Annotated in this window: 37 protein-coding genes; 23 read left to right on the top strand and 14 right to left on the bottom strand. The window is 43.2% G+C overall.

Annotation, left to right across the window (positions count from 1 at the left end; translation table 11 throughout):
• Positions 1-263: 263 nt before the first annotated feature.
• The 9 genes from PR808_RS15520 to PR808_RS15480 all read right to left on the bottom strand — a co-directional run bounded on the left by PR808_RS15520 (position 264) and on the right by PR808_RS15480 (position 10629).
• Entirely contained in the window at positions 264-1076 is an 813-nt protein-coding gene (locus tag PR808_RS15520) for a helix-turn-helix domain-containing protein (RefSeq protein WP_272539611.1), read from the bottom strand.
• A gap of 480 nt (positions 1077-1556) precedes the next feature.
• Positions 1557-2783: an SGNH/GDSL hydrolase family protein gene (locus tag PR808_RS15515; protein WP_272539610.1), complete on the bottom strand. Its 1227-nt coding sequence runs from the start codon at positions 2781-2783 to the stop codon at positions 1557-1559.
• Entirely contained in the window at positions 2755-3921 is a 1167-nt protein-coding gene (locus tag PR808_RS15510; RefSeq protein ID WP_206086254.1) for an SGNH/GDSL hydrolase family protein, read from the bottom strand. Before PR808_RS15510 ends, PR808_RS15515 begins: the two co-directional genes overlap by 29 nt.
• A complete protein-coding gene (locus PR808_RS15505) occupies positions 3908-5326 on the bottom strand; it encodes an MBOAT family O-acyltransferase (protein ID WP_272539609.1) in 1419 nt (472 codons plus the stop codon). Before PR808_RS15505 ends, PR808_RS15510 begins: the two co-directional genes overlap by 14 nt.
• Before the next feature lie 315 nt (positions 5327-5641).
• Entirely contained in the window at positions 5642-6448 is an 807-nt protein-coding gene (locus PR808_RS15500) for a protein bax (protein WP_206086256.1), read from the bottom strand.
• Positions 6449-6938: 490 nt separating this feature from the next.
• Positions 6939-8084, bottom strand: coding sequence for a DUF4056 domain-containing protein (locus PR808_RS15495; protein WP_206086257.1), 1146 nt, complete (start codon positions 8082-8084; stop codon positions 6939-6941).
• The gene (locus PR808_RS15490) at positions 8084-9229 is read right to left on the bottom strand and encodes a BamA/TamA family outer membrane protein (RefSeq protein WP_272539608.1); all 1146 of its coding nucleotides are present in this window, start codon (positions 9227-9229) and stop codon (positions 8084-8086) included. Before PR808_RS15490 ends, PR808_RS15495 begins: the two co-directional genes overlap by 1 nt.
• On the bottom strand, positions 9229-10215 hold the full coding sequence (locus tag PR808_RS15485; RefSeq protein WP_272539607.1) for a hypothetical protein: 987 nt from the start codon (positions 10213-10215) through the stop codon (positions 9229-9231). The genes PR808_RS15490 and PR808_RS15485 overlap by 1 nt, the downstream gene beginning before the upstream one ends.
• Before the next feature lie 231 nt (positions 10216-10446).
• Positions 10447-10629 (bottom strand): hypothetical protein, encoded by a 183-nt coding sequence (locus PR808_RS15480; protein WP_206086260.1) that lies wholly within the window; start codon positions 10627-10629, stop codon positions 10447-10449.
• 253 nt (positions 10630-10882) lie between these two features.
• Between PR808_RS15480 and PR808_RS15475 the strand changes: the two genes are divergently transcribed.
• The 6 genes from PR808_RS15475 (at position 10883) to arnT (ending at position 19665) form a co-directional block, all read left to right on the top strand.
• Entirely contained in the window at positions 10883-12340 is a 1458-nt protein-coding gene (locus PR808_RS15475; protein WP_272539606.1) for a DUF4026 domain-containing protein, read from the top strand.
• 63 nt (positions 12341-12403) lie between these two features.
• On the top strand, positions 12404-12862 hold the full coding sequence (locus tag PR808_RS15470) for a regulatory protein RecX (RefSeq protein WP_206086262.1): 459 nt from the start codon (positions 12404-12406) through the stop codon (positions 12860-12862).
• Positions 12863-13152: 290 nt separating this feature from the next.
• The gene (gene dcuC / locus PR808_RS15465) at positions 13153-14511 is read left to right on the top strand and encodes an anaerobic C4-dicarboxylate transporter DcuC (protein WP_206086263.1); all 1359 of its coding nucleotides are present in this window, start codon (positions 13153-13155) and stop codon (positions 14509-14511) included.
• Positions 14512-14788: 277 nt separating this feature from the next.
• Positions 14789-16048: an aromatic amino acid transport family protein gene (locus PR808_RS15460; protein WP_206086264.1), complete on the top strand. Its 1260-nt coding sequence runs from the start codon at positions 14789-14791 to the stop codon at positions 16046-16048.
• A 298-nt stretch (positions 16049-16346) separates the two neighbouring features.
• Entirely contained in the window at positions 16347-17621 is a 1275-nt protein-coding gene (locus tag PR808_RS15455; RefSeq protein ID WP_206086265.1) for a bifunctional O-acetylhomoserine aminocarboxypropyltransferase/cysteine synthase, read from the top strand.
• A gap of 400 nt (positions 17622-18021) precedes the next feature.
• Entirely contained in the window at positions 18022-19665 is a 1644-nt protein-coding gene (gene arnT / locus PR808_RS15450; protein WP_206086266.1) for a lipid IV(A) 4-amino-4-deoxy-L-arabinosyltransferase, read from the top strand.
• Positions 19666-19721: 56 nt separating this feature from the next.
• On the opposite strand, the gene PR808_RS15445 is transcribed toward arnT, so the two are convergent.
• Genes PR808_RS15445 through PR808_RS15430 form a run of 4 tightly spaced genes read right to left on the bottom strand, consistent with a single transcriptional unit; the run spans position 19722 to position 24556 of the window.
• Positions 19722-19895, bottom strand: a complete 174-nt coding sequence (locus PR808_RS15445; protein WP_206086267.1) for a hypothetical protein — start codon at positions 19893-19895, stop codon at positions 19722-19724.
• A complete protein-coding gene (locus PR808_RS15440) occupies positions 19892-22996 on the bottom strand; it encodes a MexW/MexI family multidrug efflux RND transporter permease subunit (protein ID WP_272539605.1) in 3105 nt (1034 codons plus the stop codon). Before PR808_RS15440 ends, PR808_RS15445 begins: the two co-directional genes overlap by 4 nt.
• 9 nt (positions 22997-23005) lie before the next feature.
• The gene (locus PR808_RS15435; protein ID WP_272539604.1) at positions 23006-24115 is read right to left on the bottom strand and encodes an efflux RND transporter periplasmic adaptor subunit; all 1110 of its coding nucleotides are present in this window, start codon (positions 24113-24115) and stop codon (positions 23006-23008) included.
• 12 nt (positions 24116-24127) lie between these two features.
• Complete coding sequence (locus PR808_RS15430) at positions 24128-24556, bottom strand: DoxX family protein (protein WP_206086270.1); 429 nt, start codon at positions 24554-24556, stop codon at positions 24128-24130.
• Between the two features lie 99 nt (positions 24557-24655).
• Between PR808_RS15430 and soxR the strand changes: the two genes are divergently transcribed.
• The 7 genes from soxR (at position 24656) to PR808_RS15395 (ending at position 31386) form a co-directional block, all read left to right on the top strand.
• Positions 24656-25153, top strand: a complete 498-nt coding sequence (gene soxR, locus PR808_RS15425) for a redox-sensitive transcriptional activator SoxR (RefSeq protein ID WP_225820685.1) — start codon at positions 24656-24658, stop codon at positions 25151-25153.
• Positions 25154-25389: 236 nt separating this feature from the next.
• Positions 25390-26175: an SDR family oxidoreductase gene (locus PR808_RS15420; RefSeq protein WP_206086271.1), complete on the top strand. Its 786-nt coding sequence runs from the start codon at positions 25390-25392 to the stop codon at positions 26173-26175.
• Positions 26176-26207: 32 nt separating this feature from the next.
• Positions 26208-27452: a styrene monooxygenase/indole monooxygenase family protein gene (locus tag PR808_RS15415; RefSeq protein ID WP_272516344.1), complete on the top strand. Its 1245-nt coding sequence runs from the start codon at positions 26208-26210 to the stop codon at positions 27450-27452.
• Between the two features lie 15 nt (positions 27453-27467).
• Positions 27468-28010 (top strand): flavin reductase family protein, encoded by a 543-nt coding sequence (locus tag PR808_RS15410; protein WP_241016896.1) that lies wholly within the window; start codon positions 27468-27470, stop codon positions 28008-28010.
• 10 nt (positions 28011-28020) lie between these two features.
• Positions 28021-28803, top strand: coding sequence for a cyclase family protein (locus tag PR808_RS15405; RefSeq protein ID WP_272539603.1), 783 nt, complete (start codon positions 28021-28023; stop codon positions 28801-28803).
• A 3-nt stretch (positions 28804-28806) separates the two neighbouring features.
• Entirely contained in the window at positions 28807-30411 is a 1605-nt protein-coding gene (locus PR808_RS15400; RefSeq protein ID WP_272516345.1) for a phytoene desaturase family protein, read from the top strand.
• 81 nt (positions 30412-30492) lie between these two features.
• Entirely contained in the window at positions 30493-31386 is an 894-nt protein-coding gene (locus PR808_RS15395) for a SphA family protein (protein ID WP_241016897.1), read from the top strand.
• Positions 31387-31956: 570 nt separating this feature from the next.
• On the opposite strand, the gene PR808_RS15390 is transcribed toward PR808_RS15395, so the two are convergent.
• On the bottom strand, positions 31957-32964 hold the full coding sequence (locus PR808_RS15390; protein WP_206086275.1) for an AraC family transcriptional regulator: 1008 nt from the start codon (positions 32962-32964) through the stop codon (positions 31957-31959).
• A gap of 752 nt (positions 32965-33716) precedes the next feature.
• Here PR808_RS15390 and PR808_RS15385 point away from each other — a divergent pair.
• From PR808_RS15385 to PR808_RS15340, 10 genes are all read left to right on the top strand, one after another.
• On the top strand, positions 33717-35915 hold the full coding sequence (locus PR808_RS15385; RefSeq protein WP_206086276.1) for a thiamine pyrophosphate-dependent enzyme: 2199 nt from the start codon (positions 33717-33719) through the stop codon (positions 35913-35915).
• A gap of 10 nt (positions 35916-35925) precedes the next feature.
• Positions 35926-37440 (top strand): indolepyruvate oxidoreductase subunit beta family protein, encoded by a 1515-nt coding sequence (locus PR808_RS15380; protein ID WP_272539602.1) that lies wholly within the window; start codon positions 35926-35928, stop codon positions 37438-37440.
• A gap of 10 nt (positions 37441-37450) precedes the next feature.
• A complete protein-coding gene (locus tag PR808_RS15375; protein WP_272539601.1) occupies positions 37451-37873 on the top strand; it encodes an acyl-CoA thioesterase in 423 nt (140 codons plus the stop codon).
• Between the two features lie 16 nt (positions 37874-37889).
• Entirely contained in the window at positions 37890-40187 is a 2298-nt protein-coding gene (locus PR808_RS15370) for a bifunctional salicylyl-CoA 5-hydroxylase/oxidoreductase (protein ID WP_272539600.1), read from the top strand.
• A gap of 28 nt (positions 40188-40215) precedes the next feature.
• Complete coding sequence (locus PR808_RS15365; RefSeq protein ID WP_206086280.1) at positions 40216-41343, top strand: cupin domain-containing protein; 1128 nt, start codon at positions 40216-40218, stop codon at positions 41341-41343.
• Between the two features lie 152 nt (positions 41344-41495).
• A complete protein-coding gene (locus tag PR808_RS15360) occupies positions 41496-42407 on the top strand; it encodes a fumarylacetoacetate hydrolase family protein (protein WP_272539598.1) in 912 nt (303 codons plus the stop codon).
• Positions 42408-42422: 15 nt separating this feature from the next.
• The gene (locus PR808_RS15355; protein WP_272539597.1) at positions 42423-43451 is read left to right on the top strand and encodes a carbon-nitrogen hydrolase family protein; all 1029 of its coding nucleotides are present in this window, start codon (positions 42423-42425) and stop codon (positions 43449-43451) included.
• Entirely contained in the window at positions 43451-44206 is a 756-nt protein-coding gene (locus PR808_RS15350) for a maleate cis-trans isomerase family protein (protein WP_272516347.1), read from the top strand. The genes PR808_RS15355 and PR808_RS15350 overlap by 1 nt, the downstream gene beginning before the upstream one ends.
• A gap of 79 nt (positions 44207-44285) precedes the next feature.
• Entirely contained in the window at positions 44286-44819 is a 534-nt protein-coding gene (locus PR808_RS15345; protein ID WP_241016898.1) for a MarR family winged helix-turn-helix transcriptional regulator, read from the top strand.
• A 266-nt stretch (positions 44820-45085) separates the two neighbouring features.
• The gene (locus PR808_RS15340) at positions 45086-46732 is read left to right on the top strand and encodes a Na+/H+ antiporter (protein ID WP_206086283.1); all 1647 of its coding nucleotides are present in this window, start codon (positions 45086-45088) and stop codon (positions 46730-46732) included.
• The last annotated feature ends 39 nt before the right edge of the window (positions 46733-46771 follow it).

The raw sequence follows: 46771 nt of genomic DNA, 5'->3' as shown, positions 1-46771 counted from the left end.
TTTAAATAGCAGTTTGCCTCCTACAAAGGCTAATGAACTGGCGTCCGCTTTCATGCAGTTACCAGAGATTGATAATAATTTGTCGACAGAAGATATTCACTTTTAATAAAGCCAAACACCACCTTATTTTAAGGTGGTGTTTGGCTGTTGGCAAAGCGAGTTATCAGCTAAAATCAATAAATTATTTTGCTCAATAATTTTGATAAAAGACAATAAATGTAGGCAGATTTATCCATTTTGTAGATACCGATGGAGAGTAAAAATTATAAAAGAGGAGAAGGTTGGCTACGGTAGTAATTTTTAAACGTTGACATGAAAAAAGGGATATCATCATAACCTACCTCATGTGCAATACGTGTCATGGGCATTTTATTAACTTTAGATAATATCATGGCCTTATTCATTCTCGACATTAAACTGATTTTAGAAAAACTCGTATATTCACTTGCAAGGCGCCGTTTTAGTGTGGAGGCACTCATGTGTAATTGTTTTGCGACAGAGTCTAAAGTACAGCACTGTTTTCCAGTACTGTGAAAAATTAAGTCATACACTTTGTCTTTTATTGATACATTTATGGATTCATGGAGAGAAGGGATGAATCCATCGACTAATAGAAAAAATGATAAAATAAAGTTCAAGTAAATCTTAATCTTATGTTTATCAGTGGATGTTGATATTTCTTTTTTGATAGATAAGAATGCGTTTTCAATGATAGGATTTTCATGCAAATTAGTAAAACAGACCCGATTATTCAGCTTTGTTTTTTTTTCGCTAACCAAAAACTCAGTATGTTGTAGGTAAAAGTATTTTAACATTTCGTCGGTGATAGGGAGTATATCAACGGTGATGGGATGAGAATTATCATTGTTGATAATCTCAATAGACTTGCCTTTAGGAAGAAAACAGATATTTGAGGGAGTGAGTGTTTGCCATTCCCCATTTTCGATGCGTATATTAATTTCATTTGTAGTGACTTTTAGTAATAGGGAGTGCACCAGATAAAAGCTATTTTTTGCTATATCAGGTAAAGAGTTAATATATGAGTAAAATGATTTTTCACAGAATGTAGTCGACATAAAATAAACCTAAAAGTATCATTCACAGAAATCAGCCATAAAATCCTATAGGTTTGATTGGGATCTATCTCGGCTGTGAGTAGTCAATAGAACACATATCTAAGGTTTTTATTCATCGCTTATTAATAGTGCTTGAACATACAAATATGTTATTCATTGAATGAGATGGGATACTAGTTTTATATCGCATGAGTTTATTTAATTAAAAATCGTTATTTTTTATGTTTTATAAGCCGAAAAAAAAATCAAAGATAATCATGGGTTATCTGATGAAATCCATTTCAATGTACTGTTTTTATTGTGATTTTTATTATTTTAATAAATCGGAATTTAGTTAAATATAAATAAGTCAGAAGAAATCCAAATTGGAATAAGAATAGTACAAAGAGTGATGTGCCCCTCAGTAAGAGATTTCTCTAATATTGAGGGGGAAATTTAGCGCTAATTCTGAAATTTATTATTGGGGAAATAAAGACGCTGCTAATTCAATATTTGATTTAATTGGCTATATAGCCCTTGTGCGCTCTTTTTATAACCATCAACAGACAAATGGACATTATCCGGTCGTGCTAAATCTTGCGCTGCCCATGAGCGAATTGAGCAAGGGCCACCCATAAAGGCTTGCCAGTCCCAAAACAGCGTGTTTTCTTGCGCAGCGACGGTTTTTTGAATTTGAATCACATTCAGTAAGTTCACGGGCATTTGTGCTTGGCAACTTGCCGCCTGACTAAATTTTAGTGAATCATTCGGGCCGACCAATAGAATTACACTATTTGGCATTTGCTGGCGGATTAAGCGTATTTTCGCCCGCAAATTTTGCTCATAAGCGGCTAAATCTAATGTGTCATTAAATGCTTCGTTGGTACCGTAGGCCAAAATGATCATATCAGGGGACATTTGTGCTAACGTTTCGCTCCACTGAGGCTGCCATTTATCGACCATCGTTAATGTCGCGCCGTTAATTCCCAGTGCAGACACCATCACGCCTGGTTTTGTTGAGCGCACTAACCAACCGCCAATTTTTAGGTTGTTATCTTTGCTCACGGAAATCTGCGCAGGTAACTGGGTATTTACTGGCGTTGAGAAGCGCCACTGGTTCCCTGTTGCAGGTAACGCCACATTTGGGGAAGCTGCGGGGGATACACGCATTTGTGAATCATTTGAACCTTGATATAGCGCCTGTAACTGATAAGCCCCCTGCGCGGGCTGTAATGGTTTTAACAATACATTGCTGTTCACTGCTTGGGGCTCTGCAATAAAGCCGCCTAGTGGGTAATCAAAGCGTTCATCTTTACGGCTTGAAGATAGCGACCACTCTTTTTTCTCGCTCATGCGGTTAATGGTTGCAGTGCGTTGACCTGGTACTGAAATTGGTGGGATAAAACCAGGGCCTGCATCACCGTAGCGTTGCTGAAATAACGTTCTCAGATTGCCACTGAAAAAATCAGCAGCAGTATGAGAGTCACCAATTTGGACAATGTGCACTTGCTGGTTGCCTTGGTGCAATTTATTGGCAAATTGACGCAGGTTTGGTTCTGCGTTATTTACAAGTTGCCCTCGCTCAACCGCGTCCTGACCTTTCGTCGAGCTCGGTGTTCGCGTTTTGTCTGATGTGTTCTGGCAAGACAATAAGCCTAATGACAGCAGCGCAATAACGCTACCAGCCAAAATTTTGGACTTAGCTTGACGCAGGTTGTTCAGTTTCATGAGGTTCCTTTTCTTCCTCTACGAAGTGGATCAGAGAAAATACTTTTTCCGCGATGAGCTGTTGGCCTTTTCCGCTGAAATGAATGCCATCACCACTTCGTAATTTAATTGTGCTGCTTTCATCGCCGATATAGTCAGAGTAGGTATCGCCTTTATATTTAAAGACATCATTGACGGAGAAGTAGATTTCACCGTTGCTCTCGACTTCAGATTGGTAGAGGCTTCGTAAGAATTTCATACCATCAGATAGCGTATTTTTACGCATATTAGGGGGGCCAACCCAAATAACATCAACATTGTGCTGGCGGGCGGTGGATATTATATCACTAATCCGCTCACGGTAAACATTTTCCCAATCTTCACTCTTAAATTTGACGTATTTATAACCTGTTTGTGGTGGCATATCCCAAGGATCATTAGGCCCTAAAAATACCACTAATACTTTAATATTTGGATTGTCATTCAACGCTTTGGCAATAGTCTGTGGCCAGTTGAAAAAGCGTGGGTAAGCGAGCCCCGTGCTCTGCTTACTTAAATTAATGCTATCGATATTATACTTTTTCAACAGCATATTTTTCACATGAGGAGCAACGCCTTGCATCATCGAATCACCAGCAAATAACACCTTCTGATCTTTTTCGATATTGGCGATGTGTTTGGCAACAATCGGCTGATTATTTTTGATAGCCAAGCCGCTAAAATTAACCCCTTTTGCTTTTTCTCTGGCTTGTGGGCGTTTCAGTAATTCAGGAAAAGTGACAGACAAGCTTTCTGCTGGGTAAGTGTAGCCATGAAGAAAGTGCAGACCCACTTGGAAATCCGTTGGAAAGACTCGTTTTTTGCCTTGGTTTTCCAGCGCGAGCTGCGTCGCTTCTTTCTCTTCTTTGGCCTTTTGCCCTGATGCATGATAAGCAAATGTTGTTCCCGCTTCTAACGCGCCATCATGCAAAGAAGCCCCATAATCCCAGATAGGATTACCTGCCATTTTTGCCCATGGGGTATCTTGGTGGTATTTCTGCTGCCAGAAACGCTCTAGAGAGCTTTGGTTTAACCAAATCAAGAGTAAACCTGCCACTAAGACAATTAACAGCACCTGAACCATTTTAACGAGGGTCTTTTTAAACTCAGAAGTTAGCATAAATGAACCCCGGCATTCCTGAAGGCGAAAGCATAAACATAATCGTTAAAATAATGGCAAGGGGAATAGGGTAATAATACCAAGGCACGCTTTGATAATGTTTCGCGACAACATGGTAACCTTGCACAAAATAAGGATAAGCAATTAATAAGACCCAGAACGCAATTAACAAACCAAGGCTGGCTTGAATAGAAGCAATAAAGCCTGGCGCAATGATTTGGTTGAGCATTAATATTGCGTCATCAAAGGATTGACTGCGGAAAAAAATCCACGCAAAACAGACAAAATGGAACGTAATAATCCGCGAAACCCAAATGGATAGCGTTTTGTTAGGAATAACTTTTGTCCACCCCAACTTTTCCATGCACAAAGTCTTAAGGTTGAGTAATACAATCCCTAAGCCATGAATTGCACCCCATACGACAAATGTCATTGCCGCGCCATGCCAGAGCCCTGAAATGACCATTGCAAGGAAGACGTTAGTATTCATTCGGCTGAAACCTTTGCGGTTGCCACCAAGGGGGATATAAATATAATCGCGAATAAAGGTGGATAAACTGATATGCCAACGAGCCCAAAACTCTTTTAAATTAGCGGCTAAATAAGGCGCATTAAAGTTAACAGGTACTCTGAAACCTAATAATAAGGCAATCCCAGTGACAAGGTTGGTATAACCTGAAAAGTTAAAATAGATATTCCAAGCGTAAGCGTAGGTGGCTATAAGGATCTCTCCTGCGCTATAACCGACTGGCGCATCAAAAATAGGGTTAACATAGTTTTCAGATAAATAAGAACTAAATAAGAAAAGTTTTACCAACGCTAATGAAATTAAGAGGATGGCTTTGCGGCTATCTAGAATTGTGCGAGTTTCAGCTTGGATTTGCGGAAGAAAGTTTTTCGCACGGTTAATCGGGCCAGCAACGATGCTTGGGAAAAATGCAAGGTATAGTGTTACATCAAAAAAATCGGCTTTTTGAATCTCTTTTCGACACACTGAAACCGTATAGCTGACGGAATGAAAGGCATAGAAAGAAAGCCCCAACGGCGCCAGTATTTCTAAAATAGGCAGCCCAACGCTAAAACCGAATTTATCTAATGTTTGTTGGATGCTTTCTTGAAAGAATGAATAATATTTAAAATACGTAAAGCACCCGATAATACCTGTAGCGAGAATGACATAAATCCAACGATTGGAGAGCCAGTTCGTTATCCAATTAGTTAATAAGTAGATAAAAAGGGTATAGCCAAATAAAATATAAGCAAAGTCAGGACTAAAAGAATAAACAAAAAAGTAACTAGCAGTAATTAAGAGCCCATTTTGTAGTTTTGCGCTGGGCTGACAGCCCCAATAAATAAGAAAAAAAATTAAAAAAGAGCCAAGAAACTCAAACGAGAAGAAATTCATATTAGACTCAAAGATGTTAATTATTTTGGTAGAAGATAGCCTATGATATTTATTATCTGGTTCTATGCAATCAGAATATTGCTCGTCATAGTTAAAGCGGTGACTTTGTTGGTTGCGTTCAGCTACCCTAGTCACATACTTGTGTATGTTCCTAGGGATATCTTCTCTTGCCGCCTTGCCACCACTTTATCTATTTAGAGCAACCCTTGAGATCTGAAAAAATCAAAAATCAAATAAATGCGACTCAAAAAGAATAAAAAAAATCCACTTAGCAAAGTGGATTTTTTTATGTCTTGTACCTGGTGATACAAAAATTTAGATGCGAGTGGATGCTCTTTTTTGAGCTTGTGTAATCAATTCTTCGTTACTCGCGTACATTTCTTGTAGATAGCGGTTATAGGATGAACCTAACTCGGAGTACCCTTTCATATCGTTGATAAGTTTATTGGTATCTAACTCATCTTTTGATAAACGTTGCTTAGCTCGCGATGTACGTAGAGACTCATAAGCATTGTGGGTATTCATATTTTTCATATAGGCGGTTACTGTTTCTTCTACAGTTGAGTAGGTCGAATAACCTTTAATCTTACCTTTGTTGGCCTTACAGCCGCTACCGCAGCGCATACCAAATAAATTACCATTTTGTTGAGCGAGTTGTGATGTACCCCAACCAGACTCTGTTGCTGCTTGTGTTGCAACTAAGTGCGTCGGCATGATGTCAACACGACTAAGTAGTTTGTCCCAATTAATGCGTTTTGGGTTACTACACTTCACACCATAGCTATCACAAATTTGGCTAAGACGGCGCAGTTCTTGAGCGCTCCACTTCTTATTTGCACGAACGGATAACAACCAATTACGTTCTTCCAAAATTTGCTTATTCACTTTTTCAATTACAGGGACAACCGTTTTCAAAAATGCTTTCTTTCGTGGCGTACCAGAGGGATATTTTCGCAAATCAGGCAGTGAGGTTTTAGCCTGACTGACATTTTGCACAGTGCTACTTGAGTAGTCTTTACTGAGCATTTTGCTGGTACTGGTGGAGCCGAGACTTAAGCTCGAAAATAATAATAAAAATAAGAAAGCGAAGACGGCTTTTGTCCTCATCGTTCGAGAGGGCATTTGCTTCTCCTAAGTTTCTCTGAACAAAATTCGAGCGAATAGTAGCAGAATAATTTTTCACGAGCTACATTTATCAAGCCAACATTAGCAAAACTACTGTATTATTTTGTTGTGTTTTTTATGTTTTTGTGTTTTAAATGATTTTTAATCAGATTTCAGTCATTAATGGTATGTTCATGTATGTGTATGTATAAATAAATCTTCAGTGTTTCCTTTGCCATTCCTCTCGCTTAAGCTAAATTAGATTGAAAAACGAACAAATAGCACAGTTATTTTATGGTTATTTTGATTAAAAAATAAGCGATCGATAGGTTGTTTTTTAGCCAAAATAAGAAACTCATCCTTTTCTTAGATGTGATAGAGAAGACCTAAGCTAAATAAAAATGACGTTCGATAACGAAAAAAAGTGCAAAGAAATGACTTTTTTTCTTGCCAAATAATGGGTGGAGATATGAGAAATTTGACGCGTTAAAATTGCAGGAAAAACGGTTTATGGTTGCAATATTTGTTGCTGTAAATCCTGTTTTTTTGCATCTTCAGCTAACCAAGAAAAATCGTTCTTAGTCCAATACTGAATAGGAATGGGTAAATTCGCCATATGTTTTGTGGGGAGCAAGCGCAGTTGTGCCAGTAAGGATAAATCATACTGATGGTATTGGTTTGGTAAGGTTAGCATTAAGCGTTGCGTGGGTACCACTTGCATAGGAAGTAGAGGGAAACGGCTATCACTTATTTCGTAGTCCCTTGTTAAAACAAGAAATTTTTCAGGTACGCGTCGGTAACTGTTCCACCATAAGCCATCTACACTATCAAACATCTTCTGGGTCGTTTTTTTATCCGTATTGCTTAATTGTTCAAGGGCTAACGGTAAAATATCTTCCATTGATTGTGAGTAAATTGGTAAAGAAGCTGCACGTCCCTGTAGAATTAAAGTCATCGCAAGGCGTGCCCCGAGGAGATTCGAGTAAAGGTCTTCAGGTGAAAATGCAGAAATACCCTCAGAAAAACCCGGGACAGATTGATAACCATACCATTGTGCGATTTCATGCCAAGCCGCTAGCTGAAAAGCAAGCTTCGCGGCAAGATAAGCGCTGAGGGTATAGCGTTGTTCAGGGGATTGCGGCGGTGTGAAAGCGCTAAAATGGATTTGCCGGCCTGCAAGTTCATCACTGAGTGTTAGTGACCATGCTTCACCGAGGCGCGAATAAATTTGGCTGAACAAATAGAATGTATAATCTGCGGTATCCCTAACATGGGAGATATCAATAAATCCGCCTTGCTCAGTATAGAGTAAGCCAATTTTCTCATTGCTTATCCCCATCAATGCTGCAGATGCACCCAAAAAACTATCATTATAATGGTGTTCGCCAAGTTTATCGGCTTCGACAATATTATCGATAGTATAAAATGGAACGGGGAGCCCCCACAGTTCCGCTTGTAGGTTATAACCGAAAGCGCAGCAGGCGCGTAAGCCTTGTGGAGGAGGCAATGACGTTACCACAGGCCAGGCTTGAGGTGCTTCTTCGAATGAATATGTGGTTAACACAGGTTTTATGGCGGAAAGCTCAAGTGGCTCACGGCTTTGGCAAGCGGCTAAAAATAGTGTAAAACTTAGAGCAGTCAACCACTTACCCATTAAAATGCCTCTCCCACCTGAAAATAAACCCCAGAGCTGTTACGGCCCATGCCAAAATCTAAACGCACATTCATTCTTGGTTTAAATTCAAATCGATAACCTACACCGACCGTTGGTAGCCAGTGCCCTTTACCTAAGTCCGATGATGCATCACTCATCGTCCCTGTGCCTAACCAACCGACAACACCATGGCGCCAATCCAGCTTCTGGCGCACTTCTATTTGGCTGGTGAATATATTGTTATCGCGATAACGCCCTTCGTAATAACCACGCATGCGGTTGCCATTACCTAATAGGGAAAGCTGGTTCCATGGTACATCCCCTGTCGCAAAGCGAGCATAGTTATCAAGGGCAACAACGGTGTTTGGCGTTAGCTCATGATAGTAGGCATATTGTAACTGTGTGGTTTGAAAACGCGTATCGCTACCAAGGCTTGGTGCAAAATAAGTATAAACTACCTCAAAAGTTTGGCCTTTATGTGCGTTGGGTAAAAAATCGCGGGTATCAAAGCTATAGTAAGCGCTGATCCCTGAATTTAAGACTGACCGTCCACCCACGGATTTTGCAAAGTAGGTTTTTGCGCCATCATCAGGATCACTGGCATTGATGGATGAAAAGTTCCAGCCAAGGCCAACATAGGTAGCATCGGTTAGCTTATAAAGTGCTCTTGGGGTAATTTGAAATTCTTGAGAATGGTACTTTTCTTTATTATGGTCATTCTTTCCTGCCGCATAGCCTTTTCCCCAATAATAGGTTGGCACGTTGTTTATTGTGCCAGAGACAAATAGCCGCCACTGGTCATTATCGAGAAAATTATAATTGGTGAAATTTAAACCAAAAGCACCTGTAGAGGAGGCAAAGCCACTGAGCCCAATCGAAGAAGGCTGTGTTGTTTTATCGTCTTTGTCTATTCGGTAGAGCCCGACCAGTGCGGTGCCAATACCAATGCCCATTTCTGGGGTATAAAATGGGCCAGGCAAAACGCCCCAATCAATCGTTTTGCTTTCATCAAAGTGGTTTTCTCCCCCAAGCTCATTTAGCCAGCCATCGATTTGCGGGCGTTCGGGGAAAATATCTGCTTTTGCAGGAAAGAGCATAAAAAGGCTAGCGAGTGCCAGCCCCTGTATAAGAGCCAATCGCTTCATTAAAAACGAAATTCTCCAGAAATAAAGAAGCTATTACGGTTATTAAAACCAATTTCGGTTAACACATTAAAGTTTCTAGTGAGCTCAACTCGTGCCCCAACAGTATTATTCCATTTATGAGCAAGATGTTGTTTAACATCGAATTTTGTATCATCAGGAGCTAAAATCATCCACTTGTTTAATTCTGGAGGTAAATCTAGCTTACTGACGTCACCCTTGAAGCGTTGAGTGATATCTTGGTACATCGCCCCTGTCCAAACTTGAACTTTTGTATTCCCTTGTCCTGCAATTAATGGTTCAAAAACAAATTCATAACCAATTCTTGGTGTAACCACAAAAGCGGTAATGTCGCCATCTAAAATATCAAGGCTTGTCCTTGTGTAGTTAAAATCTAATGTGCTGAAAAATTGGTTGTAAGCACCAGCGAAAGTTACTCCACCACCATAAGATTTCCCTTTGTAATCTAGTTCGAATGGCAAATCTTTACCTATGGGGATAGTGAGTGGCCCGAGCTTAGCTTCTACATTATTTAAGTTGGTTTTGGAAGTGCCTTTAGTATGACCGTATAAGCCATAAACATTCATAAATGGTAGAACCCAAGCATCCAATTTGAGCATATGAGATTCATTCTTACTGCGGGTATGCCCTGTTTCAATATTCAATATTTTACCAAGGTCTAAACCTGAGCTTGAGCTAAAACCTATTTTATCAACTTTAATATCCTGACGAAGATTCATATACCCATAGCTCACCCCAAAAGGTTCAGGTAAGTCATAACCTCTGGCACGGGCTTCATCCCCCCAAATAGGCAATACTCGTGACTCTGAGGAAGAAGAACGAGTAATACCCCCTTGGCCATTATTTTGAGGGACACCAGACTCACTCATGGTGACTGAAAATAAAGGGCGGTCACTGTCGGCAAAACTGGTAGAAATGCTTATAAAGGATGAAAGGATCAGCGCAGTGCTGAGTTGAATGCGTTTCATAAAGTTAACTCAATATTTAGGGAATCATGAAGTGTATAAAGCGGTTTATTGATAATCTCACAATATTAGTCGGAATTTTATCATTGATGTTGATTGTTTGGGTGGCGCTTAATGCTTTTTAAACCACGAAGTCAAGTTAACCCAAGTATGTTGAAGGAATATTTAAGATGGTTATTCTGTTGTAAAGAATAAGGCCGATATGAACCATATCGGCTTAAATAAAAAATGGGTTTATGGCTTATTTTGTTGGTGAAAACGGACACGCTCATGGAAATAGGCTTTTAGGTGATCTTCCATCTGATGGATTTTTTGCTCTAACGCATTTACAAATACATCGTCATTATTCATATCGAAAACACGCTGCATCGCGAGGTCATCAACGTATTCTTTTTGTTCTTTTGTTAAGTCAGCCATATTTTCATCACCTATATTGGAATGGAGTTATTTACCCGTTATTTTAAGGGAAATAAAAGAAAGAGCACTATTGTGCCTTAGCCAATAGCGTATGAAAAGTAGAATAAATCATTGTCGAATAATGATAATTTATCTACTTAGATGAAATGTGAGGGATCAAATCACAATCTGAATTGGTTAAGAATATTCACAATATTCTTAATGAATATAAGCTGATATCCTCGCCTCAGTCACTTATTAACGGGTCTGAATAATGAACAATAAACAATACTACCTTGATACAGCTGCAGGTGAAGGTGAAAAAGAAGCCTCCATGATGGTTGCTATTCCTGCATCTGAATTGACCTCTGCATTACTTGAACAGCGTTTAGAAGAACAAACCTATTTCACTGAAGGTGAAATTGATTATATTCCTGATGAAGATGGTTTTTTCTTTAATTGTAAAAAAGGGGAAGAAGAGCTGCGCTTTTATGTGGCGTTAGTGGATAGCGACCCAGATTATACAATTAATCCTTATTTTGCGACTGACCCCATTACCCCTGAACTCTATGCCGAAGCGAGTGCTGCGGCACAAGCGGTTATTGTCGAGTGTGTTTTCCATGATCAACCGTTGGTTAATTACTTGCAGCAATTAAAAATCATCCAAATTCTAGTGCCCGATTTATTATTAGGGCTGGATATTTCAGCGGCAGGGAAAGTCTTTACTCGTGAGTGGTTAAATTTCCAATTAATTGATGATTTAATGCCAAGTATTGATTCTTTATATGTTGTTCATGCGATTTATGACCAAGACGATAACGAAGATAAACCTGAAGAAGAACGCGCGCCGACTATGTACTGGTTCCATACCCATGGTTTAGCGCGTTGTGGGTTATCCGAAGCTGAAATTATTATCCCGCATCCGATTTCTTCTTATTATGGTATTCCCGAACTGTTTTGGAGTTTTGTGAATAACAGCATCACCCACGGTAAAATTGTCTTTAATGAGCCAATTTTTATTGGGCAAACACAATCAGGTTATGAATACTTGGTGGCATTACCTTTTGAGGAAGGATTGTTGCACGTGGGTAAATCAACGCCAGTGGATGATTTAAAACCGCTGGAAGAGATGAATTTCGAATTTGGTGATGAAACATCTGAACGTTTTATGGGGGATTGGCATGATAGAGACGAGTCTCACCAGCACCCGTCCGCCATGTTATTTCGCGTAACGCAAGAAAACCCAACGCTGGAAAGTTTCTTTGAAGGGTTTGAAGAGCAAAATGCGATGATGTTTATGCGCACAGATGAAGAAACGGCGGATATGTCCCGTAAAGCGAAGCTGCGTTGGGAATATTTCACCCATATGTTGGATAACTATGGCCCGAAACCCGCGGTGCAGAAAAAAGGTTTCTTTGCTAAGTTCCTCGGTAAAAATGATGAAGAACAAGGGTCAGAATGGCGTTTCTTGGTGAAGTGTGGCATTGGTTATCACGATGCGGAAGAGGACTTTGATGGCCATGAACACATGTGGTTTGAGCCTGTCTCATGGAATGGGGATCAATTTGAAGGGCGCTTAATCAACCATCCTTTCTATGTGCAAACAATGCAAGAAGGGGAGGTTTATCCATTAACCCGTGATGACATTACGGATTGGACAATTTATTTCCAAGACGGCAGCTACACCCCTGACACGATTTACAAGTTGCTTAGTGGCGCACAAGTTCATTAGTCGCGTTTGGCATGATAGACTGGGCGCGCAATGCGCCCAATTGACAGTTAAAAGCTTAATTTGATGAATGAATCTGATCTTTACCAATACGCCCTGTTTATGCTTTCACGCCGTGATTATGGAAAAGCTGAGTTATTTGCTCGGATGAAACGGCGTATGTACGAAAAAAATGACGGCATCATTGATGAAACAGTGATTGAACAGGTGTTGGATAGATTAAGCGAGCAACATTTTCTCGATGATAACCGTGTGGTTGCTCTATTACTGCAAGGCTATGTACGTAAAGGTTACGGGCCGCTACGTATCAAACAAGAAATGCGCCAAAAGGGGTTTTCTCAAACACTTGTCGACCAACATCTTGCCAATATTGAGGTGGATTGGTTTGAAAAAGCAGCTGAAGTGCGCAACAAAAAATTTGGTGATGTATTGCCCGATGATTTTAAAGAGAAAAGTAAGCAAATTCGTTATCTACAATATCGCGGTTTTTTTGGTGATATGATTTACGAACTCTTTAATGGGTAAATTTACGTATTTAATTAGCGATGATAAACAGACATGTTGTTAAGTTGGCCTATCACGCTCATCATTTCCTTATGAATAAAAGCCTTATCCTCCAGTGTTCAAATAATAATCGATAAAATTATCTGCAAAGTAAGTTAGTAAAAAGATTTATTATTTATTTCTCTTGTATTTTTACTCATTTCTATATTAAAAAACATCTGCTGACATGATCATCGTCAGTGAATTTTGCTTAACTATTAGGCAGAGTAATTTTTTTTATAATTACAAAATAAGACAGGCAGGAGAAACAAATGATTGAGCTCTTAATCGGCGTCATTGTCGCCATTGGAGTTGGGCGTTATATCATCAAAGGGTATTCGGCAACGGGCGTGTTAATGACAGGCGGTATTTTACTGCTGATTATTACCGCTATTATGGGAAAAAGTATTTTACCTGGTTCTGTTCCAACGACGGGGTGGCGTGTAACAGACATTCTGGAATACATTAAATTCCTCCTAATGAGCCGAGGTGGTGACCTTGGTATGATGATCATGGTGCTTTGTGGGTTTGCGTCGTATATGACACACATTGGTGCCAACGATGTCGTGGTAAAAATCGCGTCGAAACCACTGAAAATGATCAACTCACCGTATTTATTAATGGTAGCGGCTTATATTGTAGCATGTTTGATGTCACTGGCGGTTTCATCGGCAACTGGCTTAGGGGTGCTATTAATGGCAACCTTATTCCCCGTGATGGTAAACGTTGGGATCAGCCGCGGTGCAGCTGCTGCAATTTGTGCTTCACCTGCTGCAATTATTTTGGCTCCAACATCGGGTGACGTGATCTTGGCGGCACAAGCTGCAGAAATGCCATTAATTGATTTTGCCTTTAAAACCACATTACCGATTTCCATCGCTGCGATTGTTGCGATGTCGATTGCACATTTCTTCTGGCAACGTTATCTCGATAAAAAAGAGCACGTTAAAACAGAAATGTTAGATGTGAATGAGATCAAAACTCATGCGCCTTCTTTCTATGCCATCTTACCTTTCACACCCATTATTGGCGTGTTAGTGTTTGACGGAAAATGGGCACCTGAATTGCACATTGTTACGATTATTGTTGGCTGTATTATTTTAGCTGCAATTATTGAATTTTTACGCAGTTTCAGTGCTAAACACGTCTATGGTGGTTTGGAAGTTTGCTATAAAGGCATGGCGGATGCATTTGCAACGGTGGTCATGCTGTTAGTGGCTGCTGGGGTATTTGCGCAAGGTCTAAGCACAATTGGCTTTATTTCAGGGTTGATTAACCTTGCACAATCTTTTGGGTCAGGCGCTATTGTGATGATGATTGCATTAGTGATTATCACCATGTTAGCGGCGATGACTACGGGTTCAGGTAATGCGCCATTTTATGCTTTTGTGGAATTAATCCCACACTTAGCAAAACAAATGGGAGTTAACCCTGCTTACTTGGTTATTCCAATGCTACAAGCATCTAACTTGGGACGTACTTTGTCCCCAGTTTCAGGGGTTGTGGTTGCAGTTTCTGGTATGGCAAAAATTTCACCGTTTGAAGTAGTGAAAAGAACTTCAGTTCCAGTCTTAGTGGGCTTGGTTGTTGTGGTTATTGCTACTGAAATTTTAGTCCCTATTCATCTGTAAATTTTTAATGATTGCCATAAATGGCTGGGTTAACTTTACCCAGCCATTTTTTTGTTTGCATGAAATTAAATGCTTTATATATAAAAAATACTATTTTAATAACGTAGGAAAATATTTTTTAGCAGAACAATGACAACTCATTTTTTTGTTTAACGTTATTAACGAGATCTACGCCAAAAAGTTGAGTGAAATAACGCGATTAAATTAGGTACTGGTACGCATTTAATGCAAAATCGGCTCATCTTTTTTTAATAACGTTAATGATGAAAAATACACTATGAGCACAATTGAAAAAGCAGTGGTTGCTACGGATAAGCCAGTAAGTAAATGGACGTATAAGGATTTTACGTGGGTACTTTCTTTATTCGGTACCGCAGTTGGGGCAGGCGTTTTATTTTTACCTATCAAAGCGGGAGCTGGGGGGTTTTGGCCATTAGTCGTGTTGGCATTGATTGCAACGCCAATGATTTGGCTAGCACATAAAGGGCTTGCACGTTTTGTTTTATCATCTAAAAATCCAAATGCAGATATTACCGATACCGTTGAAGAGCATTTCGGTAAAACAGGCGCAAATATTATTACTTTTGCCTATTTCTTTGCGATTTACCCAATTGTATTAATTTATGGTGTTGGGATAACAAATACGGTCGATTCTTTCCTCGTGAATCAAATCGGTATGGACCCGCTTCCACGTTGGTTATTATCGGGTGTTTTGATTGCAGCAATGACAGCAGGCGTGGTTTTTGGCCGTGATTTAATGTTAAAGCTGACCTCGCTTATGGTCTACCCGCTGGTATTTATTTTATTAGCACTATCTTTGTATTTAATTCCTGAATGGAATATGTCAATGCTAGAAGTCGCACCAGACTGGGGTTCAATGCCAGTTGTGGTGTGGATGGCGATCCCATTGATCGTATTCTCATTTAACCACAGCCCAATCATTAGCCAATTTACCAAAGACCAACGTCAACAATTTGGTGATAAGGCAATTATCAAAACTGATATGATCACTGGTGGCGCAGCTCTGATGCTCACGGGTTTTGTGATGTTCTTCGTTTTCTCTGTGGTGCTATCGTTGAGCCCAGCGGAACTGGCTATTGCCAAAGAACAAAATATCAGTGTGTTATCGCATATTGCGAATATTAATCCATCCCCGATTCTGTCTTATTTAGGCCCAATTGTTGCCTTCGCCGCAATCGTATCAAGTTATTTTGGGCACTTTTTAGGGGCTCATGAAGGTTTAGTGGGTTTAATCAAATCACGTTCTTCTTTCTCACTAAAGAAAATTGAAATGGTATCGATGCTGTTTATCGTGATTACTACATGGATTGTCACCATTCGTAACCCAAGTATTTTAGGCATGATTGAAACGATGGGGGCACCAATGATTGCTGCTATCCTGTTCATTTTGCCTGTAGTATCGATGAATATTATTCCTGCAATGAAGAAATTTAGCACATCAAAACTGGCGCAAATTTTTACCTTTATCTGCGGATTAGCTTCTATTACATCGGTTATTTACGGCGCGTTTCAGTAAATATCTGAGAAAATAACGTACAGAGAAAGCCACTGCCTTACGGGGCGTGGCTTTTTTTATATCAAGATGCAATAGGTTATAAGCATCGACATTGATATAACCTGATGGTTAAGATGAAGAGGATGAAAATCACGCACAGTTATAACAAAATGAACTAACTCATATGAAATAATTTCAAGTTCAGATAGTTGTCTATCAAAGAGTCTTAGGTAATATCTAGTGTTAACACAGCATCGAACCTCTTACTCGATACCTAATCTGGCAGTGTTTTTCCAGTGCATCATAACAAGGATAACAAATGAAATTAGAAACATTATCGATTCACGCCGGCTACTCTCCAGACCCGACAACGAAGTCTGTCGCCGTTCCGATTTACCAAACCACCTCTTATGCTTTTGATGATACGCAGCATGGTGCGGATCTGTTCGATTTAAAAGTTGCGGGTAATATTTACACGCGAATTATGAACCCGACTAATGATGTGCTGGAAAAACGTGTTGCTGCACTGGAAGGCGGTGTCGCTGGGCTGGCGGTTGCCTCTGGGATGGCGGCGATTACCTACGCGATTCAAACTATTGCTCAAGCTGGGGATAACATAGTTTCTGTTGCAAAGCTGTATGGCGGAACTTATAACTTATTAGCTCATGCTTTGCCTCGCTTAGGGATTGAAACTCGTTTCGCAGAACACGATGATTTAGCGGCATTAGAAGCGCTGATTGATGAAAAAACCCGTGCAGTTTTTTGTGAGTCTATTTCGAACCCCGCTGGGTTTATTGTCGATATTGCTGCGCTGGCGGAAGTTGCACATCGTCATGGCGTACCACTCATTGTGGACAATACGGTCGCAACGCCGTATTTATGCCGACCTTTTGAACATGGCGCGGATATTGTTGTTCACTCATTGACTAAGTATATTGGCGGTCATGGTACATCACTGGGCGGTATGGTCGTTGACTCTGGGAAATTCCCATGGACACAATATCCAAATCGTTTCTCACTACTGATTGAGCCCGATGTGGCTTACCACGGAGTCAGTTATACTGAACACTTTGGTGCAGCAGCCTTTATTGCTCGTTGCCGTGTTGCCCCTTTACGTGGAACGGGGGCTGCATTATCCCCATTTAATTCATTCTTGATTTTACAAGGTTTAGAAACCTTGGCATTAAGAATGGACAGACACACAGAAAATGCGCTAAAAGTGGCTAATTTTCTTGAAAAACACCCTCAAGTAGAGTGGGTTAAATATGCGGGATTACCCAGTAATCCCGAGCACGCGTTAGCGCAGAAATACATGAACGGTAAGCCTGCGAGCATTATGTCGTTCGGTATTAAAGGCGGACAAGAAGCAGGGGCTCGTTTTATTGATGCACTGCAACTGATTGTTCGGCTGGTGAATATTGGTGATGCCAAGTCACTGGCGTGTCACCCTGCATCCACAACTCATCGTCAGTTAAATGATGCAGAGCTCGCCCAAGCAGGTGTTTCACGAGATATGATCCGTTTATCTATCGGGATTGAACATATTGACGATATTCTTGCAGACCTTGAGCAAGCCTTAGTCGCTGCAAAATAGTTGTTAGTTGTTATCAAGAAAAACCAGTTATGGGTAATACCATGACTGGTTTTTTTTGTTTGAGCGTAAATAAAAAGGTTTTTATTTTAATTTTAAACATTAAGAATTAATTAATTTTTAAATATTAATAGAATCCCCCTTCGTGAATGAACTATTTTTTATATAACGAGTCTTAACACTCGATTCTTATCTCTTTTTTAAGATGAATAAAATGTGGTATTCATTCATTCATTTATTGATTGTTTATAAATATCAATGTGAAAAACAGGGTAATCATTGATTTGTTTATGCGGGGTTTAATTGTCGCAATGATAATAACCTAATAGAAAATGGCAAGCGTTGCTTTCACGCTAACAGCTTAAAAGTATTAAATATTAATAACAAGAATGGTTGAGATGAGATGATTATGGCAAATAATAAAATTGCCTGCCTTAAGTGGTGTCTACTATTTGTATTTATTGTTGCAACCTATTTTTTGCCGTTAAACGGGCGGCTGTTATGGCAGCCTGACGAGCTCCGTTATGCTGAAATTAGTCGTGAACTAATCATCAGTTATAATTGGAGTGTGCCAGAACTGCTGGATGTTCGTTATTTCGAAAAACCCATTTTTGGTTATTGGGTTGGTGCTATTTTTCAAATGTTATTTGGTGAAAATAATGTTTCTGTTCGCCTTGGTGTTGTATTTAGTACACTAATCAGTGGGTTATTTGTTTACCTTAGCGCTAAAATGGCGTGGAAAAACCCACGTATCGCGTTTAATGCCACGTTTATTTACCTTTCCATGTTGATGGTGTTTACCATTGGCACTTATAACATTCTTGACCCTATCGTTACCGCATTTATCACGATGGTGATTTTCTTTTTCCAATGGGGGTTGACCACTAAACGATTTTCCCACCAGCTCTTGGCCTATATTTTACTGGGGGTGGCCTGTGGTTTAGGGGTATTAACGAAGGGGTTCTTAGTTTTAGTTTTGCCAGTGTTAGTGTGTTCAGTCGCTGGAATTTATTTTAAAAAATTTAAAGACGTTTTTGTTTTTTCATTTGTGTCGATTTTCACGGCCTTTGTGGTTTGCTTGCCATGGGCATTTGTGATTGCCAGCCGTGAACCTGATTTTTGGCGTTATTTCTTCTGGGTCGAACATATTCAGCGGTTTATGGCTGATAACGCTCAAAACAAATCCCCATTTTGGTTTTATATTCCTATCATGATGGCGGCAGTTTTGCCGTGGTTAGGTTACTTATTTGGTGCTTTGCGCCAAGCATGGCAGCAAAAAGGGATGCATTTTTATTTCTTATTATGGTTCCTTGCGCCGTTTATTTTTTTTAGCATCACTAAAGGTAAGCTACTCACGTATATTTTGCCGTGTATTGCACCCATCGCGATCTTAATGGCTGCGTATATTGAAAAAATGCTAACAGAGAAAAAAACACTCGCCATCCGTGCAAACGCGGTGATTAATATGGTGATTGGCGGGCTGGCTGCGGGCGTAATCATTGCATCACCATATATACCTAAAATTAATATTTATCAGGCAGATGAAAGCTATAAATTAGGGTTGGCGGCAGGGGCCTTTATTTTTTGGCTAGTGGTTGCTTTTATTTCAATGAAGCCGCGGTTTTGGTATTTAGCCGCTGTATGTACGGTAGCGATTAGTTTAAGTGTGGGCCATGTGATCCCAAATTATGTGGCAAGTAACAATACCCCTCAGAAGTTAGTCGCCAAGTATTCGCATCAACTGGAAAATAAATCGGTATTATTGACCAACAATGTGGGTTTAGGCACGGCACTAGCTTGGGTGCTAAAACGCAGTGATATTACGATGTTGCATCAAACGGGGGAATTAGGCTACGGGCTGCAATATCCTGATGCTGCAAACCGTTTTTATCGCTTGAGTCAATTACCTGCATTGTTAGAAAGCCATCAATACAAAAATGTAGCTGTCGTTGTGGAAGGCTCACAACATGAATTGGTTGATGCGCTTCCTGGTAATCCAATAATTATTCGAGAGGGCAATTTGATATTTGCCTTTTACGAAGGGTAGTGATGAAAAACCGCATAACTCATAATGAATTATGCGGTTTGGTTTGAAAAGGCTAATTAACGAGTTGGTTTAGTCGTCATTATTTCATTATCTGCAATGCTGGCCTTGCCAGTGTTAGTCGCTACCCCGTGGTAAATTAACAGCATTGCCATACTGTTACTCATCGTATTCATCTCCACAGTATGGGGCGTTTGGCGAAGGTTTTGCTTGTTACTTGCTGTATTTCTCATTGTGAAGTCTCCTGAGTTTCTTTGATCAGGCGATTGGCTTCAGCAAGCTCATAACGCCTAGGTGTCAATGTGGTAGCACTGTGATTGCGTGCTAATACTGAATAAATGGTTGGTAGAACAAATAACGTAAATAGTGTCCCAACTAACATCCCTGTGACAATGACTAACCCGAGGCCAAAGCGGCTGTTAGCACCCGCACCCGTGGCGAATAACAACGGCACCAAGCCAATCACCATGGCCGCTGTTGTCATTAAAATTGGGCGTAAACGAATTTGCGCGGCTTTTAAAATGGCATGACGGCGGTCTAATCCTTCATTAGCCTGTAATTCATTGGCAAATTCCACCATCAATATTCCATGCTTACTGATTAAACCAATCAAGGTCACAAGGCCGATTTGGGTATAAATATTTAGTGTGGCATAGCCCAAGGATAGTGGGATTAGTGCACCACAAATCGATAATGGTACAGTGATAAGAATGATCAGCGGGTCGACCAAGCTTTCATATTGCGCTGCGAGTACTAAATAAATAATGATAAGCGCCGCCATAAAGGCGAAGGCGAGGGTGTTACCTTCTTGTTTATATTGGCGCGAATCGGATTGCCAGTCATGGCTAAAGCCAGCTGGAAGTTCATTGGCAATTTCATCAAGGTAAGCAACTGCCTGTCCTAAAGTAACACCAGGAGCAGGAATGGCTTGGAATATTGCCGCATTTTGTTGGTTAAATTGCGTCAGTTTGTTCGGCTCAACTTGTGTATGAATATCTACTACCGTAGATAACGGTATCATTGAGCCAGTTTCTGCTTTGACATAGTGGCGTGAAAGCGCTTCTGGCGTCAGGCGTTGGTTGCGCATACTTTGTGGGATCACATCGTAAGAACGGCCATCCATCCCAAAGCGGTTAATATAGTTTTCGCCGACTAATAAAGTCAGGGATTCACCAATATCTTGCATGCGAATGCCTAAACTGTTGGCTTTAGAACGGTTAATGCGTACTTCTACCACAGGGTTGTTATAGTCGAGGTCACTGTCCACGACCATAAATAAACCACTTTCCCGCGCTTGTTGTTTGATTTCTTCCATGGTTTTATATAGCACCGAGTAATCTTGCGGGCTTCTTAACACCATTTGAATCGGCAATCCGCCTGTTGAACCAGGTAAGGCTGGTAATTGGAAAACAAAAATACTGTTTCCTTCCACATCGCCAACGCGCCCCTGTAAATCCGTTTGAATAGCAGAAGCCGGTCTATCCCGTTTTTCCCAAGAAGACAAGTTGGTACCTCCAAAACTGGCGGAAGGGCCATCAGTTCCGTTAATAATCCACGTACTTTCGGTTTCAGGTAGCTCCATGAAAACATCATGTAATTTACGAGAAAACCGTTCGACATACTCAAGGTTGGCATGTTGTGGGGACTTAATCGCGGTTAATACGCTCGATTGGTCTTCAACAGGGGCTAATTCGCGCGGTGCGGATTGGTAAAGCATTGGCAAGCTGATGAATACCGCCACGGCAATCACACCCGTTATCCAACGGTTTTTTAACGAAAAATTCAATAAAATGGTATAATAGTGCGCCAGTGTGGTGAAGAATTTTTCTGCCATCCGTGCCATGCGGCCTTCATTCTGTTTTGAGTTCAGCATAAAGGAGCTCATGACAGGGGAAAGGGTCAATGCCACGATACCAGAAACAATCACCGCACCTGCAAGCGTTAGGGCGAATTCTTTAAATAACGCGCCCGTTAGGCCAGACATCAAACCAATAGGCGCATAAACGGCGGCTAAGGTAATAGTCATCGCAATGACGGGCCCTGCCACTTCTCGGGCACCAATTAAGGCAGCTAATACAGGGGATTCCCCTTCTTCAATATGGCGATGGACGTTTTCTACCACCACGATGGCATCATCGACCACCAGTCCAATCGCTAAAACCATTGCTAGTAAGGTTAATAAGTTGATACTAAAGCCAAAAGCCATCATAAGAGCCGCAGCACCCAGCATGGATAAAGGAATGGCTAAGATAGGAATAATCACGCTGCGAATTGAGCCTAAACATAGGTAAATTACGGCAATAACGATTAGCAAAGCTTCGACTAACGTATTGATAACTTGGTCGATAGAGGCCTTAATAAACCGTGAAGTTTCAAAGGCCATTTCCACTTTCACTCCTGGTGGCAAAGTTTTATCAATATCTGGCATTAATTTATTCATGCCATCAACGATGACAAGTGGGTTGCCTGTTGGGGTTGCAAACAAACCGAGGTAAATTGCGGGTTCACCATTCATTAAGCCACTCGTTTCTGTCGAGGCGGCTCCGAGTTCAATGGTGCCAACATCTTTTAAGCGAACTAATCCATTACCATCATTGCGGATCACTAAGTCACGGAATTCATCCACATTAGTTAAGTCGGTATTCACATAGACATTAGAAATGACATATTCGCCTTTGACTTTACCTGGTGCAGCTTGGTAGTTATTTTGGCGAACGGCTTGTGCAACATCAGCAGCAGAAAGCCCGCGGCCAGCTAGTTTATCGGCATCAAGCCATAAGCGCATGGCAAGTTGTTGCCCACCAAATACCTGTACTTTCGCGACGCCTTCAATAGAAGAATACATCGGCTCGACCACACGAGAAATATAGTCGGTTAGCGCAGGAATGGACAACTCGGTACTTGAAAACCCAATATAGGCAACCGCGGTTGATTCGCCAGAAGATAACTCGATGACTGGGTCATAAGCTTCTTTCGGCAACTTGTAGCGCACTTGGTTAACTTTCGCCATCACTTGCGCAAGGGCTTGAGTTGAGTCGCGGTTTAATTCCATACGCACGGTGACAAGGCTGCTACCTTGTACAGAAGATGAAGATAAATAATCGACGCCTTCAACTGAAGAAACGGCTTGGGCGATAGGCTGGGTGACAAACCCCTGCATCAGTTTTGCTGATGCGCCAGGATATTGTGTCGTAATCGTCACTGTGGCACTTTCTAGCTGTGGGTATTGGCGAATGGGTAATTTGCTCAGAGCAAATAAGCCAATCAACACGATTAACGCACTGACCACTAAGGCTAAAACAGGACGGCGTACAAAAATATCAGTAAATTTCATCACGCCTCCTTATGAACCTTGCTGAGTGTGTGCGGTGGGTTCAGACAAGGTATCTTGCGCAACTGGCGTAACTGCAGAACCATTATTGAGGCGTAATTGGCCTGATGTGACCACTTTATCGTTAGTGCTTAACCCATGTTCAACTTCAATTTTGCCATCCCAACGTTGGCCTGTTTTGACGGAAACGCGTTTGACCGTCATGGCATCACCTTCACCCTCTGTAATAAAGACTGTATCCCCGTAAGCGGTATAAGTGACAGCTGTTTCTGGGATAGTAAGTACCTGATTATTGGCTTGGCGAACCACATTCACGTTGGCGTACATACCCGCTTTGAGCGTGCCATCGCTATTTTCTAATGTCGCTTGTAGCGCAATAGTGCGTGATTTACCAATGAGAGGATCAATCGCAGTAATGCGAGCAGGGAAGGTTTTATTTGGGTAGGCGTCTACCGTAACATCAACCACTTGCCCTTGATGTAATTCAGGGGATGCTTGCTCGTCTAATGAAAAATTCAGCTTTAACGTTTTGGTATCAACCAAACTTGCGATGGTTTCACCAGGTGTTAGATACTGTCCTTCATGCACTTGACGAATACCAATCGTGCCATCAAAAGGTGCACGAATGGTTTTTTGCGCAATTAACGCTTGAGTTTGACGAATGAGCCCTTGAGCAATATCGCGCTCTGCTCGAGTACTATCCACTTGGGCTTCAGCTACTAAATGTTGCGCAGATAACGAACTGGTTCTTTGATATAAGCGTGCTGCATTACGCATCTGTGCTTGATAGCGAGATAAATCCGCTTGCTCTACGGCATCATTGAGTTGCACTAAAACTTGGCCTTTTTTGACTTGTTGTCCAGATTCAAAGGTTATTTTAGTAATTCGGCCATTCGTTTCTGCCGCAACTTGCACTTGGCTGCCAGCCTCTAATTCTCCCACACCATAAAACGTTCGTGGTGCCGTATCTAGAGTGACCGTAGCGAGTGCAACCTTGGTTGGCGGGTATTGGTATGCCGCTTTTTCGTCGCCCTCATTTTGTGCGTAGGTGGAATAAATGGCGCTACCGCCCCCTGCTGCGATTAAAATAGTACATAGTGTGATTATTGTTTTTTTACTCATTTAATTTTCCTTCTATTTCTGCATTTTCAGCGAGAAATAAAGACCTCGAAAATGCCCTGCAATCGCGATGGCAATTAACCCACCAATGACAGCAATATGTTCAATAGCCCAAAACATGGCGATTTGTGCTTGTTCTCCCGTGTAACTCCAAAAAGTGTGCACAATCACAATGGTGAGGAACAAAAAGGTGGCAAGTGCCCCTGTTGCAAGCCATAACAAACGGTTAAGTAATACGAAAACTGAGCCAATCAGCATCACAGCGGCAGAGGCTATATTGAAGAACCAGTCTGGATGCAGACCAGCAGCACGCATTTCAGCGAGACTACTTTCATAGTTAAGTACTTTGGCTAACCCTGATGAAATAAATAAAACCAAGACAAGTAAGCGAGCAATAAACCATAAGCTATTGCTTTCTAACATTTTGGTGATAACCAATGGCATGAACCTATCCCCTTTCAAAAAATAACGTCAATTGACAAAGTCACAGGGTCGCACTATAAAACCTTAAGTTAAGTTGAGGTCAAGCAAAGGTAAGCAAAAATGGCAAGTAAAGACACGAAAGCGATAAAACCCCAAAAAAATGGCGGAATAAACATCGATCCTACAAGGGCACTAACGGTTGGTGAGGTCGCTAAACGTTCAGGTGTTCCTGTTTCTACTGTGCATTTTTATGAATCAAAAGGATTAATACAAAGTACTCGAACACACGGCAACCAACGGCGATTCCATTCAGTCGTATTGCGCTATATTGCCATTATTAAAGTTGCGCAAAGCACAGGTATTCCATTGCAAGAAATACAGGATGCATTAGGCCGTTTTCCTGCAAATAGTGCACTTACGTCGGAGCAGTGGAAAGAAATGTCCACACAATGGCGTGTTTCGTTGGATAAACGTATTCGGCAGCTCACGCGTTTACGTAATGAATTGGATAATTGCATTGGTTGTGGTTGTTTATCATTAAGTGATTGCCCGTTGCGTAACCCTGATGACGTATTAGGGAAAAGAGGCCCTGGCGCACGTATTTTAGAGCGACCTTAAATAACGATAGAATTATGTCCTGCTATTAATCACACTTTTCATTTTTTGGATAGCTGCTGCGAAAAGTGGCTATTTCCCCTCATATATCATCGCTTTGTTGACTAAATTGCCGCACTGGGTGGATATTTTTTGCGCCCAGCGGCTACAGCTTTTCGCTCATTCTGCGTAATTATTAGTTATGTTAATTTTTTGTAAATTCATTGTAATAAGATGAGAGCGAAAAGAGGGCGTCAACGATGAAAGGTTTGAATAGCAAAATTGCAATTGTGACTGGGGGCGCGACCAAAATTGGCGCAACAGTGGCAAAAGTGCTGAGCAGTTATGGTGTTAAAGTCACTATTTTTGATATTGACGCAGTCAATGGTGAAAAAGTCGCACAAAGTGAGCCAAATATTGATTTCTTGCCTGTGGATATCACTGACGATCAACAACTTAAACAGGGCATTGATCGTGTTGCTCAAAAGTATGGGCAACTCGATTTTTTGGTTAATCTGGCCGCGACTTATCTTGACGAAGGCCAGCTATCTTCACGACAAGATTGGTTAACTGCATTAAATATCAATGTGGTCAGTGCCGTTATGGCGGCGCAATTTGCCAAAGCACACTTTGTGAAAGCAGGTAAAGGTGCCATCGTCAACTTTACCAGTATTTCGTCTTCTGTTGCTCAAACAGGCCGTTGGCTCTACCCCGCATCAAAAGCAACGATGCTGGAAGTGACTCGCAGCCAAGCGATGGATTATGCCGATAACGGTATTCGTGTGAATTCGGTTTCCCCTGGCTGGACATGGTCCCGTGTGATGGATGAAATTACGGGGGGCGACCGCAAAAAAACCGACCGTGTTGCGGCGGATTATCACTTATTAAAACGCGTGGGTGACCCTGAAGAGGTGGCTCAAGTTGTTGCGTTCCTACTTTCTGATCTGGCGAGTTTCGTGACTGGCGCAGATTACGCCGTTGATGGCGGTTACTCCGCTATGGGCCCTGAACAGGCTAAACCTGCAATTCCCCGTCTTGCACAATAAGACACCATTTAAACTTTGCTGAGGAAAATACTATGCGTCGTATTGCTATCGTAGGTGGTGGTCAAGCGGGGATGCCGTTGGCTTTAGGTTTGTTAGATAAAGGCTATTTCGTTACTGTTGCGACAAACCGCACACCAGAGGATGTTAAAAATGGCCGTGTGATGTCGAGCCAATGCATGTTTGATATTTCGCTGCAATTTGAGCGTGATTTGGGGATTAACTTTTGGGAAGACAAATGCCCTCCTGTTGAAGGCATCGGTTTTACTGTTCCTCATCCTGAAAAAACAGGTGAAAAAGCCATTTCTTGGCGCTCGCGCTTAGACAACTATGCACAAGCCGTCGATCAGCGTATTAAAATGCCTTATTGGATGGAGTTGTTTGCAGCACGTGGCGGCAATTTACGTATTGAAGATGTTGGCGTTGCAGAGCTGGAGCGTTTGGCAGAAACCCATGACCTCGTTGTGTTGGCGGGGGGAAAAGGGGAAATTGTTAAACTGCTTGAACGTGATGAAACGCGCTCGCCATATGATAAACCCCAACGTGCCTTGGCACTCACTTATGTGCACGGCATGTTGCCAACGTCTGAATACTCTCAAGTGTCGTTTAACTTGATCCCTGGTGTTGGTGAGTACTTTGTGTTTCCATCCCTGACCAATAGCGGTGATTGCCACATTATGGTCTTTGAAGGTATCCCTGGTGGCCCAATGGATCAGTGGGGTGAGGCGCGTACACCGCAAGAACATTTGGCGTACAGTAAAAAAATCCTTAACACCTATTTACCTTGGGAAGCCGATCGCTGTCGTAATATCGAATTGACGGATGATAACGGCATCTTAGCTGGGCGCTTTGCACCGACGGTGCGCAAGCCTGTATTAACGTTGCCATCGGGTAAGATTGTGTTTGGTTTAGGGGATGCGTTAGTGACGAACGATCCATTAACAGGCCAAGGCTCGAATAACGCGACTAAGGCTTGTAAAGTCTACTATGACGCGATCTTAGCGCACGGTGATAAGCCCTATACTGCACAGTGGATGAACGACACCTTCGAACAGTTCTGGAAATATGGTCGCCATGTTGTGGAGTGGACAAACTCATTATTAGCGCCACCAGAGCCACATATTTTGCATCTGTTAGGTGCTGCCCAGCAATTACCATCCCTCGCACACACTATTGCAAATGCTTTTAACTACCCGCCAGTTCTGTTCCCTTGGTGGAAAGATGGGGCGGCATGTGAGGCCTACATTCAATCACAAATGATGGAAGAAGCCCGCGCTTAACGGGGAGGATTGGCTATGTCTATGATTGCAGAGGATACATTTATGTGCGAAAGGGAATGGGGTCATACCGAATTTGAGTCGAAAACCTTGCGCAACTTGCTCGGGTGCTACCCAACAGGGGTCGCAATCGTGACAACACGAACCGCAGATGGCCGTGATGTGGGGCTAACCATTAACTCATTTGCGTCGTTATCACTCGACCCACCATTAGTTTTATGGAGCTTAGTGAATCATTCACCAAACTTAGCGGTATTTCGTGATTGCTCACATTTCACCATCAATATCTTAGGCCACGGGCACCAAGAACTTGCTATGCGCTTTGCGAATCCACGCATTGAAAACAAGTTTGAAGAGGTGGCTATCCATCTGACCCCTGAAGGCGTGCCTGCTTTGCACGGCGCGATTGCGACGCTGGTTTGTGAAAACCACAAGCAAGACACTCTAGGTGACCATTTATTGATGGTGGGGCATGTGCGCCGTATCGGTAGTGAAACGGGTAAGCCGTTAGTTTTCCACGGCGGTGGCTTTACCGCTTTACATGAATCGCCATTGGCGTAGGAGAAACACCATGAATCAGCAAGCATTGATGACATTCGCTAAAGAATTACAGCAAGGCAATATTCAGGTTGTCGATCTAACACAAACCTTATCGCCATCATTCCCTGCACTGCAATTACCTGAGCAGTTTGGGCAGGTGTGGTCGTTCAGTATGGAGCAAATCTCCCGTTACGATGATAATGGCCCTGCTTGGTATTGGAATAACTTTAGTTGTGGCGAACATACTGGCACGCACTTTGATGCACCTATTCACTGGATCAGTGGTAAAGACCAAGTGAATAACACGGTCGATACCATCCCTGTTGAAAATTTTGTTGCCCCTGCCGTGGTGGTTGATGCAAGCAAAGAAGTGGCTGAAAATTCAGACTGGGTGTTAACGGTCGAGTTTTTGCAAAAATGGGAAGAAAAGCATGGCAAAATTCCCAAAGCGGCTTGGGTACTTTTTAGAACGGATTGGTCGAAAAAAGCGGATGATCCTGCGGCTTATGTGAGTATGCGTGAAGATGGGGCTCACACACCAGGGCCTTCCCAAGAAGCGGTTGAATGGCTCATTCACGAGCGTGACGTAAAAGGGTTTGGTGTTGAGACCATCAATACTGATGCAGGGCAGTCCTACAGTTGGCCTGTACCTTACCCATGCCACACCTTAATGCATGGCAACAATAAATATGGCCTACAGTGCTTGAAAAACCTCGATAAATTACCGCCAACAGGCGTAGTAATTGTTGCGGCTCCGCTGAAAATCGAAGGGGGATCAGGTAGCCCATTACGCGTCTTGGCACTAGTGGGGTGAGGTATGGCAACACTTTCTAACCCACAAGTGATCGTCGTTGGTAGCGGGATGAATTCCTTGATGTGCGCGGCTTTGCTGGCGGTGCGCGGAAAATCGGTGTTGGTGTTAGAACGAAACGATCGCTTAGGCGGTTGTATTCGGACTGAAAATTTATTTGAAGGGTATACCCATGATCTGCTTTCTTGTTGGTATTCACTGTTTGTTGGTAGCCCCGGCTATCAAGAATTAGAACCCCATCTGAAAAAGTATGGATTAGAGTTTGCCCAATGCGACTATTCAACAGGGTTAGTCCAACCCGATGGGAAGTCTATTGCACTGAAGCGGGATGTTGCTGAGGCCGCGAAACAGCTCGATCTCATTGCGCCTGGTGATGGGCTAGCATTTCGTAAAATGGCAGACAAATTATTCACCCAAGATGCGGCGCTCACATTTGGTTTATTAGGGCAAAACCCTTATAGCGGCGGTATGTTAAAGCTGTTGTTTTCTGAATGGCGTAAACGGGGTGTCGATGGGTTGTTGGATTTTGCTAAATCAGGTGTGGAAAGCTTTCGTCGTTGGTCAGAACGTGAATTACAGCACGATTTTAGCCGCGCATTGATGGCGCCATGGGTACTTCACACAGGGTTAGGGCCTGATGAAGCGAGTTCGGCGCTAATTGGTAAATTAACCTTCGCTGCCGTTGTTGCTGGTGGGATGCCTGTCGTCAAAGGCGGCAGTTATCGCATCGTTGAGGCATTTGCGAAAGTGATTGAAGCCCATGGTGGCGAGCTTAAGACGGGAATGCACGTTGAGAAAATAGTGACTCAAGGTGAGGGGAAAAATAGCCGCGCAACAGGCGTTATCGTTAATGGGCAAATGATTAATACTACCGAAAGTGTGGTGTGCAACGTGACCCCAACGCAGCTATATGGCTCATTACTCGATAATGTATCGCCTCAGGTGATGGAAAGGGCAAAAGGCTACCGCTATGGCCGTGCAGGTATGCAAATTCATTTTGCATTAAGTGCGCCACCACCTTGGTGCAATCCCGAATTATTAAATGTTCCACTCGTTCATTTCACCGAAAGTATGGAACAGGTTTGTTTATCCGTAACTCAAGCGAACAATGGCTATCTACCTGAAAAACCAACGTTTGGCATTGGTCAACCTACTACGTTAGATCCCAGCCGTGCGCCAGATGGCGGATGGATTTTATGGATCCAAATGCAAGAATTGCCAAGGCGCCTAAAAGGTGATTCCGCAGGAGAAATTCGCATCCCTGAAGATGGGCGGTGGGATGAAGACGTACGAGAGGCGGTCGCGGATAGAATTCAGCAACGTTTAGAGTTAGTCATGCCTGGTTTTTCTTCGTTGATCGTGGGGCGCCACGCAATTTCTCCTGCAGATTTAGAAAGTTATAACTGCAATCTTGTCGGTGGCGATCCCTATTCAGGTACTTGTTCCCCCGACCAATTTTTCTGGTTACGGCCTTTTGCAGCATCAGGTCAAACAAAAACACACAAAACAGCAGTTAAAAACCTTTTTCATATTGGCGCATCAACACATCCAGGGCCTGGCCTTAGCGGTGGTTCAGGTTACCTTGTAGCGCAAAAATTGACGAAAAAATAGGACATAAATAAAACGCAAGGGAACTGCGAGATAACAGGCAAAGCACACACAGTAAGAAAACCCACTATGGCAGGAAACATGATGAATAAAAAAATAATCAGTCAGCTTGTTGCAGGTTCGTGTCTCAGCATACTTTCGTTTGGTACCCTCGCGACGGAAGGGGGTGGGCTAGGGATCTATCCCGATGGTCTCGAAAACTTTATGTCAGGTGCATTACCTCCGCAAGGTGTACATGTGCTGATGTATGGTGGAAATGCCCATTATGACAGTATTCGCGATAATAAAGGGGATAAAATTCCTGTGCCAGGTTTTAGCGTGAATGTGAATGTATTGGCTCCTCGCTTAATTTGGGTAACGGATCAAAAAATACTGGGTGGTGACTTAGCCTTCCATACCATCGTGCCATTATTGGATGTGACTGCAAAAGCGGCAGGTAAAAAAGAGACGAGTCGTGGGCTAGGCGATGTAACGTTTGGACCTGCACTGGGCTTCCACCCTTCGGCAGATTTACATTATGTGGTTGGGTTAGATGCCTATGCACCGACAGGAAAATACAGTAAAACAGACCCTTCTAGTTTAGGTAAAAATTATTGGGCGTTACAACCCGTGTGGGCAATTAGCTATATTCCCCCTGTGGGCGTGAATGCGGATTTAAAAATGATGTATGACTTCAATTTTCGCAATAACGATACGAAAACTCGCTCAGGGCAAGCCTTTCATGCAGATTATGGTTTAGGTTGGGGATTTGGTAATGGGTGGGTAGCAGGGATTGGCGGCTATGCTTTTTGGCAAACAACAGATGACAGTGGCCCGAATTCGGCCCAAGGAAAAGCGCGTGCTTACTCCATCGGCCCTTCAATTCGCTACGCGAATCCACAAGGCTGGTTGTTTACTGCTAAATGGGAAAAAGATTTTGAAGTCAGAAACCGCCCAGAAGGTTCTCAAATTTATTTAAAAGCCTCTATTCCTTTCTAACTATTTAATTTCATTGATTTGAATGCACAGCATAATAAAAACCATGCTGTGCTTTTTTATTTATACTGTAAATATATAAATGATATTCTTTGTGAATAAAAAGATAAAAATGTATCTTTATATTTAAATGAAGGTTTAATGGATTTTAACTTCCATTTTATTGGTGTAAGTTAAATTAACTAATTTACCCTTAATATTGAAAATAGAGTTGACTTGATTTTTTAAGTGTATATTATTTCGCTCGGTTTTTAGTTGTAATATAAACTAGCATTAAATTTCTATATTAAGATATTCTTATTGTATTGATTTTTATTTATTTTTTAGTATTTTAATCATTTAAAAATATAACATTTTTGCTTTAACGTAAAAATTTATATGAATGCTTTATGGTCTTATTTTTGAATTTTTATGTGTGAGTTAAAAATTAATTGAAAATCTGAATAACGTATTTTTCATTTTTGTCTCTATATTAGATACCCCTCTATACTTTAGAGTAAAGAGGGGTTTTTTTTCTTATATTTTAATATCATATTATATACAATAGCTTAATAAATATAATAATTATTGTTATTAAGCTTTTTTTATACTTTGACTTGGTGATTCACCATAGCGTTGTTTATATTCAGCACTAAAACGGCCCATATGTGCAAATCCCCAACGCAGTGCAACCCCAGTGACATTGGTGGCTTCACCTGATAACAATTCTGCACGTACGCGCTCCATACGCAAATCACGTAAATATTGCATGGGGCTAATATCTAAAAACTCTTTAAACCCTGCATATAAGCTACGTAAACTGACACCTGCAATATGTGCTAATTGCTCCACTGTAATTGGCTCATGGGCATGAGCTTCTAAGTATTCCTGCACGCGGCGAACATGACGGGGACGGATTGTCGCTCGGCGTAAGCCCGAATCTTCAGTATAGTTATGGGCGTGCGTAGAAAGTAGCGTGACAGAGACTAATTGCTCCACTTGCGTGGCAATTAACTTATGTTGCAGAAGATCAGGGGTTCTTGTAGCGCATTCAATCAGGTAATTCATCAACGTGCGCCATTCAATACAAGATTGCCATGCAAAGCCTAATTCAAACACGAGTGGTTTATCCAGCGTATGGCCAAGTTGGCCTACTAATGATCTCTCTAATAATGATCGAGAAATTCTTAACATGCATTGGTCGTTATCACTATTCCAACGCATGGTTGTTGACTCTTCAGGGCTTAATAAAGAAGCCATTTGCGGTGTAGATTCTAGACGTTTTCCACCACTTTCAATGATAGCACTGCCTGCAAGTGGCATTTGTAAAAGAAAAAAATCCTCTAATTTTCCTGGTGCAATTGTCACATCCGCACCATAGCGTAAGCGGCTTAAGGAAATATCACCCATAGGAATATAATGCATACGTGCATCAAGGCGTTGATGGGGATTGAGTTGATGAAATTGGTGCGGTTTCATCACTCGACCCACCATTGATTTTATTTCTTCAGGATCAGCAGATGTAAATAACAAACGTTCTGACGAACAGATCTGATTTTCAATCTGAGGCGCAGATGAATGGGACCACGAGTTGCTCAACATCGAAGGTACCTCCAAAATGAGTCGCCAACCCCCCATTGACTGACTTAAGTAGTGGCTTGGCTATTTTTGCTTATTATAGGTTTTCTCAATGAATTCAATTAATTACTTTATTTAAGGCAAAAGTGCTTTAGGTTTTTTATTCAACATACTTTATTTTATTTATTATGATGATTAACCTTTTTGTTATTAACATTTCGTTAAAATATTTTTAACCAATTGTCAGTTGAACATATCATAAACAATTTTTCTTACCTAGCTAAATATGTGCAAAAACTATCCAGAAAGTGCAAGAAATCAGAAACAGTGTGGTTATTGTGATAGCCATAACAATATAAAAAATAAAGTTATTTTTATTTTGTTTTAGTAAAATATACATGATTAATCATATTGTTCGTTCTATTTGTATTTTAATTTAACTTTTTATTGGTTTCATTATCTGAAAATCAATTTTTTAGTGGTTTAAAATGCCAAAACCTTTTTTATTGTAGGGGTAATTGACTGTTACTTAATGATTTAACGCCTTTTTTATACATTATCTTTTGTTCTTCTTTATGGGCTATTTCTTGTCGTAAATCTCTCTTTTTCTCTTGTTTTTAAAGGTGATCTGTCCCTTATCTGCAGGGCTTATCCACTCTCTGCATAAATTCAATTTACATGATTAATCATGGATTGACCTTTAATTAACAAAAGAGATACAACTAAGAAACACAAAAAAGATAAAAAACGTTCTGACGTTGACTGGTGAGGTTAAAATGGCTGAGCGCTCGTTTGTTCAAGAAGTTCAAAAGTTACGACAAGGGCAAGGTGATGTTTTCAGTGGTGAAGGCATTCTTGCAGTGACAAAAGCCTTATTAGAATCTGGTGTTTCCTATGTTGCAGGGTATCAGGGGGCGCCAATTTCACATCTCATGGATGTTCTGGCAGATGCACAGGATATTCTGTCTGAATATGGTATTCGTTTCGAAAATAGTGCAAGCGAAGCGACTGCTGCTGCAACGTTAGCGGCTTCTGTTAATTATCCTTTGCGCGGCGCGGTAACATTTAAAGCAACTGTTGGAACAAACGTTGCTTCCGATGCTCTGGCAAACCTTGCGTCAGGCGGTGTATTAGGTGGCGCACTGATTATTGTTGGGGAAGATTATGGCGAAGGTTCCTCAATTATGCAGGAGCGCAGTCATGCATTTGCGATGAAATCACAAATGTGGTTACTTGACCCTCGTCCAAATTTACCTTCGATTGTTCAAGCTGTTAAAGATGGTTTTGATTTATCTGAGGCCAGTAATACACCCGTTATGCTGCAAATGCGTATTCGTTCATGTCATGTGCATGGGCAATTTGTTTGTGCAGATAACCAACATCCAAAATTTACAGTTAAAGATGCACTTGAAAACCCAACTCGCGATGTGAGCCGCATTGTGTTGCCTCCTGCGAGCTTTTTGCATGAAAAAGAGAAAATCGAAGCACGTTGGCCAGCAGCTGTTAAGTTTATTCAACAACGTGAATTAAATGAGTTTTTTGCTGAGGATGCTGATGATGTTGGCATCGCGTTACAAGGGGGGTGCTATAACACATTGATCCGCGCGCTCAACCAAATTGGTTTAGCCGATGTGTTTGGTAATAGCAAAATTCCATTATATGTCATGAATGTTGCTTACCCATTAATTGATGAAGAGTTTGAACGTTTTTGTCGTAATAAAAAAGCGATTTTAGTGTTGGAAGAAGGACAACCGAATTTTGTTGAGCAGAATGTTGCTAGCATTTTACGTCAGCGAAACATCGATATTGAATTACATGGTAAAGATATGCTGCCAATGGCGGGAGAGTATAACACCGCGACGGTACTTGCAGGTCTGCGTTCTTTTTTTGAACGATACGGAAAAATAGAACCTCAAGTCAAAGCGGCTGCGAAACAAATTCGTATTCCAACAATTAACATTGCTGCTGGGCAAACCGAAGAATTATTGCCTGAATATGTCAATGCAGCAGAGCCAACACTCGATGACACTGTGCATGCGCGCCCACCAGGGTTTTGTACAGGTTGCCCTGAAAGACCTATTTTTACAGCAATGAAACTGGTTGAGCGTGAACTTGGCGAGCACCATGTCAGTGCTGATATCGGCTGCCATTTATTCTCTATTCTTCCACCATTCAACCTCGGTAATACAACAATGGGGTATGGCTTGGGTGGTGCAGGAGCAGCGGCATTAAATGCCAAAGCAGGGAAACGCGCGATTTCAGTCATGGGGGATGGCGGTTTTTGGCATAACGGCTTAACCAGTGGTATCGCTAATAGCGTATTTAACCGTAGTGATAACTTAACCATTGTTATTGATAACAGTTATACATCAGCAACAGGTGGGCAAGACATCTTGTCATCAACAGCACTTAACCCAACCCGCAGCACAGGCCATGAAATCGAAAAAGCAGTTAAAGGGGTTGGTGTGAATTGGGTGAAAACCATCAAGCGCACTTATGACTTAAAAACAATGACTAATACATTGCGTGAAGCACTGACTACCGATGAGAAAGGCCCTAAAGTACTGATTGCGCAAAGTGAATGCATGTTAAATCTACAGCGTCGCGAAAAGAAAAAAGTTCGTAGTGATGTTGCTGCAGGAAAACGCGTTGTCCGTGAGCGCTTTGGTGTTGACCCTGACACCTGTACGGGGGACCACTCCTGTATTCGCCTTTCGGGTTGCCCATCGTTATCGATAAAACCAAATCCAGATCCATTAAGAACAGATCCTGTGGCGACAGTGATGGACAGTTGTGTGGGATGTGGTTTATGCGGCGAGGTTTCACACGCTGCCGTTCTATGCCCTTCGTTTTTTAAAGCACAAATTATTACCAATCCAAATCGCTGGGACAAATTACGCCACCGTGTCCGCGGTTGGTTTATTGGCTATTTACAACGTCGTGATGCACGTCGTCGTGAAGAACTCAGTTTCTAAGGGGGAATAAATGCTTTCATCTCCATCATCAATCGCATTACAGCCCATTAAAATCGCCATTTTAGCCATGGGGGGTGAGGGCGGCGGCGTCCTCGCGGACTGGATTGTTAATTTAGGCGAAGAAAACGGTTATTTTGCACAAACCACCTCTGTACCAGGCGTTGCTCAACGTACAGGAGCAACGATTTATTACGTTGAATTGTTTCCTGGCGCGGATAATCCAGAAACGCCAGCACCTGTTTTGGCATTGATGCCAATGCCAGGCGATGTGGATGTTGTCCTTGCCTCTGAACTTATGGAGGCCGGTCGCTCTGTTCAACGTGGTTTTGTTACGCCAGAACGCACGACGTTAATTAGCTCTACACACCGTGTTTACTCTATTGCAGAGAAATCAGCCATGGGTGACGGTCGGGTTGATAGCCAAGCATTGATCCGCCACGCGGGGCTTGCAGCTCGTCAATTCATTCACTTTGATATGGCGCAAGCCGCTCAAGAAAGCGGTAGCGTGATCAGCGCAGTATTATTTGGCGCTTTATTTGGTTCAGGCGTTTTACCTTTTAGCCGCACACAATTTGAAGAAACCATCGTGCGCGGTGGTGTCGGGGTAAAACCCAGCCTGCGTGCATTTGCGCTTGGTGCTGAAAAAGCCGCGCAACCCGAAGAGGCATACCAAGCTCAATCAGCTCAAACAGTTTCGTTACCCCCTAAAAATAAACAAATTTCTGCGCTATTAGCGCGTATTGATCATGAATTTGCTCCTCATGTTCATTATTTAGTGACAGAAGGTGTTCGCCGGTTAATTGATTACCAAGACCCTGCTTATGCTGCGTTGTATTTAGACCGCCTTAACAACCTATTTGCGCAAGAAGGTGGCCAAGATGAGCGTTTACAACGAGCACTTGTTCGCCACTTAGCATTATGGATGTCTTATGAAGACACCATTCGCGTGGCTGACCTCAAAATTCGTGATAGCCGATTCACTCGAGTACGTAATGAAGTTCACGCTAAAGATGACCAATTATTGGATATCAATGAATTTATGCATCCACGTATTGAAGAGATTTGCGAAACGCTTCCCAAGAATTTAGGTAATTGGTTGATGAAGCCACATTGGTTTCACAAAGCGCTTCGCAAACTTACGCAACGAGGGCGAACAATCACTACCAGTTCTTTGTGGGGGTTTTTACAGTTATATGTGCTCGCCGCTTGGAGAAAAGGCAGACGCTCAACTTTACGCTATCAATTAGAAAATCAGCGAATTGAAAAATGGCTCGCAGCAGTGGTTGATGCCGCACGGACAAACCCCGCTTTGGCAACTGAAATTGCGCAATGCCAGCGGGTAGTAAAAGGGTATAGCGATACTCATGCGAGAGGTTTGCGTAATTTTCAGGTTTTGATGGACATCGTGACGCGGCAAGGTAGCAAATTAGCGCCGATTAGCTTACGCGAATTACGTGAAGCTGCGCTTGCTGATGAATATGGCCATGAATTAAAGAAATGTCGCCAACGTTTGGCTATGGATTAAGGATAACATCATGAGTTTATTGAAATTTACTAAACCCTATAAGATCCATTTCTCTGAGTGTGATCCTGCAGGGATCGTGTTTTACCCACAATATTTCGTGATGTTCAATAACCTCCTTGAACGTTGGATTGATGCGCTGATCCCCCAAGGGTTTGCTGGATACATCCTCGAACAACGTTTCGGGTTACCTACTGTGCACCTAGAGGCTGAGTTTAAAGCCATTAGTCGCATGGGGGATGACGTCATCTTAGAGCTGGTAGTTGAGCGAATTGGGCGCAAGTCACTCACGCTGCGCCAACGTTGTATCAGTGTGACGGGGGAGCTGCGTATGCAAGTGACACAAACCTACGTTACAACGTCGTTGATTACACACCAAGCCATTCCTATTCCAGAGGCCTTGCATCAGGCACTCACGGCTCAGTCAGCGGTATAAACAAAGGGGTACTTTCATGAATATAGTGTGTATTGGCGGGGGACCCGCTGGGCTGTACTTTGGGCTACTGATGAAACTGCAAAACCCACAGAACCGCGTAGTGGTCGTTGAGCGCAATCGCCCGTTTGACACGTTTGGTTGGGGTGTCGTGTTCTCTGATGCGACGCTCAACAACTTACGTCACGCTGACCCTGTGTCTGCGCAGACCATTTCTGCAGAGTTTAGTCACTGGGACGATATCGACATTCACTTTAATGGTGCCTGTAATCGCAGCGGTGGGCACGGGTTTATTGGGATTGGCCGTAAAAAGCTATTGAATATCTTACAAGATCGTTGTCTTGAGCTGGGGGTGGAGCTGGTATTTGAAACCCAAGTAACGGATGACCAAGCCATTGCACGTGAGTACAACGCGGACTTATTGATTGCCTCTGACGGGATTAACAGCGCGGTACGTACCCGCTATGAAAATGTCTTTAAGCCCGACATAGACCCGCGTCGTTGCCGCTTTGTCTGGTTAGGCACCAAAAAGATTTTCGATGCCTTTACCTTCCTATTTGCCAAAAATGAACACGGTTGGTTCCAAGTTCACGCGTACCAGTTCCAAGAGGGGTTATCGACCTTTATCGTTGAAACCACCGAAGAAACATGGCTCAAAGCGGGTATCGATCAGATGTCCCAAGAAGATGGCATTGCGTATTGTGAAAAACTGTTTGCCCCGTGGTTAGATGGGGAGAAATTGATTGCCAATGCAGCGCATTTGCGCGGTGCAGCAATTTGGATCCGTTTCCCACGGGTGATTTGTGATAACTGGGTGCATTGGACACAGCCTTCACCAGGTAAAGACGTACCTGTGGTGCTGATGGGGGATGCGGCGCACACCGCCCACTTCTCTATTGGGTCAGGCACCAAACTGGCTTTAGAAGATGCGATTGAACTGTGTGAAAGCTTGAAAACCACAGAAGGGGATTTGCGTAAAGGACTTGAACATTACCAAGCGGTACGCAGCGTGGAAGTGCTAAAAATTCAAAATGCAGCGCGTAACTCGACTGAGTGGTTTGAAAATGTTCGTCGCTATGAAAACCTTGCCCCTGAGCAGTTTGCCTACTCACTGCTAACACGTTCTCAGCGCATCTCTCATGAAAATTTACGCGTTCGCGATGCGGCGTGGCTGGATAACTATGAGCAGTGGTTTGCTACGCAAGCAGGCGCAACAGGGCATGTTCCTCCAATGCTTACGCCATTTCAGGTGCGAGATATTACGTTGAACAACCGCGTTGTGGCCTCGCCGACTTTGTTATACAGCGCCACTGATGGTGTGGTGGGTGATTTTCACACAGTGCATTTGGGAAGCCGTGCCCTAGGTGGTGTGGGATTAGTGATGACCGAAATGACGGCTATTGCCCCAGATGCTCGTATGACATTGGGATGCCCAGGGTTATGGAATGATGAGCAGGCGGTGGCGTGGCAACGTGTGACAAAATTTGTGCATCAACACAGTACGGCCAAAATCGGCATTCAGTTGGGGCATGCAGGGCGCCGTGGCTCAACCCAGCGGGGGTGGGAGCAGGAAAACTACCCATTGCAGAGCGGGAATTGGCCGCTCGTATCTGCTTCTGCCTTGCCGTATTTACCGAACGTGTCCCAAACGCCAGCGGCTTTAACAGAAGCGCAAATGGCGACGGTGATTGACCAATTTGTAGCAGCAGCTAAACGGGCAGACCATGCGGGGTTTGATTGGTTAGAGTTACAAGCAGGGCACGGCTATTTATTGTCGAGCTTCTTATCGCCACTGACGAATAAGCGCACTGATAACTTCGGGGGTAACCTTGAAAACCGCCTGCGTTTCCCACTGGCGGTGATCCAGGCGGTACGCCACGTGTGGGGGAAACCGTTGGCGGTACGTATTTCGACCACCGATTGGGTTGAGGGTGGTACCACCGTGGACGAGGCCGTATTGATGGCCAAGGCGATGAAACAAGTGGGTGCTGACCTTATCGATTGTTCATCAGGGGAAGTGTCCCCTGAACAAAAACCCGTATACGGGCGTATGTTCCAAACACCGATGGCAGACCGCGTGCGCAATGAGGCGGGAGTCCCTGTGATAGCGGTGGGGGCAATTACAGATGCTGACCAAGTCAACAGCATTATTGCCGCGGGGCGTGCTGACCTTTGTGCTCTATCACGCCCGTTATTATCGAACCCTGCGTGGCTGCTGCACGAATGTGCCCGTCACGGTTGGGAGGTCACGTGGCCTGCGCCGTATGAATATGGGCGTCAACAGCTGTTGCAGCAAGTCAAATCCAACGGGCGTTAATCGCCCCGTGAATGAGGAGAATGAGCCGATGAACATGAAATCCCATGACCAATACCGTGAAAGCGTGGCAGGCCGCGCAGATGTAGCAGATACCCCTGAGCTTGTGGCGTATTACCAAGAGTTAGCCGACCTGAAAACGGGGGCCTTGTGGACGGTAGCAAACAAGATTGAGCCATGGCAGCCGCAGTCGTCGTCAGTCCCTGTGTTATGGCGTTACCGTGATTTGCGTGAACATGTATTGCGCTCAGTGGAGCTGGTGACCCCTGAAAAAGCGGGGAGGCGAGTGGTTTATCTCAATAACCCAGGTCGTCAAGACGTGGCGGCAGCCGTGGGCTGGTTGTACTCTGGCTTGCAAGTGATGCACCCAGGGGAAGCAGCATCTGCCCATGCCCACTCCTCTTCAGCACTACGTTTTATTATGGAAGGGCGCGGAGCGTACACCATCGTGGAAGGGCAAAAGATGATGCTTGAAGCGAATGATTTTGTGCTAACCCCGAATGGGACGTGGCACGAACACGGTGTCGCGGAAGATGGCTTGCCGTGCATTTGGCAGGATGGACTGGACATTCCGCTGGTCAATGCGATGGAAGCGGGTTTTTACAAAGTCCATCCAGACTTACACCAAGCACACACGCGCCCTATTGATTACCCTGTGGGGATGTGGGGCGGTACTGCCTTACGCCCACACGATATCGGCTGGGATAAACCCTATTCGCCATTATTTAAATATCAATGGGGGCCAACCTATGAGGCACTGTGCCGAGCCGCAAACGTGGCCGACGGTTCGCTATTTGATGATGTGCTAATGCATTACACCAACCCTGTAACGGGTGGTCACGTGATGCCCACCATCGGTGCGAGTATGCAATTGCTGCGCCCAGGGTTTGTTGGTAAAGCCCATCGTCACACGGGGAGCTTCATTTACCAAGTGGCGAAAGGCCAGGGGTATTCGATTATTAATGGACAGCGCTTTGATTGGCAAGAACGGGATATTTTCTGTGTGCCATCGTGGATGTTCCATGAGCATGTGAACACCTCACAGACTGATGATGCGTGCCTGTTCTGTTTTAACGACTTACCCGTGATGCAGTCATTGGGGTTGTATTACGAAGAGGCATTAGTGGACAACGATGGCCATCAAAAAATGACGGGCTAGGTGGTGGAGTAAGGGGCAAGATTCACGTCCTAACCTCGATGAAATTATTTATTCAATTGATTTTGTTAGTTTATTTTTTATTTATATTTGATTAACCGATTTTACCTGAAATAGGCAGATGGCTAAACGCCGTATGCTGAGGAGAAAACACCATGCGCTTAATTACTTACCGTTCTGATATCACTGCTGCGGCCCGTTTGGGTGCGATTGTTGACCACCAAGTCGTCGACTTGGCGTGCTTGGCAGAAGAGCAAGGGCTGTACTTACCCGATAACATGCTGGACTTTATTGATTTAGGCCCGCAAGGGATACGTGTGGGGACCGAGTTGCTGAACACCTACCAAGGGAAATTTCCTGCAGGAACGGCTTGGCCAGTGCAAAACGTGAAAATCTTGGCACCGATCCCACGTCCCCGCAAAAACATCTTTGGTATTGGGCTCAATTATGTTGAGCACGTGGCGGAATCCAGTCGTACCTTAGACACATCGAAAGAGCTTCCTAAAGAGCCCGTGATTTTCTCTAAGCCACCGACCACAGTGATTGGCCCAGGAGATGCAATTGAACATAACGCTCAAATTACCCAACAACTGGATTGGGAAGTGGAACTGGCGGTGATTATGGGTACGCGAGCCAAAGGGGTGGCAGCGAAAGATGCGCTGAATTATGTGTTTGGTTATAGCCTAATGATTGATATGAGCGCCCGTGATTGCCGTCGCGCTGGGCAATGGATTTACTCAAAAGGGCAAGATACCTACGCACCATTTGGCCCATGTATTGTTACTGCGGATGAAATTCCAGACCCACACACCTTGGACTTAAGCTTAAAAGTTAATGGCGTGACCAAGCAATCATCAAACACTCGTCATATGTTGTTTAACGTGAACGCGTTAATTGAAGATATCAGCAAGGGGATTACTCTTGAGCCAGGGGACATTATTGCCACGGGTACCCCTGAAGGTGTGGGGGCAGGGCGCTCACCGCAAGAGTGGGTGTGGCCAGGGGATGTGATTGAGGCATATGTACAAGGCATTGGTGAGCTGCGCCATCCTGTAGTGGCGGTGTAAAAAAGGAGCCAAAGCATGTTGAACTTAGCGCAATTTAAAGCCGCAGCGGTGCAAGCGGCCCCCGTGTTTTTGGACACGAATGCCACTGTGGATAAAGCCTGTCGGCTGATTGAAGAGGCGGCGGATAACGGTGCCAAATTAGTGGCGTTTCCTGAAGTGTTTATATCGGGTTACCCGTATTGGAGTTGGGTGATGAACCCGATTGACGGCAGCCCGTGGTTTGAAAAACTGTGCAAATCGGCCATTGAAGTCCCAGGGCCAGAAATCCAAAAAATCGCTCAAGCTGCGGCACGTCACCGTATCAATGTGGTGATTGGCGTCAATGAGCGTAACCCGCACGGTATTGCTACCTTGTATAACACGTTAGTGACCATTTCTGATGAGGGTAAAATTCTGGGGCGTCACCGCAAATTGGTGCCGACATGGGCGGAAAAACTGACATGGGCAAATGGCGATGCGTCCTCGTTAAAAGTGCACCAAACCAGCGTCGGGCCACTGGGTGCCTTGGCGTGCGGGGAAAATACCAATACCTTGGCGCGCTTTGCGTTATTGGCACAAGGGGAATTAGTGCACATTGCCAGCTATATTGCACTGCCTGTGGCTCCGAAAGATTATGACATGGCTGAGGCCATCCGCCTGCGTGCGTCGGCACATTGTTTTGAGGGAAAAGTGTTCACCATCGTTTCCTGCTCGACGGTGTCGACGGAGATTATCGATGCGATGTCAGCGAGCCACCCTGAAGCGCGTGATTTGTTGGCTCGCCCAAACAGTGCATTTTCGGGCATTATCGGCCCCGATGGTCGTGTGGTGGGGGAACCACTGATTGATAAAGAAGGGATTGTGTACGGTGATATTGATTTAAACCGCTGTATTCAACCGCGGCAAATGCACGATATCACGGGGCACTATAACCGCTTTGATATCTTCGATTTACAGGTAAATCGCCGTCCATTGAGTGCTGCCCGCTTTTATGGCGAGGGGCAAAGTGTGGATGAATTAAATCCCATGACTGATAGCGATGAACCGTTTGGGGAGAAAAAATGATGAGTCTGGCACGCACATTTCGGATTGGGCAGATTGTTCCGTCCTCGAACACCACCATGGAAACGGAAATTCCCGCCATTTTACGAGCACGGGAAGCGCAGTTTGCGGAGCGTTTTACCTTTCATTCCAGTCGTATGCGGATGAAAAAAGTGACCAAAGAGGAGCTGGCTCAAATGGATTCTGACAGCGACCGCTGCGCTCTTGAGCTATCGGATGCGGCGGTGGATGTCCTGGGGTATGCCTGCTTGGTTGCCATCATGAGCATGGGGAAAGGTTACCACCGCGTGTCGGAAAGCCGTTTACATCAACGTACGGTGGATAACGGCCACCCCGCACCGATTGTGACCAGTGCGGGGGCGTTAGTGGATGGGCTACATGCCATTGGTGCAAAAAAAGTGTCTATTTTGACGCCATACATGAAGCCGTTGACGCAATTAGTGATTGAGTATATTGAAAGCGAAGGTATTGAAGTGGTGGACAGCATTTCGTTGGAAATCCCTGATAACTTAGCAGTGGGTAGGCAAGACCCGCTGGCGCCAGTGGAAATCACTAAGAGACTCAACTCCAACGTGGATGCGATAGTCGCATCGGCTTGCGTGCAAATGCCATCATTGCCATCGGTGCAATTAATTGAAGACCGAGTGGGTTTACCTGTGCTGTCTTCTTCGGTGGCGACAACCTATATGATGTTGAAAAAGCTTGGCTTAGAGACACGGGCTGATGGATTTGGGTCTTTACTCAGTGGAAAGTTTTAGCTGAATTATCGTCTCCTTCTGCTACTCTTGAGGGGCTAGATTAAATGCAATTATGCATAGCGCGTATCGAGAGGGACAGATGTCAGACTCAAAGGTTTTTGTTGATAATTACTTGCCTGCCCTATTAGGGCAGGCATGGATGTTAGTTTCATCTGAATTTCATGCAATTGTTGAAAAAAAAGGGTTATCGGTATTGGAGTGGCGGGTGCTATCAACATTAGCGGGTAATGGCTCGATGGGGATCACTGAACTATCGCAAAAAACAGTTAGTAAACAACCGACAATTACTCGTGTTTTACAACGCTTAGAACAGCAAGGGCATGTGCTCCGTCACAATAATCATAGTGGGAGTGATAAGCGAATTACATTGGTGAGTGTTACCTCCAGTGGGATGGCATTAGTCGATGGGCTATTAGTTGAAGCACAACAACATGAAGAGGTGGTACTCGCTCCACTAGGTCTGCGTAAGAGTAAGATGCTTAAAGAAGTCTTACAGGAGTTAATTGAGCGCCATAGCTTAGAGAACGTAAGTGAGACAGGAAACACTGAGAAAAAAGCAACCAGCAAAAAACAATTAAAAAATAAAAATAACACTAAAAATTTAATTGAATAATCAATTAATGATAACTTAGAGAGCTATCTTATCCTAGATGAATGATTTTTGTATTACGGATGTTTTTATTGTTAATTATCAAGTTGATAGGTAACTTTCTCACACTTGGTGACACTATTGGGGTAAATGATAACCTAATGATAGATAGGTAATTTCTGAATTTTGTTTTTTTTGTATCTGTTAATTAATTGCTACTTTACATTGATTCAATTTATCTATTAACTTCATTACTGATAATTAATGATTAGCTAAATATGGAGCAATCAATGTCAGTTGTGACACTTGTACTCGTTTTTTTACTTGCGGTTATTGTGAGTGTGTTTATCTCGCGATTGCTCAAAGATATTATTCCATTACCCCTTATTCAGATAGCGCTGGGAGCTGGGCTGTCTCTGTATGGTTTTACGGTTGAATTTGAGCCTCATTTATTCCTCTTCTTATTTATTCCACCATTGCTGTTTCTTGATGGCTGGCGTATTCCAAAAGAAGCCTTATTCCAAGAAATTAAACCGATTATGTCATTAGCGATAGGCCTTGTTGTGGTTACTGTTATTGGCATGGGGTTCTTTATTCATTGGTTAATTCCTGCCATTTCATTGGCCGTTGCCTTTGCGCTTGCCGCGATTTTGTCGCCGACCGACCCCGTTTCAGTTTCTGCGATGACAGTAAACTCTCCATTACCATCGAGGATGGCGCACATACTGGAAGGCGAGTCACTGCTCAACGATGCAACAGGTTTAGTCTGCTTTAGTTTTGCCGTAGTGGCCGCGTTAACGGGGACATTTTCCCTTGCTTCAGCGGCGGGAGAATTCGTCTTTGTTGCATTCGGTGGAATTTTAATTGGCTTAGTGGTCGCTTGGGCAATTGGTTGGTTAAACCAATTTTTGGTTAAGCGTACAGGTGAGGAACCTGCTATCCAAATCATGATCAGCCTGCTAATGCCGTTTACGGCTTATTTACTTGCAGAGCACTTGCATGTGTCTGGTATTTTAGCCGCGGTTGTTGCGGGTATTGCTATGCACTATGAGAAAATTGCAGGGCGTATGCAGGCAGCGACACGGATGCAAAGTAAAGCCGTTTGGGACACTGTTCAAACGGCATTGAATGGGATGATCTTTATTTTGTTGGGTGAGCAATTACCAGGTATGTGGACAAACATGCCAGAAGTTGCGGCCGCCGCAGGGGCAAGCCATCCTTGGATGTTATTTGTTTACGTTGCAATTATTACGGTGGCGCTGGCAATCTTACGTTTTAGTTGGGTTTGGATCTCAATGACCTTGACCGTATTCCATAACCGTCGCCGTGGTAAAGAAGCGGATGTGGTGCATATTCGTATGATGGCGATTATGGCGACGGCAGGTGTACGAGGTGCAATTACATTGGCAGGTATTTTAACACTGCCATTATTGATGCCGGACGGTTCTTTATTCCCAAATCGTGATGTGGCGATTTTCTTGGCAATGGGCGTTATCCTGTGTTCATTATTGATAGCCAGTATTGCATTACCGATTTTAACAAAAGGTTTAGTCCAAGACTTGCCATATGACAATGATGAAATTCGTGCTCGGTTAGCGCTAAATGAAGCGGCTATGGCCCACTTACGTGAGCTAATGAACCACCCTTCAGAGGATATGGATGAAATCGCTATGCGTACCGAGGTTGGGGCACAATTGTTAGAAATTTATGGCAGACGACTCGATAACACCGATGAAACAGAATCTGATGTATATGATTTACATCGAATGATTGAGATGGAACGTCAAATGTCTAACTCTGCATTGAAAGCAAAACGTGAAGCGCTATATCTCATGCGGAAAAATAAAAACATTAATGAGCGGGTTTATCACCGTTTACGCGATGAATTGGATCTGAAAGAAGAAACGCTGAATCACCATAAAAATGGTAAACACTAGTTTATGAAATTAAAGGCCTGAATTTATTCAGGCCTGAGA

This window comes from Providencia sp. PROV197 (assembly GCF_028479625.1).
Taxonomy (GTDB): Bacteria; Pseudomonadota; Gammaproteobacteria; order Enterobacterales; family Enterobacteriaceae; genus Providencia; species Providencia vermicola.
The sequence above is the reverse complement of the archived record's forward strand: the minus strand, read 5'-3'. Positions and strand labels throughout refer to the sequence as shown.

What these genes read in the sequence shown, in the direction of transcription:
- soxR (WP_225820685.1), top strand. Translation starts at nt 24,656, where the DNA reads ATGGCAAGTAAAGACACGAAAGCGATAAAACCCCAAAAAAATGGCGGA.
- PR808_RS15370 (WP_272539600.1), top strand. Translation starts at nt 37,890, where the DNA reads ATGAATATAGTGTGTATTGGCGGGGGACCCGCTGGGCTGTACTTTGGG.
- PR808_RS15520 (WP_272539611.1), bottom strand. Translation starts at nt 1,076, where the DNA reads ATGTCGACTACATTCTGTGAAAAATCATTTTACTCATATATTAACTCT.
- PR808_RS15385 (WP_206086276.1), top strand. Translation starts at nt 33,717, where the DNA reads ATGGCTGAGCGCTCGTTTGTTCAAGAAGTTCAAAAGTTACGACAAGGG.
- PR808_RS15490 (WP_272539608.1), bottom strand. Translation starts at nt 9,229, where the DNA reads ATGAAGCGATTGGCTCTTATACAGGGGCTGGCACTCGCTAGCCTTTTT.
- PR808_RS15415 (WP_272516344.1), top strand. Translation starts at nt 26,208, where the DNA reads ATGCGTCGTATTGCTATCGTAGGTGGTGGTCAAGCGGGGATGCCGTTG.
- PR808_RS15515 (WP_272539610.1), bottom strand. Translation starts at nt 2,783, where the DNA reads ATGAAACTGAACAACCTGCGTCAAGCTAAGTCCAAAATTTTGGCTGGT.
- PR808_RS15375 (WP_272539601.1), top strand. Translation starts at nt 37,451, where the DNA reads ATGAGTTTATTGAAATTTACTAAACCCTATAAGATCCATTTCTCTGAG.
- PR808_RS15395 (WP_241016897.1), top strand. Translation starts at nt 30,493, where the DNA reads ATGAATAAAAAAATAATCAGTCAGCTTGTTGCAGGTTCGTGTCTCAGC.
- PR808_RS15345 (WP_241016898.1), top strand. Translation starts at nt 44,286, where the DNA reads ATGTCAGACTCAAAGGTTTTTGTTGATAATTACTTGCCTGCCCTATTA.
- PR808_RS15420 (WP_206086271.1), top strand. Translation starts at nt 25,390, where the DNA reads ATGAAAGGTTTGAATAGCAAAATTGCAATTGTGACTGGGGGCGCGACC.
- PR808_RS15470 (WP_206086262.1), top strand. Translation starts at nt 12,404, where the DNA reads ATGAATGAATCTGATCTTTACCAATACGCCCTGTTTATGCTTTCACGC.
- PR808_RS15435 (WP_272539604.1), bottom strand. Translation starts at nt 24,115, where the DNA reads ATGAGTAAAAAAACAATAATCACACTATGTACTATTTTAATCGCAGCA.
- PR808_RS15350 (WP_272516347.1), top strand. Translation starts at nt 43,451, where the DNA reads ATGAGTCTGGCACGCACATTTCGGATTGGGCAGATTGTTCCGTCCTCG.
- PR808_RS15405 (WP_272539603.1), top strand. Translation starts at nt 28,021, where the DNA reads ATGAATCAGCAAGCATTGATGACATTCGCTAAAGAATTACAGCAAGGC.
- PR808_RS15455 (WP_206086265.1), top strand. Translation starts at nt 16,347, where the DNA reads ATGAAATTAGAAACATTATCGATTCACGCCGGCTACTCTCCAGACCCG.
- PR808_RS15365 (WP_206086280.1), top strand. Translation starts at nt 40,216, where the DNA reads ATGAACATGAAATCCCATGACCAATACCGTGAAAGCGTGGCAGGCCGC.
- PR808_RS15440 (WP_272539605.1), bottom strand. Translation starts at nt 22,996, where the DNA reads ATGAAATTTACTGATATTTTTGTACGCCGTCCTGTTTTAGCCTTAGTG.
- PR808_RS15410 (WP_241016896.1), top strand. Translation starts at nt 27,468, where the DNA reads ATGTCTATGATTGCAGAGGATACATTTATGTGCGAAAGGGAATGGGGT.
- PR808_RS15480 (WP_206086260.1), bottom strand. Translation starts at nt 10,629, where the DNA reads ATGGCTGACTTAACAAAAGAACAAAAAGAATACGTTGATGACCTCGCG.
- PR808_RS15505 (WP_272539609.1), bottom strand. Translation starts at nt 5,326, where the DNA reads ATGAATTTCTTCTCGTTTGAGTTTCTTGGCTCTTTTTTAATTTTTTTT.
- PR808_RS15510 (WP_206086254.1), bottom strand. Translation starts at nt 3,921, where the DNA reads ATGCTAACTTCTGAGTTTAAAAAGACCCTCGTTAAAATGGTTCAGGTG.
- dcuC (WP_206086263.1), top strand. Translation starts at nt 13,153, where the DNA reads ATGATTGAGCTCTTAATCGGCGTCATTGTCGCCATTGGAGTTGGGCGT.
- PR808_RS15475 (WP_272539606.1), top strand. Translation starts at nt 10,883, where the DNA reads ATGAACAATAAACAATACTACCTTGATACAGCTGCAGGTGAAGGTGAA.
- PR808_RS15355 (WP_272539597.1), top strand. Translation starts at nt 42,423, where the DNA reads ATGTTGAACTTAGCGCAATTTAAAGCCGCAGCGGTGCAAGCGGCCCCC.
- arnT (WP_206086266.1), top strand. Translation starts at nt 18,022, where the DNA reads ATGATTATGGCAAATAATAAAATTGCCTGCCTTAAGTGGTGTCTACTA.
- PR808_RS15430 (WP_206086270.1), bottom strand. Translation starts at nt 24,556, where the DNA reads ATGCCATTGGTTATCACCAAAATGTTAGAAAGCAATAGCTTATGGTTT.
- PR808_RS15400 (WP_272516345.1), top strand. Translation starts at nt 28,807, where the DNA reads ATGGCAACACTTTCTAACCCACAAGTGATCGTCGTTGGTAGCGGGATG.
- PR808_RS15390 (WP_206086275.1), bottom strand. Translation starts at nt 32,964, where the DNA reads ATGTTGAGCAACTCGTGGTCCCATTCATCTGCGCCTCAGATTGAAAAT.
- PR808_RS15445 (WP_206086267.1), bottom strand. Translation starts at nt 19,895, where the DNA reads ATGAGAAATACAGCAAGTAACAAGCAAAACCTTCGCCAAACGCCCCAT.
- PR808_RS15485 (WP_272539607.1), bottom strand. Translation starts at nt 10,215, where the DNA reads ATGAAACGCATTCAACTCAGCACTGCGCTGATCCTTTCATCCTTTATA.
- PR808_RS15340 (WP_206086283.1), top strand. Translation starts at nt 45,086, where the DNA reads ATGTCAGTTGTGACACTTGTACTCGTTTTTTTACTTGCGGTTATTGTG.
- PR808_RS15460 (WP_206086264.1), top strand. Translation starts at nt 14,789, where the DNA reads ATGAGCACAATTGAAAAAGCAGTGGTTGCTACGGATAAGCCAGTAAGT.
- PR808_RS15360 (WP_272539598.1), top strand. Translation starts at nt 41,496, where the DNA reads ATGCGCTTAATTACTTACCGTTCTGATATCACTGCTGCGGCCCGTTTG.
- PR808_RS15500 (WP_206086256.1), bottom strand. Translation starts at nt 6,448, where the DNA reads ATGCCCTCTCGAACGATGAGGACAAAAGCCGTCTTCGCTTTCTTATTT.
- PR808_RS15495 (WP_206086257.1), bottom strand. Translation starts at nt 8,084, where the DNA reads ATGGGTAAGTGGTTGACTGCTCTAAGTTTTACACTATTTTTAGCCGCT.
- PR808_RS15380 (WP_272539602.1), top strand. Translation starts at nt 35,926, where the DNA reads ATGCTTTCATCTCCATCATCAATCGCATTACAGCCCATTAAAATCGCC.